Origin of the sequence: Bradyrhizobium sp. SZCCHNR3119 (genome assembly GCF_032487775.1) — a bacterium.
Lineage (GTDB): Bacteria > Pseudomonadota > Alphaproteobacteria > Rhizobiales > Xanthobacteraceae > Bradyrhizobium.
Genome location: NZ_JAUEUV010000001.1, coordinates 2,430,865 through 2,488,535 on the forward strand (window position 1 = coordinate 2,430,865; position 57,671 = coordinate 2,488,535).

A 57,671-nucleotide genomic window follows, 5' to 3' on the forward strand; every position below is an offset into this window, starting at 1 on the left:
GTCCGTGACATAGAACACGTCGCGGGCGCGCTCGCCGAAGGTCGCGACGTGAGCGGAGGTGATGTTGAGGTTGAGCTTGGAGATCGCGGTGGTCAGCTCGTACAGCAGTCCGGGACGATCGAGACCGGAGACCTCGATCACGGTGTAGAGCTCCGACCACTGATTGTTGATGGTCACCTCCGGCTCGACCGAGAATGCCTTGTGCTGCTTGCCGCGGGTCGCACGCCGCGCCACCGCTTCCGGCAGCTTCAGCTTGCCTTCCAGCACCTGCTCGATCATCTCGCCGATCCGCGTGGCGCGCCTCGCCTCGTCCTCGTCGCGCTCATATTCCCGGGAGATCGCGATGGTGTCGAGCGCGCGCCCGTCGGTCGTGGTGTAGATCTGCGCGTCGACGATGTTCGCGCCGGCCGAGGCACAGGCGCCAGCGATGATCGACAGCAGCCAGGGATGGTCCATCGCGAAGATCGTCAGTTCCGTGACGCCGCGCGCCGGATCGAAGCCGACATTGATCGCAAGCTTGTGGCCGGCCTCTTCGCTCGCGCGCACGAAACGCGCGTGGCGGATCTTGCGCGGCAGCTCGACCTTGAGCCAATAGGCCGGATAGTGGCGGGCGATATAGCCGTTGAGCTCGGCCTCCGGCCAGTCGGTGAAGCCGGCGCGGAATTCGGCCTGCGCCGCGGCGATCCGCTTGGCGCGGTTCACCTCCGAGAAACCGCCGGTCAGCACCGGCTCGGTCTCGTAATAGAGCGTGCGCAGGAGCTGCGCCTTCCAGCCGTTCCAGACGCCCGGACCGACGCCGCGGATGTCGGCGGTGGTCAGGATGGTCAGGAGCTTCATCTGCTCGACCGACTGCACCACGGCGGCGAAGTTCTCGATGGTGCGGCGGTCCGAGAGGTCGCGCGACTGCGCGACCGTGGACATCGTCAGGTGCTCCTCGATCAGCCACGCCACGAGCTCGGTATCGGCATTGCTGAAGCCGAGCCGCGGGCACAGCCGCCGCGCCACCTTGGCGCCGGCGATCGAGTGATCCTCGGGCCGGCCCTTGGCGATGTCGTGCAGCAGCACGGCGATGTAGAGCACCGACCGGTGCTCGGGCCGGATCTTGCGCATGAGATCGGAGGCGAGCGCGAACTCGTCGCTGCCGCCGCGCTCGATCTCCTGCAGGAAGCCGATACAGCGGATCAGGTGCTCGTCGACCGTGTAGTGATGATACATGTTGAACTGCATCATCGAGACGATCCGGCCGAAAGAGCGGATGAAGTGGCCGAGCACGCCGGTCTCGTTCATCCGCCGCAGCACCACTTCGGCGTCGTTGGAAGTCAGGATCTCCATGAATAGCCGGTTGGCTTCCGGATTTTCGCGCTGGCCTGTGTCGATCAGGCTGAGCGAGCGCGTCACCGCGCGCATCGCATCCGGATGGAAGGCAAGGTTGTTCTTCTGCGCGAGACGGAAGATGCGGATCAGGTTGACCGGATCGTGCTTGAAAACATCGGGAGCGGCGAGATTGATGCGGTTGTTGTCGACGATGAAATCGTCGCTCTCCGGCACGCGCCGCCAGGTCGAGCCGGTCGTCAGCCGCGAGATCACCCGGCTCAACACCGGTGCCGGCTTGGCCTGCTGATCCTCCAGCTTGGCGCACAGGATCGCGGTGAGATTGCCGACCTCCTTGGCCACCAGGAAGTAGTGCTTCATGAAGCGCTCGACGTCCTGCATGCCGGGATGGCTGGTGTAGCCGAGCCGCACGGCGATCTCGCGCTGCAGGTCGAAGGAGAGCCGCTCCTCGGCCCGGCCGCTCAGGAAATGCAGGTTGCAGCGGACCGACCACAGGAAGTCGGCGCAGCGGCGGAAGGTGCGGAATTCGTGCGCGTCGAACACGCCGCGCTCCAGCAGCTCGCCGGTCTCGCGCACCCGGTAGACATATTTGGCGATCCAGAACAGCGTGTGCAGGTCGCGCAAGGCGCCCTTGCCGTCCTTGACGTTGGGCTCGACCAGGTAGCGCGACTGGCCGGCGCGGCGATGACGTTCCTCGCGCTCGGCCAGTTTTGCGGTGACGAATTCGGCCGCGGTGCCCTGCACGACCTCCTTGTCGAAGCGCTCGACGAGTTCGTCATAGAGCGGACGGTCGCCGGCGAGATAACGCGTCTCCAGGATCGCGGTGCGGATGGTCATGTCGCCACGCGCCTGGCGGATCGATTCGTCGACCGAGCGCGTCGCATGGCCGACCTTCAACCCCATGTCCCAGAGGCAATAGAGGATGGCTTCGGCGACCTGCTCGCCCCAGGCGGTCTGCTTGTAGGGAAGGATAAACAGCAGGTCGATGTCCGACTCCGGCGCCATCAGGCCGCGGCCGTAGCCGCCGGTCGCCACCACGGCCATGCGCTCGGCGCCGCTCGGCACGTCCGAACGGTAGAGGTGCCCGGTGGCGGCGGCATAGAGGATGCGGATGATCTCGTCCTGCACGAAGCAGAGCCGCTCGGCGCAGCGCCGGCCATGACGATCCTTCAGCAACTGCGCCTGGGCGGCCGCACGCGCCTTGACCAGCTCGGCCTTGAGGAGCTGCGCCACCGCCGAGCGGAACATATCCTCGCGGCCGGAATGCTGCGCGGCGAGCGCCTCGACCGCCGCAGCGATGGTGGCGCTATCGAAATCCGGATCGGCCTTGAGTTTGTGATCTGTCGCGATGCTGTCCATGAACCATCCGGATATCGAACACAGCCTGTGCTGTCACGACACATTCTATGCAACAAACGATCCATGCTGTCGCGCGCCATCGGCGCATGATGTTCGTGCTGGGAATAGCTCCGCTGGGGAAAGGTAATTCTCGTTGACGCGCCATCTAACTCATTGAAATAAGAGAGTATTTTAATGAGCAGGGAGGAACGGGGATGGGCGGAGTATCGAGGCGGGCTTTCGCCGCCATGGCAGCGGTGTTCTTGTGCGGCGGCATCGCCTCGGCGGCCGAGCCGCTCAAGGAAATCCGGATCGACTGGGCAACCTACAATCCGGTGTCGCTGGTCCTGAAGCAGAAGGGCCTGCTCGAAAAGGAGTTCGCCAAGGACGGCATCGGCATCGTCTGGGTGCAATCGGCGGGCTCGAACAAGGCGCTCGAATTCCTCAATGCCGGCTCGCTCGATTTCGGCTCGACCGCGGGCTCGGCCGCGCTGGTCGCCAGGATCAACGGCAACCCGATCCAGTCGATCTATGTCTATTCGCGCCCCGAGTGGACCGCGCTGGTCACGACCAAGGACACCAAGATCGCCAGCGTTGCGGATCTGAAGGGCAAGCGCGTCGCGGTGACGCGCGGCACCGACCCGCACATCTTCCTGGTGCGCGCGCTGCTCGGCGCGGGACTGTCCGAGAAAGACATCACGCCCGTTCTGCTGCAGCACGCCGACGGCAAGACGGCCCTGCTCCGTGGCGACGTCGATGCCTGGGCCGGGCTCGATCCGATGATGGCGCAGGCCGAGGTCGAAGACGGCGCCAGGCTGTTCTACCGCAACGCGGGCGCCAACACCTGGGGCATCCTCAATGTGCGCGAGCAGTTCCTGAAGGATTATCCCGACATCGTCCGCCGCGTGCTCGCCACCTATGAAGAGGCGCGCAAGGATGCGCTCGTCAACTATGACGATCTGAAGAAGACCTTCATCGCCGTCACCCGGCTGCCGGAACCGGTGGTCGACAAACAGCTCAAGGAGCGCACCGAACTGACCCATAGCCGCATCGGCGCACCCCAGCGCGAGTCGATCCTGGCCGCGGGCCAGGCGCTGCAACAGGCCGGCGTGATCGATGCCAAGGTGGATGTGAAGGCATCGCTGGATGCGCTGATCGACGATCAGGTGCCGCTGCCGACCAACTGAGACAACAAAATCGGTGTCGTCCCGGACAAGCCCGACAACGCGCCAGCGTTGGCGGGCGCCGATCCGGGACCCATACTCCCGAATGCTTGTTGCGAGGCACGCCGGAGCGACATCTCGTCTCGCAACAAACGCCGCGGCGTATGGGTCCCGACTCAAGGCCGGGACGACACCGAGTTTGTAGCGCGGCCATCATTTTGTAATTTGCTTGAGGCCCTTCTTACGGATGTCCATGACCGCCGAATTGCAGGCCGCCGCGCCAATCGAACAAGCAATGCCCACGCAAGCCGCGCCGCGGCTCTCGCGTCTCGCGCGGCCGCTGCAAGGCCTCCTGCTCCCAGTCGCGCTCGCCGCCGGCTGGGAGCTCATCGTTTGGCTCGGCTGGTCCACCGGACGGCTGGTGCCGCCGCCGTCCCGCATCATCACCACGCTCATCGAGCTTGCACGTTCTGGCGAGCTGATGCGCCACATCACGGCCACCCTCGCGCGCGTCGGGCTCGGCTTCGGCCTCGGCGTCGCCGCCGGCACGGTGATGGGAGGCATCTGCGGCTATTGGGGATTGGCGCGGCGGCTGATCGATCCCACCGTTCAGGCATTGCGCGCGATCCCGTCGATCGCCTGGGTGCCGCTGTTCATCCTCTGGCTCGGCATTTTCGAGACCTCGAAAGTGGCGCTGATCGCGGTCGGCGTCTTCTTCCCGGTCTATCTCGGCCTGATGGGCGCGATCCTCTCGGTCGATCGCAAGATCGTCGAGGTCGGCCGCATCTTCCGCCTGTCGGGCCTCTCGATGATCCGCCGCGTCTTGCTGCCAGCCGTGCTGCCCGCCTATGTCGTGGCGCTGCGGGTCGGACTGGGGCTGGGCTGGATGTTCGTGGTCGCCGCCGAGTTCATGGGCGCCTCCGAGGGGCTCGGCTATCTCCTGATCGACGGCCAGCAGCTCGGCAAGCCCGCGCAGATCGTGGCTGCGATCGTCATCTTCGCCATCATCGGCAAGACTACCGACTGGCTGCTCGAGCTGGCGACCGCGCCGCTGTTGCGCTGGCAGGACAATTTCGCGCGTCATGGCGGAGCAAACTGATGCTGTCGCTGCAATCCCTCGGCAAGGTCTATCCGAACGGCGTCCACGCGCTGGAACGATTCTCGGCCGAGATCAATCTCGGCGAGATCGTCGCCATTATCGGCGGCTCCGGCTGCGGCAAGTCCACGCTGCTCCGCGCCATCGCCGGCCTCGATCCGGCCAGCCGCGGCACGGTCACGCTCGATGGCGAGGCGATCGCCGCGCCGCACCCCAAGATCGGCATCGTCTTTCAGGAGCCGCGGCTGCTGCCGTGGCTGTCCGTCGCCGACAATATCGGCTTCGGCCTGTCCGAGCTGCCGCCTGCCGCGCGCCGCGAGCGCGTGGCGCGGGCGCTCGCGCGGGTCGGCCTTGCCGACAAGGCCAGAGCGTGGCCGCGCGAACTCTCCGGCGGCCAGGCCCAGCGGGCGGCGATTGCGCGGGCGCTGGTGCCGCAGCCCGAAGTGCTGCTGCTCGACGAGCCGTTCTCCGCGCTCGACGCCTTCACCCGCAAGGACCTGCAGGATCACCTGCTCGACCTGTGGGCGGATACGCGCCCGACTCTCGTGCTGGTCACCCACGACGTCGAAGAGGCGGTGGTGCTGGCGAACCGCGTGCTGGTGATGCGGCCGCATCCGGGACGGCTGTTCGAGGAGATCACGATCAATCTGTCGCGACCGCGCGACCGCAATGCGCCGCTGTTCGACCAGTTCAAGCGCCATGTGCTGGCGAGCCTCGACCGCTCGCTCGATCGAACGATGCCCGACCGGCAGAACAGCCGTGACGCCAGCGCGGCGATGTGGTGGTGACATCGGCGGCCGGTCCCGGTACACCTCAACCGTAAGAAATCCGGGAGAGAGCGACGATGGATGCTGCCGAGCTGCGCGCGCTGCAGGCGCCGATCAAGGAACGCTACAAGTCGGATCCCGCCGCTGCCATCATCACGCTGAAGGCCAAGGGCTCGGTCGGCGATGAGGGGTTGACCTGCAAGGTCGAGACCGGACGTGCATTGGCGGTGGCCGGCCTGCATCCGGGAACGGGCGGCTCCGGGCTCGAGCTCTGCTCCGGCGACATGCTGCTGGAGGCGCTGGTCGCCTGCGCCGGCGTGACGCTGAAATCGGTCGCCACCGCGATCGAGGTGCCGCTCAAGAGTGGACAGGTGATCGCCGAGGGCGATCTCGATTTCCGCGGCACGCTGGGCGTCGACAAGGAGGCGCCGGTCGGCTTCCAGGAGATTCGCCTGCGCTTCGAGGTCGATACCGATGCGCCGCAAGACAAGCTCGATCTGCTGCTCAAGCTGACCGAACGCTATTGCGTGGTCTATCAGACCATCAAGAACGGACCGAAAGTCTCGGTGAGCCTGAAGCGGGTGTGATCTCGCTTTGCCATGCCGCGGATGATTGCAGCGGGCAATGCTCGCTCGGTCTGCGCCTCCCCCGCCTGCGGGGGAGGTCGCCTTGCATCGAAGATGCGAGGCGGGTGGGGGAAGTCTCTCCACACGGCGCGAATGTTTCGGCTCGGGCCATCCCCCACCCCAGCCCTCCCCCGCAAGCGGGGGAGGGAGACTACTGCCCGCACCGAATGAGCTGATGTCCCCCGACCTTTCCTTCATCCTCCTCCTCGGCCTGCGCATGGTCATCGCAGCCGCCTTCGTGGTGTCGGCTTCGATGATCGCCGAGCGCACCGGGCCCGTGATCGGCGCGCTGGTGGCGACCTTGCCGATCTCGGCCGGCCCCACCTACGTCTTCCTCGCGCTCGATCATGACGCCGCCTTCATCGCGCAAGGCGCGCTCACCAGCCTGCCGGTCAATGCCGCCACCATCTTTCTCAGCCTGATCTACGCGGTGCTGGCCCAGCGCCGCGGTGTGGTCATCAGCACGGCTTGCGCGGTGGCGGTCTGGCTCTTCCTCGCAGCGCTGGTCCGCAGCGTGCAGTGGTCGCTGCTCGGCGGCCTGATCGCAAACGCCGTGACGTTCGCGATCTGCCTGCCGCTGCTTGAGCGCTACCGTCACGCCAAGATGCCGCTGATCACCCGCCGCTGGTACGACGTGCCGCTGCGCGCCTCGCTGGTCGCCGCGCTTGTCGCTACGGTTACATCGGTCTCGGGCTGGGCTGGTCCAAGTGTGTCAGGCATCCTCGCGCTGTTTCCGATCGTCTTCACCTCGATGATGCTGATCCTGCAGCCGCGCATCGGCGGCCCCGCGACTGCGGCCGTGATTGCCAACGGCGCCTACGGCCTGATCGGCTTCGGCATCGCGGTCGCGGTGCTGCATCTGGGCGTCCTGCATCTCGGCGCGCCGGCCGGCCTGAGCCTCGCGCTCGCGACCTGCGTGGGATGGAATCTCGGCCTGTGGTGGATCGGGCGGCGAAGGGCTTCTCCGCTGTCATTGCGAGCGAAGCGAAGCAATCCAGGAGCCGATCGGGGATAGTCCGTTACTGGATTGCTTCGGCGCAAATGCGCCTCGCAATGACGGCGTCGGTTCGTAGGGTGGGCAAAGCGAAGCGTGCCCACCGACGCGCATCCTGCGATGGAGGTGGTGGGCACGACGCTTCGCGCCTTTGCCCACCCTACGGCACTGTGGTGTGTGGGAGAAAGAAAGTCTCTCCGCCGTCATTGCGAGCGAAGCGAAGCAATCCAGAGGCCAATCGGGGATAGTCCGTTGCTGGATTGCTTCGGCGCAAATGCGCCTCGCAATGACAGTGACTACGATTTTCCGAGCTTCGCCTTCAGCGCGTAGAGCGCGTCCATGGCCTCGCGCGGCGTCATCTCGTCCGGATTCAGCGCCTTCACCGCGCCGATCAGCTCTTCCGCCTCCTTCGACATCGCAGGCTCCACGGCCGCGCGCGACGGCACCGCGAACAGCGGCAGGTCATCGACCAGAGCACGCGCACTCTGGCCGCGGTCTTGCGCCTCTAACTTCGCCAACACGGATTTGGCGCGGTTGATCACCGCTGGCGGAAGGCCGGCGAGCTTGGCCACTTGGATGCCGTAGGAGCGGTCGGCCGAGCCCGGCAGCACCTCGTGCAGGAACACCACGTTGCCCTGCCATTCCTTGACCCGCACCGTGGCGTTGAACAGCCGCGGCAGCTTGGCGGAGAGCGCCGTCAGCTCGTGGTAATGCGTGGCGAACAGCGTGCGGCAGCGATTGGTCTCGTGCAGATGTTCGATCGCGGCCCAGGCGATCGAGAGTCCGTCGAAGGTCGCGGTGCCGCGTCCGATCTCATCCAAAATCACCAGCGCCCGCTCGCCGGCCTGGTTGAGGATGACGGCGGTCTCCACCATCTCGACCATGAAGGTGGACCGCCCGCGCGCCAGATCATCGGCGGCGCCGACCCGCGAGAACAGCCGGTCGACGATGCCGATGCGGGCGCGCGAGGCCGGCACGAACGAACCGATCTGCGCCAGCAGCGCGATCAGCGCATTCTGGCGCAGGAAGGTGGATTTGCCGGCCATGTTCGGACCGGTGAGCAGCCAGAGCTGACCGCTGTGATGGCCCGGCGTCGGCGACAGGTCGCAGGAATTGGCGATGAAGGGCTGGCCGTCGCGCTTCAATGCCTGCTCGACCACCGGATGCCGGCCGCCTTCGATGGCAAAGCCGAGCGAACCATCGACGTCGGGCCGCACATAATTGTCATCGACCGCGAGCTTGGCCAGCGACGTCGCGACGTCGAGCATGGCAAAGCCGTGCGCGGCGGCGCGCAGATCGTCGCCGGCGGCGAGCGCGACAGCACAGAGCCGGTCGAAGATCTCAAGCTCGAGGTTGAGCGCGCGCTCACCGGCATTGGCGATCTTGGCTTCGATCTCGCCGAGCTCCGAGGTCGTGAAGCGCACTTGGCCCGCCAATGTCTGGCGATGAATGAAGGTCGCGTTCAACGGCGCGGCCATCAGCTTGTCACCATGCTGGGCGGTGACCTCGACGAAATAGCCGAGCACGTTGTTGTGCCGGATCTTCAAAGCCTTCACGCCGGTCTGGTCGGCATAGCGCGCCTGCATCGAGGCGACGACGAGCCGCGAGGCGTCGCGCAGATTGCGCGCTTCGTCGAGCGCCGGCTCGTAGGCGGCGCGGACGAAGCCGCCATCGCGCTTGATCAGCGGCAGCTGCTCATCGAGCGCGCGGGCAAATTCGGCCGCCAGCTCACGCGACGGCCGGCCGAGCGCCGCCATCACCGAAGCGATCTCCTGCGGAGGCTGGTCGAGTTCGGACAGGCGCGCCAGGGCCTGATCCGCGGCGAGAATGCCATCGCGGATCGCAGCGAGGTCGCGCGGGCCGCCGCGGCCGACCGAGAGCCGCGCCAGCGCGCGCGACATGTCGGGGGCGCCGCGCAGGATGCTCCTGATGTCCTCGCGGGCGGGGCTGTCGGCCACGAACGCCGCGACCGCATCGAGGCGCCGCGCGATCTGCCGATCATCGGTCAGCGGCGCCGCCAGCCGCTGCGCCAACAGTCGCGAGCCGGCCGAGGTGACGGTGCAGTCGATCGCGTCGAGCAGCGAGCCGCGGCGTTCGCCGCCGAGCGTGCGCGTCAATTCCAGATTGGCGCGGGTGGCCGGATCGATCGCCATCGTGCTGCCGGTCGCCTCGCGCGAGGGCGGCGACAGCGGCGGACGCTTGCCCACCTGGGTGCGATCGACATAGGTGACAGCAGCGGCCGCTGCGGTCGCTTCCAGCCGCGACAGCGCGGCGAGCCCGTCCATGGTGGCGACGGCGAAGTAATCGCACAGCCGCCGCTCCGCGGTGGCGCCGTCGAACACGTCGCGCGTCAATGGCGTGACCGCGGCGAGTTCGCGCAGGATCGGCTCGAATGCATGGTCCGAATAGAGCGCATCGCTGACGATCACCTCGTTCGGATTGATGCGGGCGAGCGTCGCAGCGAGTTCGGCGAACGCGCATTCGGCGACCACGAATTCGGAGGTCGAGATGTCGATCCAGGCGAGCCCGAGGCGATCGCCGCCGGAGGAGCCGCGGGCGCGTGCAATCGCGAGCAGGTAGTTGTTGGCACGTGCATCGAGCAGGTTGTCTTCGGTCAACGTGCCCGGCGTCACGACGCGAACCACGCCGCGCTTGACCACGCTCTTGTTGCCGCGGGCGCGCGCCGCCGCCGGATCTTCCATCTGCTCGCAGACTGCGACCCGGATGCCTTGCGCGATCAGCCGGTGCAGATAATCTTCCGAGCGTTCGACCGGCACGCCGCACATCGGGATGTCGACGCCCTGGTGCTTGCCGCGCTTGGTCAGGACGATGCCGAGCGCCTTCGAGGCGACTTCGGCGTCCTCGAAGAACAGTTCGTAGAAATCGCCCATCCGGTAGAACAGCAAGAGTCCCGGATGGGCCGCCTTGATCTCCAGATATTGCTCCATCATCGGCGTGAGCTTGGCCGGCGCATCTTGCGCGGGCGTCGTGTCGGGCATGTCAGGCGCGGAGATGGGCTGCTGGATCGTCATGGCGCGGAAATTACCCAAATTGCCGGCACGCTCCTACCGCTTTGCGGCCGCTGTCCCGGTTTTCCACGCCCGGTGCAAGCTGAACTCTGCCTCTCCCGCTTGCGGGGGAGGTCGCATCGCATCGAAGATGCGATGCGGGTGGGCGAAGTGCTTCCGTTTGCACCTGCCGTGGGGTTTGCCCCCACCCCAACCCTCCCCCGCAAGCGGGGGAGGGGCGCACCGATCACGACGAGAGAGCGACCATACTTCAGTCTCCCGCATACCACCCCGCGTCGCCGTCATTTGACCTGCCTGCGGCGCACTCCTAAAACCGCCATCAACATCCGATCAGAACATCCGAAAATCCAGGGAGAGAGCGATGCGAGACGTCTATATTTGCGATGCGGTGCGGACGCCGATCGGCCGCTTCGGCGGAACGCTCGCCAAGGTGCGCACCGACGACCTCGCCGCCACGCCGATCAAGGCGCTGATCGCGAAGCATCCGAATCTCGACTGGTCCGCGGTCGATGAAGTGTTCTTCGGCTGCGCCAACCAGGCCGGCGAGGACAACCGCAACGTGGCGCGCATGGCGCTGCTGCTTGCAGGCCTGCCCGATTCAGTTCCGGGCCAGACGCTCAACCGGCTCTGCGCCTCGGGGCTCGACGCGGTCGGTGCCGCGGGCCGCGCGATCCGCGCCGGCGAGATCGATCTTGCCATTGCCGGCGGCGTTGAATCGATGACGCGCGCCCCCTTCGTGATGGGCAAGGCGGCGGAAGCCTTCTCGCGCTCGGCCGAGATCTTCGACACCACCATCGGCTGGCGCTTCATCAATCCGCTGATGAAGCAGCAATATGGCGTCGATTCGATGCCCGAGACCGGCGAGAATGTCGCCGAGGAATTCCAGGTCTCGCGCGCCGACCAGGATGCGTTCGCGATCCGCTCACAGCAGCGCGCCGGCAAGGCGATCGCCGCGGGTTACTTCGCGGAGGAGATCACGCCGGTCACGGTGCCCGGCGGCAAGGCCGGCCCCGTCATCGTCGACAAGGACGAGCATCCGCGTCCCGAAACCACGCTCGAGGGCCTCGCCAAGCTGAGGCCGATCGTGCGCAATCCCGGCACGGTGACGGCAGGCAATGCCTCCGGCGTCAACGACGGCGCCGCCGCGATGATCCTCGCCTCCGAAGCCGCCGTGAAGAAGCACGGCCTGACGCCGCGGGCGAAAGTGCTGGGGCTGGCGTCGGCCGCGGTGCCGCCGCGCATCATGGGCATCGGACCGGTGCCGGCCACGCGCAAGTTGATGGAGCGGCTCGGTCTCAAGATCACCGATTTCGACCTGATCGAATTGAACGAGGCCTTCGCGAGCCAGGGCATCGCCTGCCTGCGCCAGCTCGGCGTCGCCGACGATGCCGATTTCGTCAATCCGCATGGCGGCGCGATCGCGCTGGGGCATCCGCTCGGCATGAGCGGCGCACGGCTCGCCCTCACCGCCGCACATGGCCTGGAAAAGCGCGGCGGCAAGCGCGCGCTCGCCACCATGTGCGTTGGCGTCGGCCAGGGCGTGGCGCTGGCGATCGAGAAGCTGAATTGAGGATGCGTCCTGCGCTTCGTCATTCCGGGGCAGCCCGCAGGGCTGAACCCGGAATATGGAGATGAGTCCAACAACATCGAGATTCCGGGCTCGACGCTGACGCGTCGCCCCGGAATGACGGAGGGACAGCCATGACCATCTCCCGCGAGCAGGACGTCACGCCGGCGGTGCTGGCCGTGATGGAGCGAACGACAAATCCGCGGCTGCGCGAGATCATGCTATCGCTGATCACGCACCTGCATGGATTCATTCGCGACGTTCGGTTGACCGAGGCAGAATTCCGCGAGGCCGCCGCCATCATCGCCGAGCTCGGCCAGCGCACCAACGACACCCACAACGAGGTGGTGCTGATGGCCGGCTCGCTCGGCGTCTCCTCGCTGGTGTGCCTTTTGAACAATGGCGACAACGGCAACACCGAGACCTCGCAGTCCCTGCTCGGCCCGTTCTGGCGCTTGAATTCACCCCGCGTCGAGAACGGCGGTTCGATCGTGCGCTCGGAAACGCCCGGCCCGTCACTGTTCGTCAGGGGCCGCGTGGTCGATCCGGACGGCGCGCCGGTAGCAGGCGCCGAAGTCGATGTCTGGCACGCCTCGCCGGTCGGCCTCTATGAGAACCAGGATCCCGAGCAGGCCGACATGAACCTGCGCGGCAAGTTCACCACCGATGCCGACGGCCGCTTCTGGTTTCGCTCGGTGATGATGGTGGGCTATCCGATCCCGACCGACGGCGTGGTCGGCCGCCTGCTCGCGGCACAGGGGCGCCATCCCTATCGTCCCGCGCATCTGCATGCGCTGATCGTCAAGCAGGGCTTCAAGGTCCTGATCTCGCAGGTCTACGACCCCAGCGATCCGCATATCGACAGCGACGTCCAGTTCGGCGTGACGAAAGCGCTGCTCGGCGATTTCATCCGCCACGACGAGCCGCACCCGACCGCGCGCGATGTGGTCGCGCCCTGGTATTCGCTCGATCACCTCTATCGGATGGAAGCCGGCGAGACGGCGCTGCCGCGCGCACCGATCAAGTAATTGCCGGAGAAGCCCGCCGGACTGGGGGCGGCGCTGGAGGAACCGCCGCCCCCATCCGGCACATCATGGCGGGGCGTCCATGAGATGTTGCCTCCGCGCGCAACTCATACGCGGAGCCGCCGGCTTGGTCTTGCATAGCCCGAAACGTGACGATGTTTGGTCGAAAAGCCATCACGTTTCAGTCACCTTTTCGCTACCGCCGGGCAGCTCCTATTCCATCACCGCATGATCCGCCGGCGCGGCCTGGGCGCGCAGCGCCGTCCGGGTCGAGCCGATCATGATCGCGAGCGGGATCGAGGCCAGGATGAACACCATCACCAGCTGGTAGTCATGCGAGAAGGCGAGGATCTGCGCCTGCACGGTGACCATCGCGTCCGCCATCGCCCGGCCGGCATCGGTCGAAAGATCGATCATTCTGGCGACGTTCGGCATCTGCAGGGCCTGGTTGAACGGGTTGATGTGCACGACGAGGATCGCGTGATTGCGGCGGGTGCCTTCCGTGAGCTGGGCGATCGCGATCGAGATGCCGATCGAGCTCGCGACGTTGCGCACCAGCGTCAGCATCGAGGTGCCGTCGGTGCGCAATTGCCCCGGCAGGGTCATGAACGCCACCGTCGACAGCGGCACGAAGACCAGCCCGAAGCCGAAGCCCTGCATGATGCTGATGGTGATGATCTCGGGAACGCCGGTCTGGTCGGTCCACGCCGTCATCTGGAACAGCGACAGCGCGGTGAGCCCAAGCCCCACCACGATGAGGGTGCGCGCCTCGATGTAGCGGAGCAGCCGGCCCACGATCATCATGGCGACGAAGGTGCCGCAGCCGCGGCTTGCAAGCAGCACGCCGGCAGTGATGATGGGATAGCCGATCACGTTCTGCAGGTACGGCGATGACAGCGCCATGGTGGAGAACAGCACCAGCCCCATCACGGTCATGAACACGCAGCCGCCGACGAAATTCTTGTCCTTGAACAGAGCGAACTGGATGAACGGCCGCCTCGTGGTCAGCGAATGCGCCAGGAAGTAATAGAAGCCGATGGCGGCGACGATGAACTCGGCGATGATCTCGTTCGATTCGAGCCAGCCTTGATCCTCGCCGCGGTCGAGCGCGATCTGCAGCGAGCCGATGCCGACCGCGAGCGCAAAGAAGCCGAACCAGTCGAAGGTCAGCTCGGTATTCGGCCGGGTCTCGTCCATGAACGCCATCAGCCCGAGCACGGTGACGAGGCCGAACGGCAGGTTGACGAAGAACACCCAGTGCCAGGAATAGGTCTCGGTCAGCCAGGCGCCGAGCGAGGGGCCCATGATCGGGCCCATCATGACGCCCATGCCCCAGATCGACATCGCCTTCGCCCGCTCGTGCAGCGCGTAGGAATCGAGCAGCACGGCCTGCGACAGCGGCACCAGCGAGGCGCCGAACACGCCCTGCAGCAGGCGGAACAGCACCATCTGGTTGATGTCCTGCGCCAGCCCGCACAGCACGGACGCGACGGTGAAGCCGGCCGAGCAGACAATGAAGGTGCGCTTGCGGCCGAAACGGTTGGCGATCCAGCCGACCGGCGCGGTCATGATCGCCGCCGCCACGATGTAGGAGGTCAGCACCCAGTTGATCTGGTCCTGCGAGGCCGACAGCGTGCCTTGCATATAGGGCAGCGCCACGTTGGCGATCGTGGTGTCGAGCGCCTGCATGATCGTCGCCGTCATGGCGCAGATCGTCACCATGTTGCGGCGGAAGCCGGGGACCGCGGAGGGTGAAGGCGCAGGCGCGTTCATCGCCTACTCCTCCTGCTCCGAGGCATGCGCCGTGCCGAACAGCGCCGCCAGCGAACGCTGATGGCCGGTATCGATCGAGACGTTGACGCTCATGCCGGCCTTCAGCTTCGCGACATACTTGTCGTTCTTGTCGAAGTAGATCCGCACGGGCACGCGCTGCACGACCTTGACGAAATTGCCGGTCGCGTTCTGCGGCGGCAGGATCGCGAATTGCGCCCCGGTGCCGGGCGACAGCGAGCCGATATAGCCCTTGAAGGCGTGGTTCGGGAAGGCATCGACGTCGAGCTCGACCGGCTGGCCGACCGCGACATGGGTGAAATCGCTTTCCTTCGGATTGGCATCGACCCAGGGATTGGCGACATCGATCACCGAGAACACCGGCGTGCCGGCGGGCAGGAAGCGGCCGAGTTGGATCTGGTCGACCTGGGTCGCGATGCCGTCGATCGGCGCCCGCATCACGGTGTGGTCGAGATTGCGCTGGGCGATGCCGAGTGCGGCCTCGGCCTGATAGTAGGGCGGAAATTCCGCGATCGGGAGATCGACATTGCCCAGTAGCTGGGTCTTGGCGCTGGACATTTGCTGCAGGACGAAGGCGTATTCCGCCCGTGCCGTGACCAGGGCCGACGATGCATTGTCGAGATCGAGCTGCGAGCCGAAGCTGCTCCTGGCCAGGGTCGATTTGCGATCGACATCCTTCTGCTTCAGATCAATGGTCTGCTGCATCAGGTCGGCCATCTGCTGATAGATCTTGATGTTGGCGACCAGGTTGTCGTGCGTGGTGCGAGCCTGCTCCAAGGCGGCCTTGGCCTGGTCGACCGCGAGCCGATAGGGCTCGGGGTCCATCTCGAACAGCTCGTCGCCCTTTTTGACCTGCTGCCCTTCCTTGACGACGATCTTGACGATCTTGCCGGAGATGTCGGGCGTGATCAGCACCTTCTGCGCGCCGACATAGGCGTCGTCGGTGGTGACGTAACGGCCGCCTTGCAGGTAGAGGGCAACGCCGCCGATCGCGGCGAGGATCGGCAACACCACGAGCAGCACTGTGCGGCGATAACGCCTGACCAGGCCGCCTTTCGGCGCCGCCGCGGCGGCGGCCGTGCGGTCGGGGCTGGCCTTCTGTTCGGCGGCAATTTTCAAGGCGGGTTCAGCCATAATGCTGCTCCTTTCGCTGCTCGTCGCACAGCGACTGCAGGGCGTTTCTCACATTTTCTTTGATGGCTTCGAGTTGGGTCATCAGCCGTTGCGCATCGGCCGGGCCGAAGCCCGCCAGGGCCGTCGCGGTCAGTTCCGCTTTGAGCTCGGCGAGCTCGGCCAGCAATGGGCGAGCCGCCTTCTTCAGATAGAGCCGGTTGACGCGGCGGTCGCTGTCGTCGCCGCGGCGTTCGATCAAACCGGCATCGGCCAGCTTGTCGATCAGCCGCGTCAGCGTGATCGGCTGCATCTCCATCTGCTCGGCCAGTTCCGACTGCTTCATGCCCTCGTTGCGCTCGACCCTGGCCAGCACCGCCCATTGCGCGCGGGTCATGCCGAAACGCGCCGCCTCCTTGTCGGCATAGACGCGCACCAGGCGCTGCAGCTCGCCCAGGGTAAACAGGAAGTTCACGTCCACGGGATCGCGGGCCATATCCGTCCAATCGGGAACTTTGGGAATGAAGCCAAGCTTGGCTCCAATAAGCTTCGAATATTATAAGCAAGCTTATGAATTTTCCATGGCCAAGTTGCGCAAGCTCATGCGAATGGCTTGCATGGCTCGTCTGCGGCGAGCTTTGTCCGCCGCGGCCGGAAGATGCTAGATTGACGCCGATGACGCTCGCCAAACCCACCTTCCCCGCGCCCGACCATGATCACGGCCGCTGTGCCGCGGATGCGCTCGATCATGCCGAGCGCGTCTGCGCGCAGCGTAGCCAGAAATTCACCCCGCTCCGCCGCCAGGTGCTGCAGGCGCTGCTCGCAAGCCATCGGCCGCTCGGGGCTTACGAGATCATCGAGGAACTCGCCAAGGCGGCGGCCCGTCCGGCACCGATCACGATCTATCGGGCGCTCGAGTTCCTGATGGCCAACGGGCTCGTGCACCGGATCGAAAGCCGCAATGCCTATCTCGCTTGCGCGCAGGATCACGACAACGCCGCGCTGGTCGCCTTCCTGATCTGCGAGCACTGCGGCGCGGTCGGCGAGGTCCCGGCGGCGCCGATCGCCGAGAGCCTGAAGACTGCCGCCTCAGCCTCCGGCTTCGCGCCAAAGCTCTCGGTCGTGGAGATCACCGGCATCTGCGCGCATTGCCAGCAGGTGGCGTGACGTGGATAGCGGCCGGACCAACGAGAAGACCAAGAACAAGAAGAAGAACGTCTAAGCGGGAGCAAAATGTCCTCGAAGCAACTTTCGTCGGCGGCCCGGCCACTGGGTCCGGGTGCCATTGCCGTCATCGTCGTGCTCTGCCTGTCCTGGGCCTTCAATCAGATCGCGGTGAAGCTGGCGCTGCCGGAGATTCCGCCGATGCTGCAGGCGACCTTGCGCTCGGCCGGCGCCTTGCCGGTGCTGCTGCTGTTTGCATGGGTGCGCGGGGTCAGGATGTTCGAGCGCGACGGCACGCTGATCGCAGGTCTCGTCGCCGGCACCATGTTCGGCATCGAGTTCGTCCTGATCTATGGCGGCCTGCTGCTGACCTCGGCCTCGCGCGCGGTGGTGTTCCTCTACACCGCGCCCTTCTTCGTCGCGCTCGGCTCCTACCGCTTCCTCGGTGAACGCCTCGGCACGACCCAATGGATGGGCCTTGCGCTCAGCTTCGCCGGGGTGGCGCTGGCGATCGGCATTCCGCAGGCCAATGTCGACCGCAGCGTGCTGCTCGGCGATCTCATGGTGGTGGGCGGCGGGCTCTTGTGGGGCGCGACTACCGTGCTGGCCAAGGGCACCAGGCTGCGCTTGGCCCCGCCCGAGAAGGCGCTGGCATACCAGGTGACGATGTCGATCCCGATCCTGGGAGCGGCGGCTCTACTCTCGGGCGAGCGGATGGCGCAGGTTCCTAGCGCCTTCGTGCTGTCCTTGATGGCCTACCAGTCGATCTGGGTGGTCGGAACCACCTTCACCCTGTGGTTTGCGCTGGTGAAGACCTATTCCGCCAGCAAATTGTCGGCATTTACCTTCATCACCCCTTTATTCGGGGTCGTCGCCAGCTATTTCATCCTGCATGACGCCCTGACGCTGGCTTTTGGCGCCGCCGCCCTGCTTGTGATTGCAGGGCTTTTTCTGGTCAACCGGCCCAATCGCGTCGCTGCGGCGCCGACTGATCCATTGCTGAATGTCACCAAAACCTGATATCCGAGGCCTCATGAACAAGCCCGAAATTCTGCCTCAGAACGACATCGCCGGCCCCGCTCCCCGGCACCAGACCACCCAAGTCATGGTCGGCAACGTCGCCGTCGGCGGCGGCGCGCCGATCGTGGTGCAGTCGATGACCAACACCGACACTGCCGATGTCGAGAGCACGGTGGCCCAGGTCGCAGCGCTGGCGCGCGCCGGGTCCGAGATGGTCCGCATCACCGTGGACCGCGAGGAGGCCGCCGCCGCCGTCCCGCACATCCGCGAGGCCCTGGACAAGCGCGGCATCACCACGCCCTTGATCGGCGACTTCCATTACATCGGCCACAAACTGCTGACCGAATATCCGGCCTGCGCCGAAGCGCTGGCCAAATACCGCATCAATCCCGGCAATGTCGGCTTCAAGGACAAGCGCGACACCCAGTTCTCCTCGATCATCGAGATCGCCAACAAGAACGACAAGCCGGTCCGCATCGGCGCCAATTGGGGCTCGCTCGACCAGGAGCTGCTCTCCAAGCTGATGGACGAGAATGCGGCGTCCGCCGCCCCGCGCGACACCCGCGCGGTGACGCGCGAGGCCATGGTGCAGTCGGCCTTGCTCTCCGCCGCGCGGGCGCAGGAGCTCGGCATGCCGAAGAACCGCATCATCCTGTCGGCCAAGGTCTCGGCCGTGCAGGACCTGATCGCGGTCTACCAGGATCTCGCCGCGCGTTCGGATTACGCCATCCATCTCGGCCTCACCGAGGCCGGCATGGGCTCCAAGGGCATCGTCGCCTCCTCGGCCGCGCTCGGCATCCTCCTGCAGCAGGGCATCGGCGACACCATCCGCATCTCGCTGACGCCGGAGCCCGGCGGCGACCGCACCCTCGAAGTGCAGGTCGCGCAGGAGCTGCTGCAGACCATGGGCTTCCGCACCTTCGTGCCGCTGGTGGCGGCCTGCCCCGGCTGCGGCCGCACCACCTCGACCGTGTTCCAGGAGCTGGCGCGCTCGATCCAGGATTTCATCCGCGACGAGATGCCGGCCTGGAAGAGCAAATATCCCGGCGTGGAAGAACTCAACGTCGCGGTGATGGGCTGCATCGTCAACGGCCCCGGCGAATCCAAGCACGCCAATATCGGCATCTCGCTGCCCGGCACCGGCGAAGCGCCGGCCGCTCCGGTGTTCGTCGACGGCAAGAAATTCCGCACCTTGCGCGGCCCGACCATCGCCGCCGACTTCAAGGCCCTGGTGATCGACTATATCGACCAGCGCTACGGCAACGGCGCCAAGCAGCCGGAGACGGTGACGGCGGCGGAGTAGCCGCTCCAATATCGGTAGCGTCGCTCAAATATCGGTGTCGTCCCCGCGAACGCGGGGACCCAGACTCCGCAGCCGTCGTGATCGGCCGGTCTGCCATTCCATCTCGCGCAACCAGAACCTGCGGTGGCTATGGGTCCCGTCTCAAGGCCGGGACGACGGCGTTGACTGCAGCGCCATTGCACTCCCTTTTCCCCGCGCTACCATGCCCTCAATCCACGATCGAGGGAGAACGCGGATGAGCTCGCTCGCAAGCCTGCAGGGGCCGCGCTACAAACATGCTGCGGACGAGACTGCCCCCTATGAGACCATCTCCGTCGACAAGCTGACGCCGATCATCGGCGCAGAGATTTCAGGCATTGATATTGGCCAGCTGGTCTCCGACGGCTCGTACAACAACCGCCAGATGGACGAGATCCATCGCGCGCTCGCCGAGCACCTCGTCATCTTCTTCCGCGATCAGCACATCACGCCTGAACAACATCTCGCCTTTGGCCGCAAATTCGGCGAGCTGCATATCCATCCGGCAGCGCCGCATGACGGCAGCGATCCGGCCCTGATGCGCATCTACGCCGACAAGGATTCACCGCGCGCCAATGGCGAGGGCTGGCACTCCGACGTGTCCTGCGACGTCGAGCCGCCGATGGGCTCGATCCTCCACATCCGGCAATGCCCGCCCGCAGGCGGCGACACGCTGTTCGCCTCGATGTACGCCGCCTATGAGGCGCTGTCGGAGCGCATGAAATCCTATCTCGACGGGCTGACCGCCTTCCATGACGGCGAGAGCGTCTATCGGGGGCTCTACGCCAACTACGGCGTCGCCGACCGGCCGGCCTATCCGAGCGCGGAGCATCCGATCGTGCGCACCCATCCGGTGACCGGCAAGAAGGCGCTCTACGTCAACCGCGGTTTCACCCGCCACATCATCGGCATTCCCCGCGACGAGAGCGATGCCATTCTCGCCTATCTCTACCAGCACGCGGAGAACCCGCTGTTCCAGTGCCGCTTCCGTTGGACCGAGAACGCGATCGCATTCTGGGACAACCGCTGCACCCAGCACCGCGCGATGTGGGACTACTGGCCGCACACGCGTTCAGGCACGCGCGTCACCATCAAGGGCGAGCGGCCGGTGTGAGGGCAAGCCTGCTATTCCAGCCGTCATCGCCCGGCTCGACCGGGCGATCCAGCACGCCGAGACCTCTCCTTCATCATCCGCCGTCTCGAAATACTGGATCCCCCGCTTTCGCGGGTGATGACGGATTGAGCGAGTTGTAGGGTGGGCAAAGGCGCAAAGCGCCGCGCCCACCGCTTTCAAGGATGATCCCGGTGGACGCGCTTCGCTTCGCCAACCCGACAGCTCAAACTGGACACGTCATTGCGAGGAGCCGGAGGCGACGAAGCAATCCAGAGCCGACCTCGAGATCTGGATTGCTTCGCTATCGCTCGCAATGACGGCACAATGAACGATGAAAGAGTCCGCGACCGGAGTCAAAAGCAATGAACCTCGACGTCCGAGAGATGACGCTCGACGAGATCGGCATCGTCATCGACTACTTCCACTCTTCCACGCCAGAACATCTGGAGCTGATGGGCGTCGATCCGACCCGGCTGCCGAGCCGGGCCGTTTGGGCCGGCCGCTTCAAGGAGCTCTATGCGCAGCCGCTCCCCGAGCGCGCAAGCCTTCTGGTCCTGTGGCGGCGCGACGGCAAGCCGATCGGCTTCTCCAGCTGTGACAAGATTGTATACGGCAGCCGCGCCAACATGCACCTGCATGTCACCGAGCCTGAGCTGCGGCAACAAGGCATCGGCGCCGAATGCGTTCGCCGCAGCGTCGACATCTATTTCCGCACGTTCAGTCTCAAGCAGCTGTTCTGCGAGCCGAACGCCTACAATGTCGGCCCGAACCGCACGCTGCAGAAAGCCGGCTTCAAATATCTCAAGACCTACAAGACGGTGCCCGGCTATCTGAACTACCACCAGGCGGTGACGCGCTGGGTGATCGAACGCTGAAGCAGAGCTAGCGGGCACGGCGCGCCCAGCATACGCGTCATGCGCAAATTGCCCGTCGTGTTACTTTGCCGCAGCCGTGTGCGCTTGTCGTGTCGGGCAAATCACCGGCAGATTCTTCGCGTCTCGGCCCGATGAGAGGGGCGCTACGCGATCGTCACGAGCGTTGGGCCGCAGATGCGATGGACGCGACATGTCGCAGTGAACTTGTCAGTTCACGGACGAACGATGTATCGCGGACGGTGAAATCGTGTGGTCCTGGCCTCCCGGTGCTGAGGCCAAGTTCGCGTCGCTCGACGAGCGCACGGATGACGGGGGCAAGAACGCCGGTCCCCGGGGAGAGCGCGTATAAGCCGTAAACCACTCGCGCAGGGAAGGCCGGAGCGATCCGGCTGAGCCTGTGGTTCCTGCCCCGTGCACTTCTTCACGCACGGGGGCCGCGGGTATCAGTCGATGCCCGGCCTTCCCTGTGCCCTCTCTGTTAGTAAAGGGGGCGATTACGCAACAAAGCCCGGACGCAATGCGCCGCGGGGATGCGGATGTGCGTCGCCCGACTGTTGGACGATCGAAGTCGATGATGAGCTCCCGCCTCACCCACCACTGCCATCCCGGCCTTGCCTGTCCGCCGCAGCTGGCAGAGCGAAGGCGGAAGCCGGGACCCATATTCCAGAGACGTCCGTTGTCGGCGAGTTGCCGGACCATCGTTCGCAACAACAACGGCGTGTGGTTATGGATCCCCGCTTTCGCGGGGATGACGACTGAGGATTTGGCGCGAGCGTCGGATCGTCAGCTGCCTGCATTACTCCGGAATCTCGCCGAAATTCTCGCCGATCGGCAGCACGGCATGACGGATCAGGCGCGAGTCCTCCACCGCAGCCTGGCGATGCTTCACGGCCTCGCGATAGACGGGATCGCGGATCATCTCGACGAAGGCGGCGACGGAGGGATACTCGGCAATGAAGCAATGATCCCAATATTCCTCGCGCGGCCCGATCAGCATCAGTTCGAACTTGCCTTGCCAGACGATGCGACCGCCGAGCCGCTTGAACACCGGCCCGCTCTCGCGGCCATAGGCGGCATAGGCTTCCGCGCCGCTCGCCTTGCGGCCGTCAGGATAGGCCGCCTCCTTGCGCAGCCGCACCAGGTTCAGCATGTGGATCGGACCTGCGCGGTCGCGCGCACGAAATTCGGCAAAAACCTCCTTGGTCGGATCGATGTATCCCATGCGCGTTTCCTCTCGTTAACTTTGCCTTAACCATAACAGCGCGTGCACGTCGTGAAACACCTAATTGGGCGTTAACCTCTTGCTAACCGGCCTTTAAACTCCAGCGATTAGCGTGATCGGACCAGGTTGCGGGCACAATTGCGTATGGCGGGACGAAAGAAGAGCGGCGGGCGTAAGGAGCCGCTATTCGGCCTCGCGGCGGCCATGCACGATCTGCGTCTCGACTCCAAGGATCGCATTCCCACGGCTGAGGATCCGCCGAAGAAACCCGCAGCGAAGCGCAAGCCGGTCATCGACGACGCTGACGACGAGCCGCCGCCGCGCGAGACCAAGCCGCGTCCTGCCAAGGGCAACAAACGCATGAGCAAATCGCGTGTCGGTTTCTCGGTCGGGCGGATGTTCTATTGGGCGCTGGTCTGCGGCCTCTGGGGCGTGATCGCGCTGGTCGGGGTCGTGGTGTGGGCCGGCGCGCATCTGCCGCCGATCCAGTCGCTGGAAATCCCCAAGCGCCCGCCGACCATCGAGATCGTCGGTCTCGACGGCAGCGTGCTGGCACAGCGCGGCGAGATGGCCGGCGCCAATGTCGCGCTCAAGGAGCTGCCGCCCTACCTGCCGAAGGCCTTCATCGCGATCGAGGACCGGCGCTTCTATCAGCATTTCGGCATCGACCCGATCGGCATCACGCGCGCATTGGTCGCCAACGTCCTGCATCGCGGCGTCTCGCAAGGCGGCTCGACGCTGACGCAACAGCTCGCCAAGAACCTGTTCCTCACCCAGGAGCGGACGCTGCAGCGCAAGCTGCAGGAGGCCGAGCTCGCGCTGTGGCTGGAGCGCAAGCACTCCAAGAACGAGATTCTCGAGCTCTATCTCAATCGCGTCTATTTCGGCTCCGGCGCCTATGGCGTCGAAGCCGCGGCGCAGCGCTACTTCGGCAAGTCCGCGCGGCACGTCACGCTCAGCGAAGCGGCGATGCTCGCGGGCCTCGTCAAATCGCCCTCGCGACTGGCGCCGAACCGCAACCCGGAAGGCGCGGCGAAACGCGCCGAGACCGTGCTCGCTGCGATGGCCGACGCCGGCTTCATTACCGATGCACAGGCGAAGGCCCAGATCGCTCATCCCACGATCACCGTGAAGCCCGCCGGCGCCGGCACCGTCAACTACGTCGCCGATTGGATCGGCGAGGTGCTGGACGATCTGGTCGGCCAGATCGATCAGTCCATCGTGGTCGAGACCACCATCGATCCGAAGCTGCAGTCGGCAGCCGAAGCCGCCGTGATCGACGAACTCGCCGCCAAGAGCGTGAAGTTCAATGTCAGCCAGGGCGCCCTGGTGGCGATGACGCCGGACGGTGCGGTGCGCGCGATGGTCGGCGGCCGGAATTATTCCGAGAGCCAATATAATCGCGCGGTCACCGCCAAGCGCCAGCCCGGCTCGGCGTTCAAGCCGTTCGTCTATCTCACCGCTATCGAGCAGGGCTTGACCCCGGAGACGGTCCGCCAGGACGCGCCGCTGGAGCTGAAGGGCTGGAAGCCGGAGAACTACACCCGCGAATATTTCGGACCGGTGACGCTGACACAGGCGCTGGCGATGTCGCTGAATACGGTCGCGGTGCGAGTCGGCCTCGAGGTCGGGCCCAAGAACGTGGTGCGTACCGCGCATCGGCTCGGCATCGCCTCCAAGCTCGATCCGAACCCGTCGATCGCGCTCGGCACATCCGAAGTGTCGGTGCTCGAGCTGGTCGGTGCCTACGCGCCCTTTTCCAATGGCGGCCTCAGCGTATCGCCGCATGTCGTGACCCGGATCAGGACGCGCGAGGGCAAGCTGCTCTATCTGCGCCAGGCGGATCCGCCGACCCAGGTGATCGAGCCGCGCAATGTCGCGATGATGAACCAGATGATGCAGGAGACCTTGATCTCCGGCACCGCGCGCAAGGCCGAGATTCCCGGCTGGGTCGCGGCCGGCAAGACCGGCACCAGCCAGGATTTCCGCGACGCCTGGTTCATCGGCTACACGGCCCGCCTCGTCACCGGGGTCTGGCTCGGCAACGACGACAATTCGCCGACCAAGAAGGCGACCGGCGGCGGCCTGCCGGTGGAGGTCTGGAGCCGTTTCATGCGGTCAGCGCATCAGGGTGTGCCGGTGGCGGCGCTGCCGAACTCGCAAGGTTCGGGCCTGGTGCCGACCTTGGCGCAGATCACCTCGCAGATCACGGCGCCGACGGCTCCGGCAGCACCAGCGCCGGCAGCCAATTATAGCGGAGGGCGCGCGGTCACGCCGACGCGCACGGCAGCGCGGCCCGAGGCCGCGGCAGGCCTCGACGGCTGGCTGGTGGACCGGCTATTCGGAGGACAACGTTGACGGCGGCGCGGCGATGCCGCGCGGTCAGGCCGCTGGCTGGACCGCGTCCTTCGGCGGCCTCGCTTCGGCGGACAGGTTTGGCGAAGCTGCGGCGAGCGTGCGGCCGATCTGCTTGAGCATATGGCTCGCACGTTCCGCACTGTGCTCCAGCAGCCACCGTCCGAAGCCTGCCGCCGGCAAGGGCCGCGCATACAGGAAACCCTGCAGCGCCTCGCATCCGAGCTCGTGCAGCAGGTGGCGCTGCCCCTCGGTCTCGACGCCTTCGGCGACGACCGCGAGGTCCATGCTCTGCCCGACCCGGACCACCGCGGTCACGATGGCGCGGGTGCCGGGGTTTTCCTCGACGTCGCGCATGAAGCTGCGATCGATTTTCAGCTCGCTGATCGGCAGCTGCGCCAAGCGGCTGAGGCTGGAATAGCCGGTGCCGAAATCGTCCAGCGACAGCCCGACGCCGAGATTGCGCAGCTCGCTCATGGTCGCCACCACCGTGGCGCGCTCGTTCAGGAACACACCCTCGGTGATCTCGAGCATCAGGCGGTTCGGCGGCAGGCCGAATTCGCCAAGGATCTGCGCGACGCGCGCAGCCAAATTGACGTTCTGGAAATTGATCGGCGACAGGTTGACCGAGATGCTCGGAATATCGAGCCCGGCCCGCTGCCAGATGGCCATCTGCCGGCAGGCCTCGCGCATCGACCACAACCCGATCTGCTCGATCAGCCCGCATTCCTCGGCAAGCGGAATGAATTTCGATGGCGACACGTCGCCGAGGACCGCATCGTGCCAGCGCGCGAGGGCTTCCACCCCGTGAATGCCGCCGTCCTGCGACCGGATCTGCGGCTGGTAATGCAGGCTCAGGGCCTCGTTGGCGACCGCATCCCGCAGCGCGGTGCTGTGCATCAGGCGCTGCTCGGCGATCTTGTCGAGATCGGCGCTGAAGAAGCGATAGGTCGCGCGCCCCGCACTCTTGGCCTTGTACATGGCGGCATCGGCCTGCTTGATCAGCGTGTCGATGTCCGAGGCATTGTCCGGATAGAGGCTGAGCCCCATGCTGGCCGACATCGGCACCTGCCGAGTGCCGATCGTAAGCGGCACCGCCAGCGCCGCGGTGATGCGGGCGGCCATCAGCGAGGCCTCGATCGAATCCCGGTTCGGCAGGAGCACCAAGAACTCGTCGCCGCCGAGCCGGCCCAGCATGTCGCCCGGCCGGAGCTGCCCGCGCAAGCGCTTGGCAAAGACGACCAGGAACTCGTCGCCCGCGGCATGGCCGAGCGTGTCGTTCACGTCCTTGAAATTGTCGGCGTCGAGATAGGCGACCGCCACATGCCCGCCCTCCGGGCAGGCCTCGAGCGCCGTCGCGATCAGCGAGCGGATATGGGCGCGGTTGGGCAGGCCGGTCAGCATGTCATAATAAGCGAGGCGCGCGACCGCAGACATCGCCTCCTGCCGTTCGATCGCCAGCGCGCCGAGATCGACGCAGGCGTCCACGATCCGCTCGTGCCAGTGGCTCGGGCCGCGGCATTCCCGGAAGTAGAAGGCGAACGTTCCGATCACCCGGCCGTCCTTCCCCTTGATCGGGGTCGACCAGCAGGCGCGCAGCCCCGCGGCCAGCGGCTTCTCCTTATAAGGCTGCCAGCGCGGATCGGTGTCGATATCCTGCGCCAGGACCGGCTCGTCGAGATAGGCGGCTGTGCCGCACGAGCCAACCTCCGGCCCGATCGGGATGCCGTCCAGTGCGGCCGAATAATCCGGCGGCAGGCTGGGCCCGCCGAGCGGGTGAACCACGCGGTCCGCGTCGACGTGCAGGATGGAGCAGACGACGTCGGGCGCGAGCTCCTCCACCCGCCGACAGAGCCGGTCGCAGATCTCCGTGATCGGAAGATTGTCGGCGAGCGCCGTCGTGATCAGTTGTTGCAGCGACCTCAGCTGCTTGCTCTCGCTGATGTCGCTGAGCATGCCGACCAGGTATTTCACGCGGCCGCGGGCATTGCGATGCGCCTTGACATAGGCGGTCACCCAGATTTCTCGGCCGCTCTTGTCATAGACGAGGACTTCCTCCTCGCCGCCGCGGTCTTCGCCGAACCAGAGCTGCAGCCTGTCGATGGCCTGTCGATCCGTGCATGGACCGACCATGAGCTCGTCGACACGACGCCCGATCGCCTCGCCGCGCTGATAGCCGAACAGGTCGGAAAACGCGGCATTGGTATAGATGATCTCGAGATGGTGATCGGTCACCACCATTGCCCGGTTGGTCTGATCGGCCACGGAATGCAACAGCGCCAGCCGGTCGCGCCGCTCGACTTCGGCCGAGACGTCTCGCGCAAACAGCGCAAGCCGGGTCGTCCCGCCAACATCCAACGGCGATGCAGTCAGGCTTACGCAGATGCGCTTACCTTCGCCTGGTCTGAGGATGATCTCGACCGGCGGTGGCATGATCTCGCGAACGTCACCGGGCAGCGGCTGTCCGGCCTCGAGCGACGTCTTGAAGATGGGATGGTCGGGCCGGATGCCCAGACGGCTGACATCGGCGCCGATCAGTGCGGCGCGGTCGAGTTGGAACAGCCGTTCGGCCGCTGCATTGGCATGCCGAACGCGCAAGTCCTCGTCGAGGATGACCACAGCTTCGCTGGAGCGTTCGAGCGCGGCCAACAACACGTCGGCAGGTTCGGCCATGGGCTACTCGTGGGGCGCATCACGTTCGGTGGAAACGCAGCCGCGCTCGGTTGGAGTCGACGTCTCATCACCTGGGGTTAGAAGCCCTAGTTGTGGCAAACTCCCCCTTACAACGGCGTTAAGACCGAGGCTCCTTGTGCGCGCTATCATGCTTAAGGGAATGCTACCCGGGGCGGGATTGGCGAGGATGAGGTCGCGCCAAAAGAAAAGGTCCGGACCAGCCGGACCTTGTCATGCCTTGATCGTCAAAGCTTCAATCGTCGATGCCGTAGCGATGGAGATCATTGCCGCAGGTGTCGAGCCACTTCTTGGCGCGTTCCACCGAACCGCAGATCCGCCCGCAGACTTTCCAGAACCGCGGCGAGTGATTCATCTCGATGAGATGGGCGACTTCGTGAGCCGCGAGATAATCGAGCACGAAGGGCGGAGCGAGAATCAGACGCCAGGAGAACGACAGCGAGCCCGCCGAGGTACAGGACCCCCAGCGGCTGGACTGGTCCCGGATCGACAACCGCTTGACCTTGACGCCAAGCTGATCGGCATAGGCCTCGGCGGCCTTCTGCAGATCGCGCCGCGCCTCCCGCTTCAGGAAGTCGTGCACCCGCCGCTCGACATGCTCGATGCCGCCGGCCACGCAGAGGATCTTCTCACCACTGTCGCGCGTCTCGGTCCACACCGTGCCGCGCTCGCCCGCGCGATGCACGATGCGGTGGGGTGCGCCACGCAGCGGGACGATCGTTCCAGGCAAGAACGGTGCCGCCTTCGGCAAGCGGCCGAGACGTGCGGCGATCCAGGCGCCGTGACGCTGCGCGAAGTCTTTGGCTTCCGCGATGGTGCCACGCGGAGGCATTGTCAGGATCGCTTCGCGATCCGAGGGGTGAATTCGCAACGTGTAACGGCGCGCCCGTCGATGGCGGCGCAATCTGATCGAATAGATTTGCGAGCCATGCTTGACGAGAAGACGCGAAGGTTCGGCGGGCCGCCGATAAAGGAGCGCGCGAGTGGCCATATATGTAAGTCCGGGGAGTAAGAGTTCGCCCGGATTCTGCCATATCCGCCGCCAGGGAAAGCGCTCGGCGCAAAAACAAATCATTTGCCCAACATACAGGGGTTCGGCGCCTTCCGAACCCCAGACCTTGGGCCTGAAAACAACGTTTTTGAGTGAATCTCGAGTCAAAAGCGTCGCTCAAGGGGTGACGCCATATTCACCCCTTGACTCATTCATGGAACTCGGTTTCACCGGGCAAATCAACGCCTTACCCGTACCCGGATTCGAGCCGGGCAACAGCGGTCAAAGCGGCTATCCCGCGGCGAGAGCGAGCAATGACTTCGGATCCGCGGCCGACATCATGAAATCAGAGATGCGCGGCACGATTTCCGACTTGAATCGCGAGCCATTGAACACGCCGTAATGTCCAACGCCGGGCTGCACGTAATGAACGCGGCGATGCGCCGGGATCGACGTGCAGAGCCGGTGTGTCGCTTCGGTCTGTCCGAGACCGGAAATGTCGTCTTTCTCCCCTTCCACCGTCATCAATGCCACACGCATGATCTTGGATGGATCGACCGGATTGCCGCGATGGGTCATTTCCCCCTTCGGCAAGGCGTGCCTGATGAACACCGTCTCGACGGTCTGCAAATAGTATTCCGCAGCCAAGTCCATCACTGCGAGATATTCGTCATAAAAGACGCGATGTTTGTCGACCTGATCGCCGTCGCCCTTCACCAGATTGGCGAACAGCGCCTTGTGAGCATCGACATGGCGGTCGAGGTTCATGCTGATGAACCCGTTGAGCTGCAGAAAGCCCGGATAGACGTCGCGCATGACGCCGGGATGCGGGAACGGCACTTTGGTAATGACGTGGTTGCGGAACCAATCGATGCCCCGCTCGACCGCAAGCTGATTGACCGCGGTCGGATTGCGGCGCGTATCGATCGGGCCACCCATCAACGTCATCGACAGCGGCACGAACGGATCGCGCTCGGCCTCCATGATCGAGATCGCCGCCAGCACCGGCACGGCGGGCTGGCAGACTGCCATCACGTGCATGTTGGTGCCGAGCGCATGAAGCATCTCGATCACGTAATCGATGTAATCGTCGAGATCGAAGCGGCCCTCCGCCAGCGGCACCATGCGCGCGTCGGCCCAGTCGGTGATGTAGACCTCATGCGTCGGCAGGAACGCCTCGACCGTACCGCGCAACAGTGTCGCGTAATGGCCGGACATCGGCGCGACGATCAGGAGCCGCGGTTGCGGGCTGCGCAACGGCCGCGTCAGCTTGCGATCGAAGTGGAGCAACCGACAGAACGGCTTTTCCCAGACGTTGCGGACCTCGACCGGGGTTTTGACGCCGTTGACCTCGGTCTCGTCGAGCCCCCATTCCGGTTTCCCATAACGGCGCGTGGTGCGCTCGAACAATTCGCAGGCCGCCGCGATCGATTTGCCGGCCTCCGTATGCGTCCAAGGATTCAGCGGATTTTGAAACAGGATCTTGGTGGCGTCCGTGACGGCCCGCGCAGGATTGAGCGAGGCATGCGCCATCTCGTACATCCAGTACATCGGCGTGGTCAGGACCGGACTGCCTTCCGACGCCAGCGGCGGCGCGCCGCCAAACTCACCTATCGGCATTCTCTTCAACCCTCTCGGCAATGCAGCATAGTGCCGAATGCGTAATTAAGCGTCAATGCGCTGCCGCGCCAGCTAACGCGTTCAAGCGGCAAAATCCCCCGGGAATTCACGGGAAAACATGAATTATTCACCACTGGCGAGCAGCGACCCGGCCCGTCGCGCGCTCCGCAACAGGGCAATGAATGCCGCAAACGACGCCAATAGCAGGGCGGCATTGAGCGCAAGCGAAGCCAGCATCAGATCGGCACGAAACACGTGCTCGATCAGAAGCGCACGCATGCCCTCGAAAACATAGGTCGGCGGCAGCGCCCAGGACACCCATTGCAGCCACCCGGGCAATACGCTGACCGGATAGTAGACGCAGGCAAGCGGCATCAGCGCGAACATCAACGTCCACACGATGCCCTCGGCGCCCAGACCGTTGCGCAGCACGAGACCCGACACGAAGATGCCGACCGCCCAGGACGTGAAGATCAGATTGCAGAAGAAGGCGATCAGCGGCAGGCCCAGGCTGTAGAAATTGAATTGGAAGAAGACGATGGCAAGCAGGGTCATCGGGATCACGCCGATCGCCAGCCGCACCAAGCTCATCGCCATCAATGCGATCAGGAACTCGACCGGCTTGAGCGGGCTCATCATCAGGTTGCCGAGGTTTCGCGCCCACATCTCCTCCAGGAACGAGATGGAGAAGCCGAGCTGGCCGCGGAACAGAATGTCCCAGAGGATGACGGCACCGATCAGGGTGCCGCCCGCGCGTGCAAAGAAGCCGGCGTTGGTCGCTATATAGGTCTGCAGGAACCCCCAGGTGATGATCTGTAGCGTCGGCCAGTAGATCAGCTCCAGGAGCCTCGGCCAGGAGGAGATCAACAGATACCAATAGCGCAGGATCATCGCGCCGATCCGGTGCGGGGCAATGGCGAACGAGAGATCGTTCATTGCGCGACCTCGCGATGGCGGCCGCGGGCTACGTCGAGGAATACCTCTTCCAGCGTGCTCCGGTTATAGCGCGCCATGATCTGCGCCGGGCTGTCGTCATCCTCGATGCGGCCGCGCTTCATGATGATGACCCGGTCGCAGAGCCGCTCGACCTCCAGCATGTTGTGGGAGGCGAGCAGGATCGTCGCACCGCACCGCTTGCGATAACGTTCGAGATGGCCGCGCACCCAGTCAGCCGTATCAGGATCGAGCGAAGCGGTCGGCTCGTCCAGGAGCAGAAGCTCGGGATCGTTGATCAAGGCCTTGGCCAGGGCCACCCGCGTCTTTTGCCCTGCCGACAGCTTGCCCGAGGCCCGATCGAGAAAATCGGCAAGATCGAGATCGGCAGCGAGCTGCGCGATCCGGTCTTTCAGGTTTTCGACCGCGTAAAGGCGGCCAAAGATCGTGAGGTTCTGCCGCACCGTCAGTCGCATCGGCATGTCGACATAGGGGCTTTCGAAATTCATCCGCCCCAGCACCGCGGCACTTTCATCCGGCATCCGATGTCCCAGCACCTCGACCAGGCCCGAGGTCGGCAGCACCAGCCCCATGATCATGGCGATCGTGGTGGTCTTGCCGGCGCCGTTGCCGCCGAGCAGGCCGGTGATGCTGCCGCGACCGATCCGAAACGAGATATCGTCGACCGCGCGGGTCGCCTTATAGACTTTCGTCAGATGCGTGACCGCGATAGCCGCCGAAATATGCGGATCCTGGGCGGCAGCGCTGGACAAGGCTGCGTCATCATGTGTCATGGGCCCCGTTCATTGGGCCATTGCGCTCCGAAGCGCAACAGGCCAAGGACGTGAACAGGCCGATTTGTCGCCGCCATCGGGCGGCACTAAGTTTCGGGTCATGACCGACACGCTGATCACGGACACGCCGGATACCCAGCTTCGCCATCCGCGGCGACGGGTCCGGCTCGACACCATTCTGCGGCTGCGCTGGCTGGCTGCACTCGGGCAGCTGACCGCGATCTTCGTCGTGTTGCAGGGATTGGAATTCGATCTTCCGGTGGTGCCCTGCCTTGCCGTGATCAGCGTATCGGCGCTGCTCAATCTCGCGCTGCAGATCGCCTTTAATCCGATGCAGCTCTTGGAACCGCGCTATGCCGGTGCCCTGCTCGCGCTGAACATCGTCGAACTGGCAGTATTGCTCTATCTGACCGGCGGGTTGGACAACCCGTTCTCTTTCATGTTCCTGGTGCCCGTCCTGATCTCGGCGACGGCTCTGCCGGTCCGGCTCACCGTGGCCCTTGGATTGCTCGCAGTCGCCTGCGCCAGTGTGCTGTTGTTCTATCACATGCCGCTGCCCTGGGTGGTTGAGGAGCCGCTGGATTTCCCACCGATCTATATTTTCGGTGTTTGGCTTTCGATCGCGCTCGCGATCGGCGTGACCAGCCTGTATTCGTTCCAGGTCACCGAGGAAGCGCGCAAGCTGTCGGACGCGCTCGCGGCCACCGAGCTCGTTCTCGCACGCGAGCAGCATCTGACCCAGCTCGATGGACTGGCGGCAGCCGCGGCGCACGAGCTCGGCACCCCGCTCGCGACCATCGTCCTGATCTCACGCGAGCTCGAGCGGGCGCTGCAAAGCAACGATCAGGTCGCAGACGATATCAAGACGTTGCGCGAGCAGGCGCAGCGCTGTCGCGACATTCTCAGCAAGATCACCCAGCTCTCATCGACCGGATCGATGTTCGATCGCATGAAGCTCTCCACCCTGATCGAGGAGACGGTGGCCCCGCATCGGGATTTCGACGTCGACATCAAGGTGCGCATTGCAGTCGCCGCAAGTCCGGAGCCGGTCGGCACGCGCAATCCCGCGATCCTCTATGGCGTCGGCAATATCCTCGAGAACGCGGTGGACTTCGCCCGCGATACGGTCGAGGTCAACGCCTGGTGGAACAAGGATACGGTCGAGATCGTGATCTCCGACGACGGTCCAGGTTTCGCGCCTGAGATCCTGAAGCGGATCGGCGAACCCTATCTCTCACGGCGCCGCGGCAACGACGAATCCCAGGGCGGCGGCCTCGGGCTCGGGGTGTTCATTGCGCGGACGTTGCTTGATCGCACCGGCGCCAAGGTCTCGTTTACCAATCGCTCATTTCCCGACCATGGCGCGGTGGTGCAGATCGTCTGGCCACGGGAGCGGTTCGAGGCCGTCGAGGAAGGTGAAATCAAGGCATCATGATCGACGCGAGCCCCTAGCCCCCGGCAGGTCCTGCCTGACAGGAAGCCACTGATACCAATGATGAAAAATGCGCGGCGTCACGCCGCACGCCGACCGCCTTGGCAGATCATGGGCGCGACGCCATATGTTCCGCGAGCTTTCCCGTAAACCCAAGCCTTTCCGAGGATGACCGTGGGTGCCATCGCCGAACTTGCCAGTCAGCCCGACCGTTCGCTGCTGATTGTGGAAGACGACAAGCCGTTCCTGGAACGGCTCGCGCGGGCCATGGAGACCCGCGGCTTCATCGTCACTTCCTGCGAAAGCGTGGCCGATGGTATCTCGCAGATCGGCAAATCAGCTCCCGCCTTTGCGGTCGTCGATCTCAGGCTCGGCGACGGCAACGGGCTCGACGTCGTCTCTGCGCTGAAGCGCAAGCGCCCCGAAGCCCGCGCAATCGTCTTGACCGGCTACGGCAATATTGCCACCGCCGTCACCGCGGTGAAAATGGGCGCGGTCGATTATCTCGCCAAACCTGCCGATGCCGATGATGTCGTGGCGGCGCTGCTCTCGACCACCACGGAAAAATCGGAACTGCCGCAGAACCCGATGTCGGCCGACCGGGTCCGCTGGGAGCACATTCAACGCATCTACGAGATGTGCAACCGCAATGTCTCGGAAACGGCACGCCGGCTCAACATGCACCGCCGCACGCTGCAGCGCATCCTCGCCAAGCGGGCACCGAAGTAGGCGGCCTCGGCTCGAGGCCGACCGGCAGCCGCCGGAATTTCAGAATTCCTGATGTCCTTGCGGATCGATCAGCCGGCTCATCCGCTGCGCAGCGACAAGCGCAAACCGCACCGTCATCAGCTTGCGTGTCGGCGCCGGTAGCTTGTGCAAGGGCGCCTCGCAGTGCAGATGCGCACCATAAGCATCAGCGACGATGAGCCCCGTCTCCTTCGGGAAGATCTCGCACGGCAGATCCTGCGTGAAGGCGAAGAACAGCCGGTCGCAATGCAGCCGGTAGTCCTCCCATTTGTTGTCCGCGCGCAGGTCCTCGACCGAGGATTTGATCTCGACGATCCAGATCTCGCCGCGCTCGTTGAGCGCCACGAGATCGGCGCGGCGGCCTGACGGCAGCGGCAATTCGCTGACGGCGGCAAAACCGAGCGAGCGCAACAGCCGCGAGGTCCCGCGCGCGACCGCCAGCGCCGTTTCGGACTGGCGCCCGTCAAGCGGAACGAGAGTGATCTTGGCGGCCGACGATTCCATGTGGCCAGAATAGCCGATTCCGCGGCCGACCCAAGGGCACTCTCATCATCACGGAACCGGGAACTCAGCGGACACCTTTGGCTTAACAAGCGGCCGCCGTGACGGCGGCGCCACAGGGGCGGCCGTCCATGATCGATGATCTCTGGTACAAGAACGCCATGTTCTACTGCTTGGCCGTCGGCACCTACATGGACGCCAATGGCGACGGCATCGGCGACTTCATCGGCCTGACCCGCCGCCTCGACTATCTGCACGGGCTCGGCGTCACCGCGATTTGGCTGATGCCGTTTCAGCCGTCGCCGCAGCGCGACGGCGGCTACGACATCGCCGACTATTACGGCGTCGACCCGCGCTACGGCACGCTCGGCGATTTCGTCGAGTTCACCCATGGCTGCAAGCAGCGCGGCATCCGCGTCATCTTCGATCTCGTCGTCAACCACACTTCCGATCAGCATCCCTGGTTTCAGGATGCGCGGCGCTCGAAGGATTCGCCCTATCGCGACTGGTATGTGTGGTCGGACAAGAAGCCGGCCAACGCCGAGTCCTGTTCGCATGCGTTGCGCCCCAACGCCGGAACAGCCGCCAAGTTCAGAGCAGGTTCAGAACGCACCCTGTCGGCCTTCGTCTCGGCTACGTTCGACAGGTCCATTCAACAGGGCGAAATCGTGCGTCTTTTCGCTTGGCGCGATGCCAAAAATGAGCATGCTTGGGGGCATGACCCAGAACACCAGGCAAGCAACCGAGAACAAAGCCAAGGCCGGCGCGATCATCGTTCCCGTCACGCCGTTCGAGCAGAACTGCACTCTCCTCTGGTGCGAGACGACCAAGAAGGCGGTCGTGATCGATCCCGGCGGCGACGTGCCTGTGATCCGCGACGCCATCGCCAAGACCGGGGTCACGGTCGAGAAGATCTGGCTCACTCACGGCCATATCGATCATGTCGGCGGCGCTGCCGAGCTGCGCGAAGCGCTGAATGTGCCGATCGAGGGCCCGCATATCGCCGACAAGTTCCTGCTCGACAACGTGGTGTCGAGCGGCGCCCGCTTCGGCATCACGGGGGTGCGCGATTTCACCCCGGATCGCTGGCTCGACGAGGGCGACCGGGTCGAGATCGGCGAGCTCGCCTTCGACATCTTCCATTGCCCCGGCCATTCGCCGGGCAGCGTGGTCTATTTCAACAAGGGGATGCGCTTCGCGCTCGTCGGCGACGTGCTGTTCAACGGCTCGGTCGGCCGCACCGATCTGCCCGGCGGCAGCCATGCCACGCTGATCCGGTCGATCACGGAGAAGCTGCTGCCGCTCGGCGACGATGTCGGCTTCATCTGCGGCCATGGCGCCGGCTCGAGCTTCGGGCAAGAGCGGATGACCAATCCGTTCCTGACCGGCGAGCTCTAGTCAGGGCAGCATCGAACGCGCAGGAGCTATTTCTTCAGGCCGGCCGCGTGCAACGCGCGCTCGATTACGGCGGCGACATCGATCTGCGGTCGCCGCGGCTTTCGCTCCGGATGCTTCGGCGCGCTCCTGGCAGCCGTTTCTGCCGGCTTTGTTGCGGCAGGCCGCAGCTCCGCCGGCGCTGGCTCGGCGGGCTTCCCATTCAGCGGCTTCGCATCAAGCGTCTTCTCGGCAGGCGCCTTCCCGTTAAGGGGTTTGCCATCAAGCAGCTTGGCATCCGCAAGCTGCTGATCCGCCGTCTTCGGCCACAGCATCTTGGTCAGGCTCGGAAGCGCGGCCGTAATCGGCGAGACCTGCGGAATGAGCTTGGCGCTCGGCGATTCCGGCGCCACCTTCGGCGGACGGATCCAGTCGGTGACCCCGAAGAATTTCGCGATGTGGTAGGAAGACGAGATTCCTGCCTCGAGCAGGAACGGTCCCTGCTTGCCGTAGCGCTTGTCGTTGGCGGCGAGCCCCAACGGCGTCCCATGCGCCATGTCGGTGATGGCGAAGGCCTCTACGACCGGCTCGCCATCGGCGTTCCACCACTGCTGGCGCGGATAGCCGTCGACCTCGGCGGTCGCCATCGGCGGCAGCGGCAGACGATGCAGGTCGAGCCACTGCTTGACGATCTCGTCGGCATTCTGCGGATGCACGGTGCGGTCCGCCGTGCCGTGCCACACCGACAATTTGGGCCAGGGACCGCGGTGGCGTGAGTTGCCGCGCACCAGCTTGCCGAGCTCGCCGGCGGACCTCGTCTGCGGCATGCGCATCTGCATGATGGCATCGCGCATGTTGCGCGCCGTGCCGAACGGCAGACCGGCGATGACGGCGCCGCCGGCGAACAGCTCCGGATAGTTCGCCAGCATCGCCATGGTCATGGCGCCGCCCGCCGACAGGCCGGTGATGAAGACGCGCCGGGGATCGATCGCGAGATCGGCGACCATGCGCGCGATCATCTGCCTGATCGAGCAGACCTCGCCCTGGTCGCGCGTGATATCTTCCGGATCGAACCAGCTGAAACAGCGTTGGCCGTTGTTGGCGCGTTGCTGCTCCGGCAACAGCAGCGCAAAGCCGTAATGCTTGGCGAGCGTCGACCAGCCTGCACCAAGGTCATACTCGGCCGCGGTCTGGCCGCAACCATGCAGCACGACGACGAGCGGCAGCAGCGGCTGGCGCTGCGCCGGCACATAGGCAAACATCTTCAATCGGCCCGGATTGGAGCCGAAGCGGTCGATCTCGATCAGCGGAGTGGATGGCGCCGGCCGAGGCTGGCGCTGGAAGTCCCCAAATCCTGTGATGCCGTGCAGCTCTCGGAGCCGTCGCAAATATTCTACATTTTCAGCGAGGGACACCCGCAACTCCTTGTTGGCAGCGACGGAATCAACACGACATCACCTAAATAGTTGCTGCAACGCAAAATAAAAAGAAGCGGGATTCACCGTCTCCGGCAATTCTGTTGCGAATTTCTCGCTTGCTGCGATCTAAATGTCACGAACAGCGGCACACGCCATACAAAGCGGGTTCAAGGCGATGTTTGCCGGCGCGATCGCGAGCCCAGCGGACCACGACTTTTACCTGCTGACAGCTTCGTGACGCGGCGTGCTGCGATTGTGAGCATCAAATGCCGCGTCAGAGCAATAGACCCGTAAGGTGTTTCTCGGCCCTCAGATCGCTTTCAGCTTGCGATAGGCGAACCACACCATTTTCAAGAGCAGCCAGCCGTCACGGAAGCGCGAGATCTGCGTCTCGCCGAACGTGCGCGCCTTGTAGTGGATCGGGGTCTCGATGATCTTCAGGTTCTGCTTTGCGGCACCGAAGATCAGGTCGAAATCGCCGAACGGATCGAAATCGCCGAAATAGCCGCGTTCTCTCGCCAGCACTTCATAGTCCTTGCGCAGCAGCACCTTGGTGCCGCACAGCGTATCGGTGAGGCGGGTGTTCACCAGGAAGCTGAACATATAGGCGAAGCAGCGATTGGCGATGAAGTTGAGCGGCCGCATCGCTTCGTCTTCCATCGGATAGACCAGCCGCGTGCCGTTGACGAACTCGGCCTTTCCGCTCTCGATGACCGTGTGATATTTCGGCAAGGTCTCCGGCGGCATGGTGAGATCGGCGTCCAGGATCATCAGCACGTCGCCGCTCGCCGCGGCGAACCCCTTGCGCACCGCGTCGCCCTTGCCCTTGCCGTCCTGTTTGAAGACCTTGATGTCCCACTGATCCTTGTAGGCGTCGCGGACGCGCTCGCATTCGGCGAAGGTGCCGTCGCTGGAATTGCCTTCGACGAACAGGATCTCCTGGTGCGATCCGAAGCGCGGCATGCGCTTGATCGCGTCCTCGATATTGCCGCGCTCGTTGCGGCAGGGAATGACGATGCTGGCGGAGAGCTTGCGATCCGGGAAATGCCGCACCGGGCGCGCCACCAGATATGTCCGCAGGCACAGCGCGCGGATGCCCGGCAGTGGAGCGATGTAGCTGTTGATGAACGTCCCAAGCCCGAACCAGCGCTGCGGCAACAGCTGCCGCTGTTCGTGGCGGATGACCTCGAAATCCGCGAGGTCCATCAAATTGAGGAAATCGGCGGTCGCGATGTAGTTGATCTTGGGCTGCTTGCGCCGCAGGTTCACGGCTTCGGCGGCCTTCAGGATCGGCTCCCACAAATGGGAGTAGTAAGAGATGATGATCCGCGTCGACGGCGCGCAGAGCTTCTGGATCAGCCGCATCGTGCCGTCGATATCCTCGAACATGCCGATGGTATCGGCAATGACGATGTAATCGAACGGCCCTTCGATCGCATCCAGCGTTGCGGGATCCTCGACGTCGCCGAGCACGAAATTGAGCTCAGGATGCCGCGCGTTCGCGGTGGCGATGGTCTGCGCGCCGAAATCGATGCCGACGCCGTAAGCGGGCTTGAGCCCGGCGAGCAGATCGCCGCGGCCGCAGCCGAGCTCCAGCACCCGCTTTCCTGGCGGGATCAGGAACTGCATGAATTTGAGGTCGTCGGCGTGATAGGCGGCGTTGAATTCGCGCCAGCGGTCGAGCTCCTCGACATTGCTTTCATAGTGATCGAGCAGATCGCGCTTGCGCTTGCTCGGCAGTTGCAGCGTCGCGTTGGCGTCGGACGGCCTCAGATACATCACAGCCTCAGGCGAAAAGTGCGGATATTCCGGTTCATGGACGGCCCCCCGTTATAGGTCGCGCGGGCAGCGGGTCAATCGGCGCCCGCCGTTTAGGGCCGCGTATGGTTGCGCCGCTGCAACCGCGGGCCCATCCACGAAGGACGACCCGGCTGGGTGCAATCGCACCAGTGTTTCCGCCTGCGGCCGTCCTTGGTCACGCCAAGGTCAGGAATGCAGCCCGCCACAGTGGACACGCCCCGTTCCGCGCAAGACGTCAATCCGCCTTGCGCCGCCAGCAATTGCCTGATCACGGTCCACCCCATAGCCTCTCCGAGAGACAACAATGAATTCCACGCGGGAGAAAACACATGGCGCGCCTCAAATTCGGAGCTTTCCTGGCTCCGCATCATCCGATCGGCGAGCATCCGATGCTGCAATTCCGCCGCGACCTCGACCTCGTCGCGCAGCTCGACGAGCTCGGCTATGACGAGTTCTGGTGCGGCGAGCATCATTCGAGCGGATGGGAGACGATCGCCTCGCCGGAGATGTTCCTGGCCGCGGCCGGCGAACGCACCAAGCGCATCAGGCTCGGCACCGGCGTCATCTCGCTGCCCTATCACCATCCGTTCAATGTCGCCCAGCGCATGGTGCAGCTCGATCACATGACCGGCGGCCGTGCCATTTTCGGCTCCGGCCCCGGCGCGCTGGCCTCGGATGCCCACACGCTCGGCATCGACCCGATGACGCAGCGCGACCGCCAGGACGAGGCCATCGCCGTCATCCGCCGCCTGTTCAACGGCGAGCGCGTCACCGCCAAGAGCGACTGGTTCACCATGAACGATGCCGCGCTGCAGATCCTGCCGCTGCAGGAGGAGATGCCGTTCGTCGTGGCTTCGCAGATCTCGCCGTCCGGCATGACGCTCGCCGGCAAATACGGCATCGGCATCATCTCGCTGGGCTCGATGTCGACGCAAGGATTGATGGCGCTGCCGCAGCAATGGGAGTTCGCCGAGGACGCCGCGAAGAAGCACGGCACCACCGTGAGCCGGGCGAACTGGCGCGTGCTGCTGTCCTGGCACATCGCCGAAACCCGCGAGCAGGCGCGACGCGAGGCCGGCGCCGGACTGATGCGCTGGCACAACGAGTACACCGTCGGCACCCTGATGCGCCCTGGCCTCAAGCCGTTCGCCTCGCCGGACGAGGCCGTCGACAAGACCGCCTTCGTCGAGGCCGCGGCATCGACGATCGGCACGCCCGACGATCTCGTCAAGACGATCAAGAACCTGATGCAGGTGTCCGGCGGCGTCGGCACCATCGTCGGCTTCGTCCACGACTGGGCCAACCCGGAAAACACCCGCCGCAGCTGGGACATGGTCGCGCGCTACGTGGTGCCGGAGATCAACGGCTACATCGACGGCCTGCGCCGTTCGCAAACCTTCGTCATCGAGAACCGCGACATCTTCGAGCGCGCAGGCCAAGCCGTGATGGCCAAGATCATGGACAACGAAAAAGCCGCCGCCGCGCTGGCGCAGACCGGGCCGGGGCGGGTCGCAATTCCGGCCGTGAATGCGCCGGACCTGCAGGAGGCGGCGGCGAAGCGGAGGGGATGATGGGGCAGAGCCTGCGACGTAAGGCGGGCACGCAGCCGGTTCTCCCCTCCCCCTTGCGGGGAGGGGTCGGGGGTGGGGGTACCACACGAAGACTGCGGTGATTTTCCTGCAGCCTGTAGGGCGGATTTAGCGAAGCGTAATCCGCCATGCTTCCATCGACGCAGGCGGTCCCGTAGGATCACGGCATGCCCAACTATCGTCGCGCCTTCGTCCCTGGCGGATGCTGGTTTTTCACGGTGAACCTGCTGAACCGACGGCAGACTCTGCTCGTCGAGCACGTCGCCAGCCTGCGGCTCGCGGTAGCGGCCACGCGCGAACGGCTGCCGTTCAAGATCGACGCGTTCGTCGTTCTCCCCGACCATCTTCATACGGTGTGGACGCTACCTCCGGGCGATGCCGATTTCTCGACACGGTGGCGATTGATCAAGACGAAGTTTGCACGCAGCTTGCCTTCGAGTGAACCGCGCAGCCCCGTCCGGATCGCCCGCAACGAACGCGGAATCTGGCAGCGGCGCTTCTGGGAGCACCTGATCCGTGACGAAGCCGACTACGCTCGCCATGTCGAATATTGCTACATCAACCCAATGAAACATGGGCTGGTCAATCGCGTCGGGGAATGGCCGCATTCGTCGTTTCATCGCGATGTCCGCGCCGGGATCTTTCCTCTGGATTGGGCAGGCGAGATGGAAGCGGCAGGTGAATTCGGAGAACGGCGATGAAGACCGCTGCTGAGGAAAGGTGGCGGATTACGCTTCGCTAATCCGCCCTACGCGATGATCTGGAGCTACGACGTAGACTTCATCCTGTTCTGCATCCTCAGAGATAGCAGCACCTGCTGCCTTCGCCAATTGCTTCAAGAACTCAATGTTCCCTTCGTCCAATCCCGCTTTTTGAATCGGCCTGTAGGGCGGATTAGTACTACTGAGTCAAAAACCGCCGGTACGTCAGGCTAAGAATCAAGTATTTGTAGAGATTCAGACTTTCACGCGCGGGAGGGTCGAATGGATCTCAAGCTTGAAGAAGCCAGTGCGCGTCGATTTGCGTCCTATGTCGAAGGTCTCGCGAGCGAGATCGGGCACGCAGACAGAATAAGCCCGCTGCACGACTATTGTACAGGCCTGATGCTGCCCGGGGAGCGCAAGAGCGTGGAACCGATGGCAGCTAGGACAGCTCCGGCCCGCACGGCGGCCCAGCATCAGTCGCTGCTGCACTTTGTCGGTGTCTCCTCCTGGTCGGACGAGAAGGTGCTGGCCAAGGTGCGCGAGATGGTGCTGCCGGCGATGGAAAAAGCCGGGCCGATCGAGGCCTGGATTCTCGATGACACGTCGTTTGCCAAGAAGGGAAAGCATTCGGTTGGCGTGCACCACCAATATTGTGGCGAGCTCGGCAAGCAGGCCAATTGCCAAGTGACGGTATCGCTGTCGATTGCCAATCACGCCGCCAGCCTGCCGGTGGCCTATCGGCTGTACCTGCCGGAAGCCTGGAGCAAGAACCGCGTCCGGCGAAACAAGGCGGGTGTGCCCAAAGACATCAAGTTCATGACCAAGTCGAAGATCGCGCTCGAGCAGATACGTCGTGCATGCGAAGCCGGTCTTCCACGTGGGGCAGTCTTGATGGACTCCGGCTATGGCCGTGACTCGGAGCTGCGCACAGAACTCACGTCTCTCGGATTGACCTATGTTGCGGGCATTCTGCCGAACACCCTGATGTGGCGGCCCGGGAGCGGCCCGCGGCGGAAGGGAAAGCCGCTGAACAACACGGGTCGTCGTGACGAGCCGGACCTGGTACCGGCCGAGAAAGTAGCTCGCGGCCTGCCCAAGGAGGCCTGGCGCACGATCAGGTGGCGGGAGGGGTCGGCCGAATGGCTGTCATCACGGTTCGCCCGTATGCGCGTTCGTGTCGGGCACAACAAGCTGATCCCGGAGAAGCTCCAATCGGAATGGCTGCTGATCGAGTGGCCTGAAGGGGAAAAGAAACCCACCAAATACTGGCTCTCGACATTGCCCGCGAACACCAGCTTCCGGCACCTTGTCGACTTTGCCAAGCTGCGTTGGCGCGTCGAGCGCGACTATGAGGAGCTTAAGCAGGAAGTCGGACTCGGGCACTATGAGGGACGCGGCTGGCGCGGCTTCCATCATCACGCCACGCTTTGCATCGCGGCTTACGGCTTCCTGATCGCCGAGCAGGCGACGATTCCCCCCTCAGGACCGCGTTGCGCCCCGAGAATCCAGGCGCCTCCCTTACCCGCCGATTATCGACCCAGAGGAGCCGCCTACGCGGCCTGAGCGCCACGTGCCGAACTCGATCGCAACCATGCGCGTCCGGCTGATCCGAGCCCTGGTAAGAACATTGCCCCGATGTCCATGTTGCGGCCTTGTCTCGGCGCCAAAAACGCGGAGAAATTTGTGACGCAGTAGTATTAGGCCGCGCCTGACGAAGTTAGTTCGAATTGAACTTCACGATATCGCCCCAGAGCCGACGCTATCGTATCGAGCCGTAACACGCCGACGAGTTATGGTAGACGACGCACACCTGAGCGATGAGGCGGATTACGCTCCGCTAATCCGCGCGCCCTTCTACCGCCCCCCAAGAACGATCCGCGCCGAAAAACTCATTTCACCAGTCGCCTCAACCACATCACCCCTGTCCAGCCATTCTCGCAAAAATATTCCACTTTCGTTTTTTCAGAATTAATGTTTCTCTATCCCCGTCCCGCCTCGCTTGAGGGACGCTTCGCGGTCGTCACGAACGTGGAGGCGGGATGCGGTGGGCGTGTCGATGTTGCAGCGCGGGTTTCCTGCGCAGACGAACAGCAGCGATGCGCACGGTCAAGTCGCGTGGTCCTGATACTCCGACGCTAGTATTAAGCCTGAGCTGGCGCTCACGCGTCGCGCAGGTGACGGTGGCCAACAAGCCCGGCGCACCGGGGAGATCGCGAAGCAGCCGTTAAAGCCATCGCGCGGGGAATGCCGGGTGTCCCGGCTGAGCCCGTGGTGACTGCCGCCTGCTTTCTCTTCTGCAGGCGGGCCATGGGTGCGGCCAGCGCCCGGCATTCCCCGTGCCCTCTGCTTGAAGAGGGCAGGACTTCCAGGAAGACTCGGACGCGCGAAATGCGTCGCGAGATCGCGAACGCGTGCGATGCAGCGGAACTGAAGAACGAATGATGCCCAGGAACGTATTGCATCACGGCTGCAACCGCATATCAATGAACGCTCCGACGTGCCGCCGCCCCTCCTACCTTTCCGATGAGATGGAGCTTCCGCGATGTCGATGCAAAGTGTGGCCTCTCCCGCGCTCGTGCTGAAATCGCCGAAGCGCAATTCGCTGACGCATATTCCCGGCGACGAGGGCTGGCCGATCATCGGCAAGACCTTGCAGATCCTGGCCGACCCCAAGGGCCATGTCGAAAGCAACGCGGCCAAATACGGGCCGGTCTATCGCAGCCACGTGCTGGGGGAGACCACGGTCGTGCTGCTCGGGCCGGAGGCCAATGAGCTCGTGCTGTTCGACCAGGCCAAGCTGTTTTCATCGGCGCATGGCTGGGAGCCGGTGCTCGGCCTGTTGTTTCCGCGCGGGCTGATGCTGATGGATTTCGACGAGCATCGAGCGCATCGCAAGGCGCTGTCGGTCGCGTTCAAGGCCGGACCGATGAAATCCTACCTCGCCGGGCTCGACCGCGGCATCGCCGCGCGGGTCGCGCAGTGGAAGGCCCATCCGGGCGAGATGCTGTTCTATCCCGCGATCAAGCAGCTCACGCTCGACCTTGCCGCGACGGCCTTTCTCGGCACCGAGCTCGGGCCGGAGGTCGAGACGATCAACCGCGCCTTCATCGACATGGTCGCCGCCGCGGTCACCCCGATCAGGCGGCCGCTGCCCGGCACGCAGATGGCGCGCGGCGTCAAGGGGCGCAAGCGCGTCGTCGCCTACTTCTCCGAGCAGATCCCGTTGCGCCGCGCCAAGGGCGACGGCGAGGACCTGTTCTCACATCTCTGCCGTGCCACCGACGATGACGGCGCACTGTTGTCGACGCAGGCCATCGTGGATCATATGAGCTTCCTGATGATGGCGGCCCATGACACGCTGACCTCGTCGTTCACGTCCTTCGTCGCGCAGCTGGCCGCGAATCCGGACTGGCAGCAGGCATTGCGCGCGGAGGTCACAAGCCTCGGCCTCGCCGACGGCGAGCCGATGGATGCGAACCATCTGGAGCAGATGAAGCTGACCGGGATGGCGTTCCAGGAAACGCTGCGGCTGATGCCGCCGGTGCCGTCGCTGCCGCGCCGCGCGCTCAGGGACTTCACCTTCAAGGGCTATGCGATCCCGGCCGGCACCGGCATCGGCGTCAATCCGATGTTCACGCACCATATGCCGGAGATCTGGCCCGAGCCTGATCGCTTCGACCCGATGCGCTTCACCGACGAGGCCCAGCGCGGACGCCACCGTTTCGCGTGGGTGCCGTTCGGCGGCGGCGCCCATATGTGCCTCGGTCTGCACTTCGCCAACATGCAGGCGAAATGCTTCGCGCGGCACTTCCTCGCCAACGTCGAGGTGTCGTTCGCATCGGACTATCGGCCGAGCTGGCAGGTGTGGCCGATCCCGAAGCCGCGCGACGGGCTGAAGGTGACGCTGAAGGCGCTGTGAGTGCACGCTCGAACAGAACATGCAGCACGCGGATCAGCTTCCCGGTCGCTTCGCTAACGCTCGCGATGACGGAGTTCATGATCTCGGCCCGTGCAGCACGTCATGGCGAGCCAACGGATTTGCGCAAAGCGCGGAGCGATGACAGGCTTCGCGAAGCCATCCAGAAAGCGCGTCAGGCTTCGGGATTGCTCCGCAGTGACGAGGCATCGCCGCGAACGCCCTCCGCCTTACTCCACCGCCTGACCCAGCAGCTTGCGCATCGCTTCATATCCTTGCTGCTGCTGGCTCCAATTGCGGCCGCCGGTGATGGCGCCGTCGATGACGAGGTCATGCCCGTTGATGAAGCTCGATTCGTCGCTGGCGAGAAACACCGCGGCATAGCCGATGTCGTCGGGCAAGCCGGCGCGCGGGATCGGCTGCGCCGTCGCATAGGCGTTGCGGATCGTCTCGGGTGTCTTCTCCGCGGCATCGGTGGACAGCCCCAGCGCCTTGCCGAAGATGCCGGTGGCGATCAGGCCCGGCGAGATCGAGTTGACGCGGATGCCGGACTCGCCGAGCTCCATGGCCACGCATTTGGTGAGATGAATGACCGCGGCCTTGGCCGTGCTGTAGACCAGCGAGGTCGAAAAGCCGGCGAGCCGGCCGGCGATGCTGCCATTGTTGATGATGCTGCCGGAACCCTGCTTCTTCATGTGAGGCGCGGCATACTTCATACCAAGCATCACGCTGCGCAGCAGGACAGCGATCGCGGCATCAAGCCGCTCCGCCTCGAGCCCTTCGATGCCGCCGGTCTGCGCGGGACCGCCGGCATTGTTGAACAGGCAGTCGAGCCGGCCGAAGCGTTCGACCGCGCCATCGATCAAGCCACGCACCTGCTCGTCGACCGCCACATCGGTCTGATGAAAAATGCAATTCGCGCCCAGCCTGCTCGCCAAGGCTTCGCCCTCGGCAGCGCGACGGCCGGCAGCGACGACCTTCGCACCCTCGGCCACGAATATTTCAGCCGTGCGCAAGCCGATGCCGCTGGTGGCGCCGGTGATCACCGCGACCTTGCCGTTCAGTCGTCCCATGTCTTGCTCCCTTGTGCTTATCCAGGCGTGACCAGCGCGGATCCCGTTCCGCGTTGGAACTATTCTCAACCGTACCGCATGACAGGACAAACGGGAGATCTATCCACGATCGTGTCGAACTTCCGCCCTCTTGGCCTTAATTTGGATGCGCCGTTCAGGCTGATGAATGCAATGAGGCGATTCGTCGACGAGTTCCGGAGCGCTTGGCGGGGCGAATTGCAGCCGGCGCCAGCGATGAGTGTCGGTTTTGGTGTTCTCTGCCTGGCGCTGGCGACGCTGGTGCGCTGGGGGCTGGCGCACATCCGTCCGGACATCTTTTTCACGCCGTATTTTCCTGCAGTGGTCTTCGTCGCCGCATTCGGCGGTCCGCGCTATGGAATTGCAACCTCGATCGCAGGCGGCGCACTCGGCATGCTGCTGGAATTCGGCGCCGGCCCGTCCGATGGCGCGAAGCTCGTCTTGTTGGCCCTGTATCTGGTCGCCTGCGGCCTGGTGATCTGGGGCATCAGCCATTATCGCGCCATCGCAGCCAAGCAGCGCGAGATCGCCAAGCGCCTGATCGAGGAAGAGCAGTATCGGAAGCTCGTGGTCGATGAGCTGCAGCACCGGCTGAAGAACAAGACCTCCACCATTCACGCCGTGCTGCATCAGGTGCTGTATGATCGCCCGGACGTATGGGCGACGATCGATCATCGCATTCGGGCCCTGGCCACCGCCGATGACCTGATCGCCAAGGTCGATGGTCGCGGCTGCGACCTGAAGGACCTTTTGGTCTCCGAGCTCGGTCCGTATGGCCATGTGCGCTTCGAACTGAACGGCGGCCCGCTATTCCTGCCCGCCAAGCTCGCCGTCAGCCTGGCCCTCATCTTTCATGAGCTTGCGACCAATGCCGCCAAATACGGCGCCTTCTCGTCGCCCTGCGGCTATCTGCAGGTGAGGTGGACGGAGCAGGACGGCCGGCTCAAGCTCGCCTGGGACGAGTCCGAAGGACCGCCGATCGAAACCGTCGGCGATCCCGGCTTCGGCACCAAGCTGCTGAAGGCGGCTCTGTCGACCTTCGACGGCACGTCCGAGACCAGCTTTCTCAAGACCGGCATTCACTGCACCATGCAATGTCGCATTCCGCCGAGCTGACGTATCGAAGCGAGACAATGCCTTGATCCCGCCACGCCCACCAAGCGATCGCATCAATACTCCATTAACGATGGCACGCCCGCAGGCCCCTGGAAATCGGTGCACGCGGCCGGCGAGCTCCGTGTTTCTACGTAGCGCTTAACTAAAATGAAGCGGGAACTTGCGCACATTCGCGCGCATGTACGGCATCGATCGTTTCAACCTTTCCTCCGGCGCAGATCAGAGCACAGCCACCACAGAGGCCGAGCTTCACTTCTTGCGCAATGTTCTCGGCCTGCTCCCGACCGGCGTGACGGTCCAGGACGAGCACGGCCGCTTTGTGCTGATGAACGATGCGGCCGCAGCGCAGCTCGGCTTGACTGCGGAAGGTCCAGCCGCGGCCACCAAACATGTCCAACGGCGGCAGGCGGCCGGCCGCGACGTCTTGAGCTCGGGACGGCCGATGGTGGCGGAAGAGCCGGTTGCGACCGAGCACGGCGCGCAGACGCTGCTGACGGCGCACCGTCCTGTGCGGATCGGCGATCGCAACCTGCTGATCTCAAGCTCCGCCGATATCAGCGAGCAGAAGACCTTCGAAGAACAGCTCTTCCGTTCCGCCTATTACGACGAATTGACCGGCTTGCCGATGCGTCGCGTGGTGGAGCATCGTGCCGAGACTCTGATCAGGCAAGGCAAGACCGCCGGCCGGTTCGCCCTCGCCTTCCTCGATCTCGACAATTTCAAATACATCAACGATTACTACGGCCACGCCACCGGCGATGCGCTGCTGATCGCGCTTGCCAAGCGGATCGGCCGCGACCTGCGCGAGAGCGACCTGTTGTCGCGGATCAGCGGCGATGAATTCCTGCTGCTGCTCCACCCGATCGAGCGCGCCGAGGAGGTCTCCGAATTTCTGCAAGCGACGCTGCATCGGCTGAGCGCGCCCTTCTTCATCGACGGCGCCGAGGTCTTTGCCTCCGCATCGATCGGGGTCAGCCTCTTCCCCGAACATGGGACGAACTACGAGGTGCTGCGCCAGAACGCCGACCTCGCAATGTACCGGGTGAAGAATGCCAGCAAAGGTGCGATGGCGTTCTTCAACAGCGGCATGGAGCACGAAGCGCTCGCCCGCATGCAGGTCGAACAATCCCTGCGGCTCGCCATCCTGGAGAAGCGCTTCTGCTGTGCGTTCCAGGCGAAGGTCGACATCCGCACCGAGGAGATCAAAGGCATCGAGGCTCTGGTGCGGCTGCGCGACAATGAGGGCGTGATCCAGGCGCCGGGCGCCTTCGTCAACCTGGCCGTCGAGCTCGGGCTGATCGACGAATTGACGCATCTGGTGCTGGCCGAGATCATCCGATCCATCGACCTGATCAACGAAACTTTCGGCGCGGACACGACCATCAGCATCAATGTCGCGGCCAAGCAGGCCGGCAACCCGGACTTCATGCGGCCGTTTGCGCAGGCGATCGCGGCGACCGGCTTCCCAAAGCGCTTCATGGTCGAAGTCACGGAGGATGCGTTCGTCGCCCGCAGCCATTTCCAGGATCAGATCCTGCCGCTCTTGCGCGAGATCGGCGTCGGCATCTCGATCGACGATTTCGGCATCGGCTATTCGTCGCTCTCAGCGCTGGCCGACATCACCGCCGACGAGATCAAGATCGACCGTTCCTTCATCACGGACATTCACAAGCGTCCGCGCAGCCAGGGCATTTTGCGCGCGATCGAATCCTTGAGCGAAGCGCTCGGCATGACCGTGATCGCCGAAGGCATCGAGACATTCGAGGAGCTCGCTTACCTGCAAGCCGCGACCCGCATCCGCTACGCGCAAGGTTATTACTTCTCGCGGCCGATCTTCCTCGAGGAGTTGAGACCCGCGACGCCACTTGCAAGCGAAGCGCGCGTCAGCCTGGCGAGTCGCGCGGTGCAGGAAAACCGGCAGGCCTATATCCGCGGCAACCGCTATCGACGCTAGCCTGGCGGAACGGACGGGAGGCACCTTGCGGCGCGGAAACCGCCTTGCCTTGACCGAGCCCCCACACTATCAGTTCTCCCTATAAGCGCCCGAAAGCTGGGAGGATGGCTCGTGCGAAAGTCTGATTTTTTTAAGGGTATTGTTTCCGGGCTGGCCGTTGCGCTGCTCGCGACGTCGGCGCTGGCCGACGACCTGAAGGTCGCGCTGATCTACGGTAAGACCGGACCGCTCGAAGCCTATGCCAAGCAGACCGAAACCGGCCTCCGGATGGGCTTCGAATACGCCACCAAGGGCAGCATGACGATCGACGGTCGCAAGATCGTCATCATCACCAAGGACGACCAGGGCAAGCCGGACCTCTCCAAGGCGGCGCTGGCGGAAGCCTATCAGGACGACGGCGCCGACATCGCCATCGGCACCACGTCGTCGGCCGCTGCGCTCGCCGACCTGCCGGTCGCCGAAGAGAACAAGAAGATCCTGATCGTCGAGCCGGCGGTGGCCGACCAGATCACCGGCGAGAAGTGGAACCGCTATATTTTCCGCACCGGCCGCAACTCCTCGCAGGATGCGATCTCGAACGCGGTCGCGATCGGCAAGCCGGGCGTGACGGTCGCGACGCTGGCGCAGGACTATGCCTTCGGCCGCGACGGCATCGCGGCGTTCAAGGAAGCACTCGCAAAGACCGGCGCGACCCTGGCTGCCGAGGAATATGTCCCGACCAACACGACCGACTTCACCGCCGTCGCCCAGCGGCTGTTCGACGCGCTCAAGGACAAGCCGGGCCGCAAGTTCATCTGGGTACTTTGGGCTGGCGGCGGGAATCCCCCGGGAAAGCTGCAGGACATGGACCCCCAGCGCTACGGCATCGAGATTTCGACGGGCGGCAACATCCTCGCGGAACTCGCGGCCTATAAGCGGCTGCCCGGCATGGAAGGCGCGACCTATTACTATTATGACATCCCTAAGAACCCGATGAACGACTGGCTCGTCTCGGAGCACCAGAAGCGCTTCAACGCACCGCCGGATCTCTTCACGGCAGGCGGCTTCTCTGCAGCCATGGCCGTCGTCACCGCGGTGAGCAAGGCGAAATCGACGGATACCGAGAAGCTCATCGCGGCGATGGAAGGCATGGAGTTCGATACGCCGAAGGGCAAGATGATCTTCCGCAAAGAGGACCATCAGGCTCTGCAGAGCATGTATCACTTCCGCGTCAAGGTCGATCCGAACCTCGCCTGGGCCGTCAACGAGCCGGTGCGCGAGATCAAGATCGAAGAGATGGACATCCCGATCCGCAACAAGCGGTGAACGCTGCTCTCCCTCCCCTGCTTGCGGGGGAGGGCAGGGGTGGGGGAGCCTCGCGCGAGATCATTTCCGTACGAGAGACTTCCCCCGCCCGCATCGCATCTTCCGATGCAATGCGACCTCCCCCGCAAGCGGGAGAGGCAACACCTGCTCCAGCGGATTGGTCTTCGAGCATCATATGTCCCATCTCGAAACGAGAGACCTCACCATCCGCTTCGGCGGCCATGTCGCCGTCGATGGCGTGAGCTGCAGCTTTCGCCCGGGCGAGCTGACGGCGATCGTCGGGCCCAACGGCGCCGGCAAGACCACCTATTTCAACCTGATCTCGGGCCAGCTCCGCGCCACCTCGGGCACGATCCTGTTCGAAGGCAAGGACATCACCGGCTATTCGGCACCGCTGCGCACCCGCGCAGGGCTTGGCCGCGCCTTCCAACTCACCAATTTGTTTCCGAACCTGAGCGTGGAGGAGAACGTGCGCCTTGCCGTTCAGGCCCAGCGCGGCGTTCACTACGACCTCTTGCGCCCCTGGATGGCACACCGCGACCTGATCGCGCGCGCCGACGCGATCCTCGACCAGGTCGCGCTCGGCAGCCGCCGCCAGGTCGCAGCAACTGCCCTCTCCCATGGCGATCAGCGCAAGCTCGAAGTGGCGTTGATGATGGCGTTGGAGCCGAAAGTGTTCATGTTCGACGAGCCCACCGCCGGGATGAGCATCGACGAGGTCCCGGTGGTGCTCGATCTGATCGCAAAGCTGAAGCAGGACAAAGCCAAGATCATCCTGCTCGTCGAGCACAAGATGGACGTGGTGCGCTCGCTCGCCGATCGCATCATCGTGCTGCATAACGGGCGGCTGGTCGCGGACGGCAAGCCGGCCGAGGTGATCGCCTCGCCGATCGTGCAGGAAGCCTATCTCGGCATTGCGCCGGGGCGGAGTGCGGCATGAGCGCGCTCCTCACCCTTGCCGGCGTCCACACCTATATCGGGCGCTACCACATCCTGCAGGGCATCGACTTCGACGTGCCGCAAGGCCAGACCACGATGCTGCTCGGGCGCAACGGCGCCGGCAAGACCACGACCTTGCGCACCATCATGGGGCTCTGGCAGGCCAAGAGCGGCATCATCACGCTTGCCGGCGAGCGCATCGAGCAGCTTGCCACGCCTGACGTCGCGCGCGCCGGCGTCGGCTACGTGCCGGAAAGCATGGCGGTGTTCTCGGACCTCACCGTGAAGGAGAACCTCGTCCTCGCGGCCCGCAACGGTCCCCTTGATGACGCGCAGCTCGCCTGGATTTTCGGCTTCTTCCCGGCGCTCAAGAAATTCTGGCTGTCGCGCGCGGGCTCGCTCTCCGGCGGCCAAAAGCAGATGCTGTCGATCGCGCGCGCCATCGTCGAGCCGCGCAAGCTGCTCCTGATCGACGAGCCGACCAAGGGCCTGGCGCCCGCCATCGTGATGGCGCTGATCGAATGCCTGAAGGAGATCAAGCGCCGCGGCGCCACCATTCTCCTGGTCGAGCAGAACTTTCACGCCGCGCGCGAGCTCGGCGACCAGGTGCTGGTGATGGACAACGGCACCATCGTGCATCGCGGCGAGATGGCGGCCCTCGCCGCCGACGTGCCGCTGCAGGAACATCTCCTCGGCCTTAGCTTGGAGGCGCATCAGTGACCGAGATCGCCGCAACGGATGCCTTGCCGAAGCCGAAGCGGGACATCGCGCCCGTGCTGCTGCCGATCGTACTCGCGCTCGTCATGTTGCCGCTGATCGGCTCTGCCAGCTCCTGGGTGACGCTCACGGTGGCGAGCCTTGCGATGGGCATGATGATCTTCATCATGGCCTCGGGCCTCACGCTCGTGTTCGGCCTGATGGATGTGCTCAATTTCGGCCACGGCGCCTTCATCGCGGTGGGCGCCTATATCGCCACCCTCGTGCTGGTGCCGCTCGCAAGCTTCACCCAGGCCGACTCGCTGTTGACCAACCTGATCGTGCTGGTTCCGGCCGCGCTGCTGGCGATGGCGGTGACCGCCGCACTCGGGCTCGTGGTCGAGCGCGTGCTGGTGCTTCCGGTCTACGGCCAGCATCTGAAGCAGATCCTGATGACCACGGGCGGGCTGATCGTCGCCGAGCAGACGCTCTATGCGCTGTTCGGCCCCCAGATCATTCCGATGCCATTGCCGGCGGCCTTGCGCGGCTCCTTCATCATCGGCGATGTCGCGATTTCGAAATATCGCGTGCTCGCGATGCTCGTGGGGCTCGTGATCTTCGTCGCGATCGAGCTCGTGCTCAATCGCACCAAGCTCGGCCTGTTGATCCGCGCCGGCGTCGAGAACCGCGAGATGGTGGAAGCCCTCGGTTATCGCATCCGCCGCCTCTTCCTCGGCGTCTTCATGACCGGCTCGGCGCTCGCAGGCTTAGGGGGTGTGATGTGGGGGCTCTATCGCGAGCAGGTTCATGCCTCGATCGGCGATGAGCTGACGGTGCTGGTGTTCATCGTCGTGATCATCGGCGGCCTCGGCTCGATCACCGGCTGCTTCATCGGCGCGATCCTGGTCGCCATGGTCGCCAATTACGGCGGCTTCCTGGTGCCGAAGCTCGCGCTCGTCTCCAACATCCTGCTGATGGTCGCCGTCTTGATGTGGCGGCCGCGCGGCCTCTATGCGGTGACCAGCCGATGATGATCCTTTCCGGCGACCCGCCGCGCAGCCGCGTGCTCTCCGCCCTGCTCCTCATCATCATGCTGGCGCTGCTGGCGACGCCCTTCATCTTCCCTGGCGCCAAGGCGATGAACGTCGCCGCGAAGATCTGCATCTTCGCCGCACTGGTCGGCTCCTACGACCTCCTGCTCGGTTACACCGGCTCGGTGTCGTTCGCACATACGATGTTTTACGGCATCGGCTCCTACGCGATCGCGATCGCGCTCTATGCGCTCGGCTCGAACTGGGGCGCCGTTGCTGCCGGCGTCGCCGCGGGCCTGCCGCTCGCGCTGTTGCTGGCGCTTGCCATCGGCCTGTTCTCGCTGCGCGTAGAGGCCATCTTCTTCGCCATGATCACGCTGGCCGTCGCCTCCGCCTTCCTGGTGCTGGCCTCGCAACTGTCCTGGCTGACCGGCGGCGAGGACGGCCGCAGCTTTCAGCTGCCCGAGCTGTTGCGGCCGGGTACGGTGTTCATCCCGAAGGACTGGTTCGGCATTCCCATCAACGGTCGCGTTCTCACTTATTACATCGTGTTCGCGGTCAGCGCCCTGATGATCCTGGCCTTGCTGCGCGTCGTGAACTCGCCGTTCGGCCGCGTGCTGCAGGCGATCCGCGAAAACCGTTTCCGCGCCGAGGCGCTCGGCTATCGCACCGTGTTCCATCTCACCTACGCCAACTGCATCGCCGCCGTGATCGCGGCGCTCGCCGGCATGTTGAACGCGCTGTGGCTCCGCTACGCCGGCCCCGAGACCTCGCTCAGCTTCTCGATCATGCTCGACATTCTCCTGATGGTCGTGATCGGCGGCATGGGCACGATCTATGGCGCGATCATCGGCGCTGCGATCTTTCTGCTGGCGGAGAACTATCTGCAGAGCCTGATGGGCGCGGCATCCGCGGCCGCGGCGGACGCCGGGCTGCCGCTGCTGCCCGGCCTGTTGCATCCGGACCGCTGGCTGTTGTGGCTTGGCCTGTTGTTCATCGCCAGCGTCTATTTCTTTCCGACTGGTGTCGTCGGGCGCCTGCGCAGCAAGCCGCGTCCCGCAAGCGGGCATTAACCAGACCGCCGACGCGCGTTCTGGCGCCCGCGCCCCCTTTCAAAGGTGAAATCTATCAAGGGGTGCCAGCTAAACTGGGCGTGGCGCCATCCATCCTTATTGCGCTTAATGATCCGGTAACCGCATTTCCTAACGGCTAGGCCATCTGTCCCGCTTATGTCTGGTCGGGAGCGGAAGAGAAATCGCGGAAACCCATCCAACATGCCTCCCGGCCTCGACCTGTCCGGCCCGATCGCGGCCAAGCCAGCTCCCAGCGAACTGCCGCGTCAGCGAGATCCGGTGCGGTGGCTGATCGCCTGCGGCTGTCTGCTGATCGGCGCCATCATCGTCGGCACCCTCGTGATGGCCGACGGCTTTCGCAGCCGCGCTCTGGACAATGGTGGCCGTGAACTCGAAAACACCGCGCTGCTGCTGACCCGTCATTTCGAACAGCAGTTCAATGACGCCGAAACCGTGGCGCGCGATCTCATCGACCGCATGCATCTGTCCGATATCGCCACGTCCGACACATTCCGCGCGCAAATATCCGGCGGCGCCATCCGCGAACTGCTGCAGTCGGAGGGGAACGGGCTGTCCTATATGGGCGACCTCACCATCGTCGACGCCGACGGCCATATCATCAACTGGTCCGGCCCCACGCCGGCGCCATCGATCAACTTGGCTGAGCGCAACTACTTCAAGACCCTCAAGACCAATCCGTCGCCTGATCAGGTCGTGATCGAGACGATCCGCAGCTACGTGACCGGTCGCTGGAGCGTGCTGGTGGCGCATCGGCTCAGCGGCAAGGATGGCGTCTTCCTCGGCTTGTTGTCCCGCCGGATCAATCCAGAGACTTACGAGACCTATCTGCAGTCCATGGCGCTCGACCGCGGCACCGCGATCACATTGCTGGACGGTGACGGCACGCTGCTGGTCCGCCATCCGCGAGCCGACGACTTGGTCGGACACAAAATCACCGACGTAAAGCTGCTCGCGCCCGTGCTTGAGCAAGGCCGGCATAGGGCACGGATGCGGAGTCCGATCGACAATATCGAGCGGATCGGCGCCGGCGCCAGGATCGCTGATCTTCCGCTCGTCGTCGTCGCAACCAGGCACGTGGACGATGTGCTGGCGGACTGGCGATCGCAGGCCGTGCTGCTCGCCGCCGCCGCCGCGCTGACGGCCTGCGTGATCGCTGCGATGTTCGCGCTGATCATCCGGCAGATCGCGCGGCAGAATGGCGATGCCAAGCGCCGGCTCGAGCAGGAGAAGCAGCGGGTGGATACCGCGCTCAACAACATGACCCAGGGCCTCGTGCTTTATGACGCTAAGGCACGCGTGGCCATGTTCAACCAGCGCTTCCTCGACCTGCTCGGACTGGATGATCACGAAGAGCTGTCCGGCTGCCATTTCCGCGACCTCGTGGAGCGCGTCCGACATCGCGGTCTGCTGGACGTCGACGTCGATCAGTTCTGCACGCGGGTGATGGACAACGTTGCGGCCGGCGTCACCACACAGGCAGTGCTGGAGACGACGAGCGGCCGCTTCTATCATGTGATCGACAAACCGTTGGCCCATGGCGGATGGGTCACCACGATCGAGGACATCAGCGAGCATCGCCGGCTCGAGCAGGAGCGCGACCGCGACCGCAGCTTCCTGCGCAAGATCATCGACCACATCCCGTCCCAGATCACGGTGAAGGACGTTCGCGATCGCCGCTACCTGCTGGTCAACCGGGTCGCGGAACGGCATTTCCTGCGCGCGCGCGACAGCATCATCGGCAAGACCGTTTTCGAGCTGTTTCCCGAAAGCGCTGCGGAGCAGGTGACGGTCGACGACGATCGCGCGATAGCGAGCCCCGACGGCTTGTTCCTCGATGAGCATCCCACGGAGAGCCTGGCGCTGGGCCTGCGTTACGTCACCTCGTACCGCATCGCCATTCACGATGCGGCAGACGCGCCGCGCTACCTGATCCATATGGTCGAGGACGTCACCGAGCGCCGGCAGGCCGACGAGAAGATCGCGCATCTGGCGCATTACGACGCCCTGACCGATCTGCCGAACCGCGTCCTGTTCGCAGAGCGAATCGAGCAAGCGCTGGAACGGGCACGGAACGGCGAGCCGTTCGCGCTGGTCTATATCGATGTCGACGAGTTCAAGGGCATCAACGATTCCCTCGGCCACCACGTCGGCGACGAGCTCCTGAAGACGGTCGCCGAACGCATCAACAGCTGCGTTGCACCGGGCGATCTTGTGGCGCGGCTCGGCGGCGACGAATTCGCGCTGCTCCTGACCTCAGTGAAGGACCGCGACGACGTCCTCGACGTCGTCAGTCGGATCTTCGGTGCGATCCGGCGCCCCGCGCACTGCCTCGGCCACCAGCTTTCGATCGACGCCAGCATCGGCATTGCGCTCGCGCCGCAGGACGGCACTGAGCGCGACCAGCTGATCAAGAACGCCGATCTCGCGATGTATGCGGCCAAGGCCGGGGGGCGGCGCACGTCGCGCTTCTTCGAGCCGGCGATGGACGAGAGCGCACGCGCACGATTGCGGCTGGAACAGGATCTCCGCCGGGCGCTCGCCGAAAATCAGTTCGAACTGCATTATCAGCCGCTGGTCGACCTCCGCGACAACCGGATGACAGGATGCGAAGCCTTGCTGCGCTGGCGCCATCCGCAGCGGGGCATGATCCCTCCGCTCGACTTCATTCCGCTTGCCGAGGATACCGGGTTGATCGACGAGATCGGCGACTGGGTGCTCCGCACCGCGACTGCGGAGGCCGCCACTTGGCCGGCCGATATCCGCATCGCCGTGAATGTCTCACCGGTGCAGCTGAAATCGCAAAGCCTGGCCTTGCGCGTCGCCGGCGCGCTCGCGGCTTCCGGGCTCGCCCCGCAACGACTCGAGATCGAGATCACCGAGGCCGTTCTGATCCGAGACGACGAGACGGCGCTCAATATCCTGCACCAGCTGCACGAGATCGGCGTGCGCATCGCGCTCGATGATTTCGGCACCGGTTATTCGTCGCTCAGCTATCTCAAGCGGTTTCCATTCGACAAGATCAAGAT

General features: G+C 64.5%; 43 protein-coding genes and 1 pseudogene (2 of these 44 only partly in view). 29 read left to right on the top strand and 15 right to left on the bottom strand.

The annotated features are described in order from the left end of the window. Positions 1 to 2,691, bottom strand: the 5' portion of a protein-coding gene (locus QX034_RS11405) for a [protein-PII] uridylyltransferase (RefSeq protein ID WP_315702479.1). The gene continues 105 nt to the left of window position 1, outside the view; 2,691 of the gene's 2,796 nt are visible here — the first part of the coding sequence; its start codon is at positions 2,689 to 2,691; its stop codon lies off the left edge, out of view. 194 nt (positions 2,692 to 2,885) lie between these two features. Here QX034_RS11405 and QX034_RS11410 point away from each other — a divergent pair, with 194 nt between their 5' ends. From QX034_RS11410 to QX034_RS11430, 5 genes are all read left to right on the top strand, one after another. After that, positions 2,886 to 3,857, top strand: coding sequence for an aliphatic sulfonate ABC transporter substrate-binding protein (locus QX034_RS11410; RefSeq protein WP_316195385.1), 972 nt, complete (start codon positions 2,886 to 2,888; stop codon positions 3,855 to 3,857). A gap of 223 nt (positions 3,858 to 4,080) precedes the next feature. Beyond that, positions 4,081 to 4,932 carry an ABC transporter permease gene (locus QX034_RS11415; RefSeq protein WP_315744536.1) on the top strand — a complete coding sequence of 284 codons (852 nt, stop codon included), beginning with the start codon at positions 4,081 to 4,083 and terminating at the stop codon, positions 4,930 to 4,932. Beyond that, positions 4,932 to 5,717: an ABC transporter ATP-binding protein gene (locus QX034_RS11420; RefSeq protein ID WP_316195387.1), complete on the top strand. Its 786-nt coding sequence runs from the start codon at positions 4,932 to 4,934 to the stop codon at positions 5,715 to 5,717. The genes QX034_RS11415 and QX034_RS11420 overlap by 1 nt, the downstream gene beginning before the upstream one ends. 56 nt (positions 5,718 to 5,773) lie before the next feature. After that, positions 5,774 to 6,283: an OsmC family protein gene (locus tag QX034_RS11425; RefSeq protein WP_315702475.1), complete on the top strand. Its 510-nt coding sequence runs from the start codon at positions 5,774 to 5,776 to the stop codon at positions 6,281 to 6,283. 214 nt (positions 6,284 to 6,497) lie between these two features. Next, positions 6,498 to 7,337 carry a hypothetical protein gene (locus QX034_RS11430; RefSeq protein WP_315747564.1) on the top strand — a complete coding sequence of 280 codons (840 nt, stop codon included), beginning with the start codon at positions 6,498 to 6,500 and terminating at the stop codon, positions 7,335 to 7,337. A gap of 275 nt (positions 7,338 to 7,612) precedes the next feature. Here the strand turns inward: QX034_RS11430 and mutS are convergent, their stop codons facing one another. Further along, positions 7,613 to 10,348 carry a DNA mismatch repair protein MutS gene (gene mutS / locus QX034_RS11435; RefSeq protein WP_315744531.1) on the bottom strand — a complete coding sequence of 912 codons (2,736 nt, stop codon included), beginning with the start codon at positions 10,346 to 10,348 and terminating at the stop codon, positions 7,613 to 7,615. A gap of 358 nt (positions 10,349 to 10,706) precedes the next feature. On the opposite strand from mutS, the gene pcaF reads away from it, so the two are divergent. Together pcaF and QX034_RS11445 are read left to right on the top strand one after the other, a co-directional pair. After that, a complete protein-coding gene (gene pcaF, locus QX034_RS11440) occupies positions 10,707 to 11,915 on the top strand; it encodes a 3-oxoadipyl-CoA thiolase (protein WP_315769347.1) in 1,209 nt (402 codons plus the stop codon). 131 nt (positions 11,916 to 12,046) lie between these two features. Further along, a complete protein-coding gene (locus tag QX034_RS11445) occupies positions 12,047 to 12,940 on the top strand; it encodes a dioxygenase (protein WP_315702471.1) in 894 nt (297 codons plus the stop codon). A 210-nt stretch (positions 12,941 to 13,150) separates the two neighbouring features. Here the strand turns inward: QX034_RS11445 and QX034_RS11450 are convergent, their stop codons facing one another. The 3 genes from QX034_RS11450 to QX034_RS11460 are packed head-to-tail and all read right to left on the bottom strand — an operon-like array spanning position 13,151 to position 16,334. Beyond that, a complete protein-coding gene (locus QX034_RS11450; protein WP_316195390.1) occupies positions 13,151 to 14,710 on the bottom strand; it encodes a DHA2 family efflux MFS transporter permease subunit in 1,560 nt (519 codons plus the stop codon). A gap of 3 nt (positions 14,711 to 14,713) precedes the next feature. Continuing rightward, entirely contained in the window at positions 14,714 to 15,862 is a 1,149-nt protein-coding gene (locus tag QX034_RS11455; RefSeq protein WP_315769348.1) for an HlyD family secretion protein, read from the bottom strand. Then, entirely contained in the window at positions 15,855 to 16,334 is a 480-nt protein-coding gene (locus tag QX034_RS11460; RefSeq protein ID WP_315702468.1) for a MarR family transcriptional regulator, read from the bottom strand. Before QX034_RS11460 ends, QX034_RS11455 begins: the two co-directional genes overlap by 8 nt. Before the next feature lie 179 nt (positions 16,335 to 16,513). On the opposite strand from QX034_RS11460, the gene QX034_RS11465 reads away from it, so the two are divergent. From QX034_RS11465 to QX034_RS11485, 5 genes are all read left to right on the top strand, one after another. Beyond that, on the top strand, positions 16,514 to 17,005 hold the full coding sequence (locus tag QX034_RS11465) for a Fur family transcriptional regulator (RefSeq protein ID WP_315702467.1): 492 nt from the start codon (positions 16,514 to 16,516) through the stop codon (positions 17,003 to 17,005). Between the two features lie 66 nt (positions 17,006 to 17,071). Then, the gene (locus QX034_RS11470) at positions 17,072 to 18,022 is read left to right on the top strand and encodes a DMT family transporter (protein ID WP_315702466.1); all 951 of its coding nucleotides are present in this window, start codon (positions 17,072 to 17,074) and stop codon (positions 18,020 to 18,022) included. Positions 18,023 to 18,035: 13 nt separating this feature from the next. Next, complete coding sequence (ispG, locus tag QX034_RS11475) at positions 18,036 to 19,325, top strand: flavodoxin-dependent (E)-4-hydroxy-3-methylbut-2-enyl-diphosphate synthase (protein ID WP_315702465.1); 1,290 nt, start codon at positions 18,036 to 18,038, stop codon at positions 19,323 to 19,325. Positions 19,326 to 19,560: 235 nt separating this feature from the next. Next, positions 19,561 to 20,457 (top strand): TauD/TfdA dioxygenase family protein, encoded by an 897-nt coding sequence (locus tag QX034_RS11480; protein WP_315761699.1) that lies wholly within the window; start codon positions 19,561 to 19,563, stop codon positions 20,455 to 20,457. A gap of 362 nt (positions 20,458 to 20,819) precedes the next feature. Then, positions 20,820 to 21,332, top strand: coding sequence for a GNAT family protein (locus QX034_RS11485; RefSeq protein ID WP_315702463.1), 513 nt, complete (start codon positions 20,820 to 20,822; stop codon positions 21,330 to 21,332). A gap of 796 nt (positions 21,333 to 22,128) precedes the next feature. Here QX034_RS11485 and QX034_RS11490 read toward each other — a convergent pair. Continuing rightward, entirely contained in the window at positions 22,129 to 22,554 is a 426-nt protein-coding gene (locus tag QX034_RS11490; protein ID WP_315761697.1) for a DUF1330 domain-containing protein, read from the bottom strand. A 144-nt stretch (positions 22,555 to 22,698) separates the two neighbouring features. Here QX034_RS11490 and QX034_RS11495 point away from each other — a divergent pair, with 144 nt between their 5' ends. Continuing rightward, positions 22,699 to 24,912 carry a penicillin-binding protein 1A gene (locus QX034_RS11495; RefSeq protein WP_315743468.1) on the top strand — a complete coding sequence of 738 codons (2,214 nt, stop codon included), beginning with the start codon at positions 22,699 to 22,701 and terminating at the stop codon, positions 24,910 to 24,912. Between the two features lie 24 nt (positions 24,913 to 24,936). On the opposite strand, the gene QX034_RS11500 is transcribed toward QX034_RS11495, so the two are convergent. The 5 genes from QX034_RS11500 to QX034_RS11520 form a co-directional block, all read right to left on the bottom strand. Then, positions 24,937 to 27,582, bottom strand: coding sequence for an EAL domain-containing protein (locus tag QX034_RS11500; RefSeq protein WP_316188698.1), 2,646 nt, complete (start codon positions 27,580 to 27,582; stop codon positions 24,937 to 24,939). 253 nt (positions 27,583 to 27,835) lie between these two features. Next, positions 27,836 to 28,675 carry a SprT family zinc-dependent metalloprotease gene (locus QX034_RS11505; RefSeq protein ID WP_315702459.1) on the bottom strand — a complete coding sequence of 280 codons (840 nt, stop codon included), beginning with the start codon at positions 28,673 to 28,675 and terminating at the stop codon, positions 27,836 to 27,838. Positions 28,676 to 28,882: 207 nt separating this feature from the next. Further along, complete coding sequence (locus tag QX034_RS11510) at positions 28,883 to 30,211, bottom strand: polyhydroxyalkanoate depolymerase (protein ID WP_315702458.1); 1,329 nt, start codon at positions 30,209 to 30,211, stop codon at positions 28,883 to 28,885. A 123-nt stretch (positions 30,212 to 30,334) separates the two neighbouring features. Further along, positions 30,335 to 31,147, bottom strand: coding sequence for an ABC transporter permease (locus tag QX034_RS11515; protein ID WP_315702457.1), 813 nt, complete (start codon positions 31,145 to 31,147; stop codon positions 30,335 to 30,337). Next, entirely contained in the window at positions 31,144 to 31,938 is a 795-nt protein-coding gene (locus QX034_RS11520) for an ABC transporter ATP-binding protein (RefSeq protein WP_315702456.1), read from the bottom strand. The genes QX034_RS11515 and QX034_RS11520 overlap by 4 nt, the downstream gene beginning before the upstream one ends. Positions 31,939 to 32,038: 100 nt before the next feature. On the opposite strand from QX034_RS11520, the gene QX034_RS11525 reads away from it, so the two are divergent. Further along, positions 32,039 to 33,373, top strand: a complete 1,335-nt coding sequence (locus tag QX034_RS11525; RefSeq protein ID WP_315702455.1) for an ActS/PrrB/RegB family redox-sensitive histidine kinase — start codon at positions 32,039 to 32,041, stop codon at positions 33,371 to 33,373. Between the two features lie 171 nt (positions 33,374 to 33,544). Continuing rightward, positions 33,545 to 34,099 (top strand): ActR/PrrA/RegA family redox response regulator transcription factor, encoded by a 555-nt coding sequence (locus QX034_RS11530; protein ID WP_315702454.1) that lies wholly within the window; start codon positions 33,545 to 33,547, stop codon positions 34,097 to 34,099. Positions 34,100 to 34,138: 39 nt separating this feature from the next. Here the strand turns inward: QX034_RS11530 and QX034_RS11535 are convergent, their stop codons facing one another. After that, positions 34,139 to 34,621 carry an MmcB family DNA repair protein gene (locus QX034_RS11535; RefSeq protein WP_315728133.1) on the bottom strand — a complete coding sequence of 161 codons (483 nt, stop codon included), beginning with the start codon at positions 34,619 to 34,621 and terminating at the stop codon, positions 34,139 to 34,141. A gap of 128 nt (positions 34,622 to 34,749) precedes the next feature. Here QX034_RS11535 and QX034_RS11540 point away from each other — a divergent pair. Both QX034_RS11540 and QX034_RS11545 read left to right on the top strand, forming a co-directional pair. Beyond that, a pseudogene (locus QX034_RS11540) lies at positions 34,750 to 35,163 on the top strand (alpha-amylase family glycosyl hydrolase); the annotation flags it as partial. Between the two features lie 160 nt (positions 35,164 to 35,323). Beyond that, positions 35,324 to 36,016: an MBL fold metallo-hydrolase gene (locus QX034_RS11545; RefSeq protein ID WP_409977479.1), complete on the top strand. Its 693-nt coding sequence runs from the start codon at positions 35,324 to 35,326 to the stop codon at positions 36,014 to 36,016. A 26-nt stretch (positions 36,017 to 36,042) separates the two neighbouring features. Here the strand turns inward: QX034_RS11545 and QX034_RS11550 are convergent, their stop codons facing one another. Together QX034_RS11550 and QX034_RS11555 are read right to left on the bottom strand one after the other, a co-directional pair. Then, positions 36,043 to 37,407: a PHB depolymerase family esterase gene (locus tag QX034_RS11550; RefSeq protein WP_315761691.1), complete on the bottom strand. Its 1,365-nt coding sequence runs from the start codon at positions 37,405 to 37,407 to the stop codon at positions 36,043 to 36,045. A 312-nt stretch (positions 37,408 to 37,719) separates the two neighbouring features. Next, entirely contained in the window at positions 37,720 to 39,189 is a 1,470-nt protein-coding gene (locus QX034_RS11555) for a glycosyltransferase (protein WP_316195393.1), read from the bottom strand. Between the two features lie 350 nt (positions 39,190 to 39,539). On the opposite strand from QX034_RS11555, the gene QX034_RS11560 reads away from it, so the two are divergent. The 4 genes from QX034_RS11560 to QX034_RS11575 all read left to right on the top strand — a co-directional run bounded on the left by QX034_RS11560 (position 39,540) and on the right by QX034_RS11575 (position 45,422). Further along, positions 39,540 to 40,781 carry an LLM class flavin-dependent oxidoreductase gene (locus QX034_RS11560; RefSeq protein WP_316195395.1) on the top strand — a complete coding sequence of 414 codons (1,242 nt, stop codon included), beginning with the start codon at positions 39,540 to 39,542 and terminating at the stop codon, positions 40,779 to 40,781. A gap of 185 nt (positions 40,782 to 40,966) precedes the next feature. After that, positions 40,967 to 41,500, top strand: a complete 534-nt coding sequence (locus QX034_RS11565; protein ID WP_315728125.1) for an REP-associated tyrosine transposase — start codon at positions 40,967 to 40,969, stop codon at positions 41,498 to 41,500. Positions 41,501 to 41,782: 282 nt separating this feature from the next. Beyond that, positions 41,783 to 43,066 (top strand): IS701 family transposase, encoded by a 1,284-nt coding sequence (locus QX034_RS11570; RefSeq protein WP_315727656.1) that lies wholly within the window; start codon positions 41,783 to 41,785, stop codon positions 43,064 to 43,066. A gap of 979 nt (positions 43,067 to 44,045) precedes the next feature. After that, entirely contained in the window at positions 44,046 to 45,422 is a 1,377-nt protein-coding gene (locus tag QX034_RS11575; RefSeq protein WP_315728123.1) for a cytochrome P450, read from the top strand. Between the two features lie 227 nt (positions 45,423 to 45,649). Here the strand turns inward: QX034_RS11575 and QX034_RS11580 are convergent, their stop codons facing one another. Beyond that, a complete protein-coding gene (locus QX034_RS11580) occupies positions 45,650 to 46,492 on the bottom strand; it encodes an SDR family NAD(P)-dependent oxidoreductase (RefSeq protein WP_315728121.1) in 843 nt (280 codons plus the stop codon). A 171-nt stretch (positions 46,493 to 46,663) separates the two neighbouring features. Between QX034_RS11580 and QX034_RS11585 the strand changes: the two genes are divergently transcribed. The 8 genes from QX034_RS11585 to QX034_RS11620 all read left to right on the top strand — a co-directional run. After that, positions 46,664 to 47,626 (top strand): sensor histidine kinase, encoded by a 963-nt coding sequence (locus QX034_RS11585; protein WP_315702446.1) that lies wholly within the window; start codon positions 46,664 to 46,666, stop codon positions 47,624 to 47,626. Positions 47,627 to 47,804: 178 nt separating this feature from the next. Next, entirely contained in the window at positions 47,805 to 49,580 is a 1,776-nt protein-coding gene (locus QX034_RS11590; RefSeq protein WP_315728331.1) for a putative bifunctional diguanylate cyclase/phosphodiesterase, read from the top strand. 111 nt (positions 49,581 to 49,691) lie between these two features. Then, positions 49,692 to 50,885 (top strand): substrate-binding domain-containing protein, encoded by a 1,194-nt coding sequence (locus tag QX034_RS11595; protein ID WP_315702445.1) that lies wholly within the window; start codon positions 49,692 to 49,694, stop codon positions 50,883 to 50,885. 175 nt (positions 50,886 to 51,060) lie between these two features. Further along, a complete protein-coding gene (locus QX034_RS11600) occupies positions 51,061 to 51,825 on the top strand; it encodes an ABC transporter ATP-binding protein (RefSeq protein ID WP_315702444.1) in 765 nt (254 codons plus the stop codon). Beyond that, positions 51,822 to 52,544, top strand: coding sequence for an ABC transporter ATP-binding protein (locus QX034_RS11605; RefSeq protein ID WP_315702443.1), 723 nt, complete (start codon positions 51,822 to 51,824; stop codon positions 52,542 to 52,544). Before QX034_RS11600 ends, QX034_RS11605 begins: the two co-directional genes overlap by 4 nt. Beyond that, a complete protein-coding gene (locus tag QX034_RS11610) occupies positions 52,541 to 53,551 on the top strand; it encodes a branched-chain amino acid ABC transporter permease (protein ID WP_315702442.1) in 1,011 nt (336 codons plus the stop codon). Before QX034_RS11605 ends, QX034_RS11610 begins: the two co-directional genes overlap by 4 nt. Continuing rightward, positions 53,548 to 54,624 carry a branched-chain amino acid ABC transporter permease gene (locus QX034_RS11615; RefSeq protein WP_315702441.1) on the top strand — a complete coding sequence of 359 codons (1,077 nt, stop codon included), beginning with the start codon at positions 53,548 to 53,550 and terminating at the stop codon, positions 54,622 to 54,624. The genes QX034_RS11610 and QX034_RS11615 overlap by 4 nt, the downstream gene beginning before the upstream one ends. A 201-nt stretch (positions 54,625 to 54,825) precedes the next feature. Continuing rightward, positions 54,826 to 57,671, top strand: partial view of an EAL domain-containing protein gene (locus tag QX034_RS11620; RefSeq protein WP_315702440.1) — the 5' portion only. It continues 247 nt past the right edge of the window; 2,846 of the gene's 3,093 nt are visible here — the first part of the coding sequence; it begins with the start codon at positions 54,826 to 54,828; its stop codon lies off the right edge, out of view.

Excerpts from the sequence above, each read along its gene's own strand:
- QX034_RS11460 (WP_315702468.1), bottom strand. The coding sequence starts at position 16,334 with ATGGCCCGCGATCCCGTGGACGTGAACTTCCTGTTTACCCTGGGCGAG.
- QX034_RS11565 (WP_315728125.1), top strand. The coding sequence starts at position 40,967 with ATGCCCAACTATCGTCGCGCCTTCGTCCCTGGCGGATGCTGGTTTTTC.
- QX034_RS11495 (WP_315743468.1), top strand. The coding sequence starts at position 22,699 with ATGGCGGGACGAAAGAAGAGCGGCGGGCGTAAGGAGCCGCTATTCGGC.
- QX034_RS11415 (WP_315744536.1), top strand. The coding sequence starts at position 4,081 with ATGTCCATGACCGCCGAATTGCAGGCCGCCGCGCCAATCGAACAAGCA.
- QX034_RS11575 (WP_315728123.1), top strand. The coding sequence starts at position 44,046 with ATGTCGATGCAAAGTGTGGCCTCTCCCGCGCTCGTGCTGAAATCGCCG.
- QX034_RS11520 (WP_315702456.1), bottom strand. The coding sequence starts at position 31,938 with ATGACACATGATGACGCAGCCTTGTCCAGCGCTGCCGCCCAGGATCCG.
- QX034_RS11420 (WP_316195387.1), top strand. The coding sequence starts at position 4,932 with ATGCTGTCGCTGCAATCCCTCGGCAAGGTCTATCCGAACGGCGTCCAC.
- QX034_RS11560 (WP_316195395.1), top strand. The coding sequence starts at position 39,540 with ATGGCGCGCCTCAAATTCGGAGCTTTCCTGGCTCCGCATCATCCGATC.
- QX034_RS11585 (WP_315702446.1), top strand. The coding sequence starts at position 46,664 with ATGAGGCGATTCGTCGACGAGTTCCGGAGCGCTTGGCGGGGCGAATTG.
- QX034_RS11535 (WP_315728133.1), bottom strand. The coding sequence starts at position 34,621 with ATGGAATCGTCGGCCGCCAAGATCACTCTCGTTCCGCTTGACGGGCGC.
- QX034_RS11450 (WP_316195390.1), bottom strand. The coding sequence starts at position 14,710 with ATGAACGCGCCTGCGCCTTCACCCTCCGCGGTCCCCGGCTTCCGCCGC.
- QX034_RS11580 (WP_315728121.1), bottom strand. The coding sequence starts at position 46,492 with ATGGGACGACTGAACGGCAAGGTCGCGGTGATCACCGGCGCCACCAGC.
- QX034_RS11410 (WP_316195385.1), top strand. The coding sequence starts at position 2,886 with ATGGGCGGAGTATCGAGGCGGGCTTTCGCCGCCATGGCAGCGGTGTTC.
- QX034_RS11615 (WP_315702441.1), top strand. The coding sequence starts at position 53,548 with ATGATGATCCTTTCCGGCGACCCGCCGCGCAGCCGCGTGCTCTCCGCC.
- QX034_RS11470 (WP_315702466.1), top strand. The coding sequence starts at position 17,072 with ATGTCCTCGAAGCAACTTTCGTCGGCGGCCCGGCCACTGGGTCCGGGT.
- ispG (WP_315702465.1), top strand. The coding sequence starts at position 18,036 with ATGAACAAGCCCGAAATTCTGCCTCAGAACGACATCGCCGGCCCCGCT.
- QX034_RS11490 (WP_315761697.1), bottom strand. The coding sequence starts at position 22,554 with ATGGGATACATCGATCCGACCAAGGAGGTTTTTGCCGAATTTCGTGCG.
- QX034_RS11505 (WP_315702459.1), bottom strand. The coding sequence starts at position 28,675 with ATGATTTGTTTTTGCGCCGAGCGCTTTCCCTGGCGGCGGATATGGCAG.
- QX034_RS11515 (WP_315702457.1), bottom strand. The coding sequence starts at position 31,147 with ATGAACGATCTCTCGTTCGCCATTGCCCCGCACCGGATCGGCGCGATG.
- QX034_RS11465 (WP_315702467.1), top strand. The coding sequence starts at position 16,514 with ATGACGCTCGCCAAACCCACCTTCCCCGCGCCCGACCATGATCACGGC.
- QX034_RS11525 (WP_315702455.1), top strand. The coding sequence starts at position 32,039 with ATGACCGACACGCTGATCACGGACACGCCGGATACCCAGCTTCGCCAT.
- QX034_RS11545 (WP_409977479.1), top strand. The coding sequence starts at position 35,324 with ATGCTTGGGGGCATGACCCAGAACACCAGGCAAGCAACCGAGAACAAA.
- pcaF (WP_315769347.1), top strand. The coding sequence starts at position 10,707 with ATGCGAGACGTCTATATTTGCGATGCGGTGCGGACGCCGATCGGCCGC.
- QX034_RS11510 (WP_315702458.1), bottom strand. The coding sequence starts at position 30,211 with ATGCCGATAGGTGAGTTTGGCGGCGCGCCGCCGCTGGCGTCGGAAGGC.
- QX034_RS11430 (WP_315747564.1), top strand. The coding sequence starts at position 6,498 with ATGTCCCCCGACCTTTCCTTCATCCTCCTCCTCGGCCTGCGCATGGTC.
- QX034_RS11570 (WP_315727656.1), top strand. The coding sequence starts at position 41,783 with ATGGATCTCAAGCTTGAAGAAGCCAGTGCGCGTCGATTTGCGTCCTAT.
- mutS (WP_315744531.1), bottom strand. The coding sequence starts at position 10,348 with ATGACGATCCAGCAGCCCATCTCCGCGCCTGACATGCCCGACACGACG.
- QX034_RS11480 (WP_315761699.1), top strand. The coding sequence starts at position 19,561 with ATGAGCTCGCTCGCAAGCCTGCAGGGGCCGCGCTACAAACATGCTGCG.
- QX034_RS11590 (WP_315728331.1), top strand. The coding sequence starts at position 47,805 with ATGTACGGCATCGATCGTTTCAACCTTTCCTCCGGCGCAGATCAGAGC.
- QX034_RS11425 (WP_315702475.1), top strand. The coding sequence starts at position 5,774 with ATGGATGCTGCCGAGCTGCGCGCGCTGCAGGCGCCGATCAAGGAACGC.
- QX034_RS11555 (WP_316195393.1), bottom strand. The coding sequence starts at position 39,189 with ATGTATCTGAGGCCGTCCGACGCCAACGCGACGCTGCAACTGCCGAGC.
- QX034_RS11600 (WP_315702444.1), top strand. The coding sequence starts at position 51,061 with ATGTCCCATCTCGAAACGAGAGACCTCACCATCCGCTTCGGCGGCCAT.
- QX034_RS11485 (WP_315702463.1), top strand. The coding sequence starts at position 20,820 with ATGAACCTCGACGTCCGAGAGATGACGCTCGACGAGATCGGCATCGTC.
- QX034_RS11605 (WP_315702443.1), top strand. The coding sequence starts at position 51,822 with ATGAGCGCGCTCCTCACCCTTGCCGGCGTCCACACCTATATCGGGCGC.
- QX034_RS11445 (WP_315702471.1), top strand. The coding sequence starts at position 12,047 with ATGACCATCTCCCGCGAGCAGGACGTCACGCCGGCGGTGCTGGCCGTG.
- QX034_RS11455 (WP_315769348.1), bottom strand. The coding sequence starts at position 15,862 with ATGGCTGAACCCGCCTTGAAAATTGCCGCCGAACAGAAGGCCAGCCCC.
- QX034_RS11500 (WP_316188698.1), bottom strand. The coding sequence starts at position 27,582 with ATGGCCGAACCTGCCGACGTGTTGTTGGCCGCGCTCGAACGCTCCAGC.